The following is a 57,671-nucleotide window of genomic DNA, read 5'->3' as shown; positions in this document are numbered from 1 at the left end:
ATATTTAGTGAGCGGTACTAGATTTTCCTTAAATGCATCTAATATCGGCTGCACCCATTCCCATGACAACTCAACTTCTTTCCAATGAGCAAAGAAGGTGGAATCTCCATTAATTGCATCATTAATTAGTCTTTCATACGCTTCAGGGACCCCTAAGCTTATTTGATCATTCGATAAATGGATCCTTACAGGTTCAACCTTTCCATTATTTAATGGGTTTTTGCTGTTTAATTGGATAGAAATATTTTCATCTGGGTTGATTTCGATGATTAATAAGTTAGGATTTATTTGATTACTTTTATACGAAAGGTTTTCTTGATTTTTAAATTCAATGACAATTCGGGTGGATTTTTCTTTCATTCTTTTTCCTGTGCGAATGTAAAAGGGAACCCCGGTCCAGGATGGATGATCCATCCACAACCTTGCAGCTACAAAGGTATCCGTAGTGGAAGCAGAAGCAACGCCTGGCTCCTCTTGATAGCTTGGGACTTTCTCTCCATTTACTTCTCCTGAAATATATTGGCCGCGTACAATATCGTAATGAACATTTTCTTTCATTACGGGACGAAGTGACTCCATGACCTTCCGTTTCTCTCTTCTAACTTCAGCTGCGTTTATTTCTTTAGGTGTATCCATAGCGGTCATCATTAGCATTTGCAGCATATGGTTTTGAAACATATCTCGGATTGCCCCAGCCTGATCGTAGTATCCTGCTCTTTTTTCAACCCCAACCGTTTCACTTGCGGTAATTTGAACATTTGCTATATGTTCTTTATTCCACAAGGACCGCAGAATCGGATTTGCAAAAGACAAAGCTTCAAGGTTTTGAACCATCGGTTTGCCTAAGTAGTGGTCAATTCGAAAAATTTCCTCTTCGACAAAAGCACGGCTTAGTTGTTCATTTAGGTCACGTGCAGATTCGAGATCATGACCAAAGGGCTTTTCAATGATCAAGCGTTTCCAGCCCGTGGTTTCACCTAATCCACTGTTATTGATGTTCAGGGCAATCGTATCAAAAAATTCTGGTGCAACCGAAAGATAAAACATGCGATTTTCTTCTAAATGAAGTTCCTTTTCTTGCTTCTTTACTAACTGTAGTAATGCTTGATAATCTTCTTGACGGTTCACATCCAATTTACTATAGCGGAAGTAATCTAAAAATCCACTCATAGCCGCAGCCTCATGTTCTAGACGCCGAGAAAACTCCAAAATGGATTCCTTCACTTTCTCTTGAAAATCAGCATGTGAAATTTCCCCTCTTCCAAGACCGATTATAGATATGGACTTTGGTAATTTCTGATCAACATATAAGTTGTAGAGAGCTGGGAAAATTTTTCTTTTCGCTAGATCCCCTGTGGCTCCAAATAAGACAAAAGTCATTGATTCCATTACTCTTCCCCCATGTTCGTAATCTATTTTCTCTACTATTTATCTTCGGACTTTCGTTACAAGTTTGTTATCCCTAATGGTAATAACAGCATCCGCCATACCGACAAATAATCCATTATCCACCACACCAGGCAGAAGATTCAGATTTTTCTCTAATACTTCTGGCTGATTAATTTTTTGAAAACTGCTGTCGATCATATAGTTACCATTATCGGTAAGAAAAGGAGTTCCTCCACTATTCCTGAGCGTTGGTTTACCTCCAAGCTCTCGAATGTATTTCATGGTCATTTCATATCCAAATGGCACCACTTCGATTGGCAGTGGAAAAGTACCTAATGTTTCAACATACTTTTGAGAATCAGCAACGACGATAAAAGTTTTCGCTGCCTTCGCGATAATTTTCTCTCTTAGAAGGGCTCCGCCTCCCCCTTTTATGAGATGTAATTCTGGGTTCACCTCATCAGCCCCATCAATCGATACATCAATTTGATCAATCTCATGGAACGAAACAAGCGGGATACCGAGCTCTATTGCTATTTTTTCTGTCTGCTTAGAGGATGGGACCCCTTTTATGGATAATCCTTGCTCGACCAATTCGCCAAGCTTAGAAATGAAATAATAGACAGTAGACCCTGTACCAAGTCCCACGATCATTCCGTCTTTTACATACTCTACAGCTTTTTCTCCAACTTCCTTTTTTTCAATCATGCCTTTATCCCCCTTTTACGCTGGATATCTCATGATTAATTTGTCCATTGTCTTCTAACTTGTTCCCTTGCCATCTGTAAGATTTGTTTTTCTGGTGTGTCTTTGCTTACAATGACATTCGTTTGATAGTTTTTTCCTTCGAAATTAAGTTTTACAGTTACTTCAATCATATAGTTCACTCCTTAATGGTTTTTAAAATGATCTTTCTTGTAGTTGCTTTTATCAGAAGGTTATTTATTGTTATTAAAGTTACTTTATGTAACCATATTACATCTTCCTTTTTAGAATCGTCAAGAATTTTATCTCTAATTAAAGATACTAATATTTAAAATGCGAAACCATTCAATTCTAAAACTAATGTTAAAATTTATATATAATAGAAAGAATACCTTTACAGGAGTGATAAAGTTGAAAATTTATGTTGATGCAGATGCATGTCCGGTTAAGGATATTATTATCGCTGAGAGTAGGAATGCTGACATTCCCGTTGTCCTTGTTACTAGCTTTTCTCATTTTTCTAATGCAGAACAACCCTCAGGCGTAGAAATCATTTATGTGGATTCTGGAGCAGATGCGGCGGATTATCGGATTATGAAGTTAGCAGCGAAAGGAGATATCATCGTTACGCAGGATTATGGTCTTGCTTCACTAGCCTTAGCAAAAGGGTGTACGGTTCTTCACCATACTGGTTATAGCTATACAAATGAAAACATTGATCAATTATTACAATCACGATATTTGAGTGCCATGGCTCGAAAAAGCGGAAAACGTACAAAGGGGCCAAAACCATTTACAGCAGAAGATAAGGAGAAATTTAGGGAGCTTTTTAAAGGGGCGATTTTATGTTAAAAATCAGCCCCAGCCTCCCCATCCCGATATTGAGAGGGTGTTCTGCCTGTTTCTTTTTTAAATACCCTAGAAAAGTAGGAGGGATCCTCATAGCCAATCATCCAAGCGATTTCCTCAACCGATAGACTCTCTGTTCTCAAAAGATGTTTGGCTTGTTTTATTCGTAACATCTGCTGAAAACCGGTTAAGGTCATGTTTGTTTCTTCTTTAAATTTTCTGGATAGATGGCTGGGATGGGTAGACAGTTTTGCTGCTAACTCTTCTTTATTGATTTGTTTATTATAAAAGCTAAGAATATATTCAATCACCCTTTGGGTCATGTTTGAGTATTTACTTAAAGAGCTGGATACAACTATATCGCAGTATTCCTCAATCATGCGGTCTTCTAATTGATGCAGGATTTCCACCTGATTTGCATTTTCAATTTCGTAGGCATATTTTTCCGAAATTCGATGAATCATGATGGCCGGGACATCACTGTTTCTTGCTGACGTCCTAAGTAGAGTATTTAGTATAATAGCAACATTCTTAAGTCTGCGTAACGGCTGATTTGGAAAACGTTCTGAAAAAGAAAACAACATATTTTTAGAATTAATGAGTTGTAAAGCCTCCTTTTTATCCCCACGTTCAACCGCATGCATAAAATCCTTTTCAGTCTTATACCTCAATTTAACTAGTTCTCCTTCTTCATCCACATTGAAACGGTCATCTGTTTTATGAACAAGAGTGCTGTTTTTTTCAGAAATAATGAATATTGGGGACATTTCCTCCTCAACCATGTTTGTAAACTGCTGAAGGATACTTCCAAAACTGCTGGCTTTTTCTGCAGTTAGTACATAGATTTTATTGCTTATCAGCTTTAAATCTTCACTTTGTGCACTCGTGAGCTGGTAGTCCCTTGATAAACTGTATAGATTCGGTGTCTTATCAAAATACGGTCCGATAATAATCGTATAAGCTTCCTCTTTTTCTCTGAAGGAATAACTAAAATAGTGTAAGTCCCATTCATTTATATAGGAATAAAGTTGTCCTGTTTGTTTCATATTGTCATACAAAGATAAGACATCTCTCTCCCCTGAACCGGGCATAAATGCAGGGATTGTAGTCATTTCATATTGATAAATCAGTTCCCGATTTTGATTGAACACATACGTATTTAAATTGGTTATATGTTGAACTTTCATGGCCGTTGAGATGATTTTTGATGGTTCCAGGTTACTCCCTCCTATTGGACAGCAACAAATTTATATTTGTCCTATATATCCGGATATTATCAAACGAGTCCTAATGGAATACAATTGAAATCATTATACTAGTAGTACGTTAGCCCTTTCAATTTTTTGAAATTTTAAATAGAGAAAATGAAAGCGATAAATATAGTGATAAGAAATAGTAATTGAGGAAATGAATGCAAAAGATATAGTTATGGGAGTGTGTAAACAACTATGAGTAACCAAAAACAAGATACACATACAAATAATGTACCTAATGCGAAAAAAGAAACGGCATTGTCTAAAGTTTTAAGTGTGATTTCAGGAAGCTTTGCCCCTATTATCGGTGTTCTTGCTGGTGCTGGACTCTTAAAAGCAATGTTATCCGTTTTAAATACATTAGGCTGGTTGTCTAATGAGAGTGGTGCCTTTGTCATTTTATCGGCGGCTGGAGATGCCGTTTTTCATTTCCTGCCATTGTTTCTTGGAATATCCATCGCTCTTAAACTAGGTGCTAACGGTTATGTCGGCGGGGTGATTGGTGCATCCATTCTCACACCTGAAATTATGCACCTTGTAGAAAACGATGTGAAGACAATCGACTTTTTAGGCATCCCTGTTTTATTAGCTGATTATTCTTCTACTGTATTTCCAATCTTTATCGCCATGTTTGTTTATGCAGGACTCGATCGATTATTAAAAAAGGTAATTTATAAAGATATACAGATGTTTATCAACCCTTTGATTTCATTACTCATTCTCGTCCCGTTAACGATGCTGGTGTTTGGTCCAATCGGAACACTTCTCGGCGAAGGGTTAGGTTCGGTGATTAATTTCTTAAGCGAACGAAGCGGATTATTAGCTGGTGCTGTTTTAGGAGCAGCTTGGACCTTCCTGACCATTATGGGATTGCATTGGACGATTATACCACTTGCGATCGTAAATCTTGCCACTGGTCCAGACCCCATTATTGCTATGGCAGCGGCAGCTCCATTTGCACAAGTGGGTATTGGGATTGCGGTTTTTCTAAAAACACGTGATAAAGATTTAAAGGCTCTTGCTGCAAGCGGAATATTACCTGGTGCTTTGGCCGGAACCACTGAGGCGATTAATTATGGAATCATCCTTCGTTATCGAAAAACAATGTTCTATGTAATCATAGCTGCTGGAATTGGCGGGGCGATCAATGGCAGTCTTGGAGTTGTGATGAATGATTTTGTCCTTCCTAGTGTTCTATCCATTCCAGCTTTTACACCCATTTGGCAGTACCTAATTGGGATTGGTGTGGCATTTGCAATCGGATTTCTTTTGACGTATCTCATTGGATATGAAGGCAAAAATTCAAAGGTGGATGATCATTTCACGCAAAATATTTTTGGTGTACTGCCGGAAACCATTCATAGTCCATTACGTGGTAGGGTAGTGCCATTAACTTCTATCCGTGATCCATTATTTGCAACCGAGACCGTTGGTAAAGGAATTGCCATTGAGCCTGAAGCAGGTAAGATTTATTCACCGGTTGATGGTGTAATTACAACTCAATTTCCTACAGGACATGCAGTTGGTATAACCTCTGAGGATGGGGCTGAAGTATTAATTTATATTGGGCTCGATACAGTAAAACTAAAAGGAAAATATATTACACCACGTGTAAAACAAGGCGATTATGTCAAACAAGGCGACCTGCTCATTGAATTTGAAATGGACCAAATAAAAGCAAAGGGATTTGAAACCACCACATTGGTTGTCATTACAAACACGAATCAATATTTAAATGTTGAAACCACTGCTAACGACACGGTAGAACAAAATGGTCAGTTGTTGAAACTAACAGTTTAAAGTAATTGTAATAGGGTTGGTCCAATTGGACCAACCCTTTTGAATAGCATTAAGCTTTCTTAATTTGTTTATATACTCAATTTCTAAACAGTAATAGAATCAAACTGAATCGGTCTCATGATTCTTTTTCTCTTATCAAATGTCGCTACTTCTTTCACACCTTTGTCCACTAATAATTTGTTGATTTCTTCTGTATAAATACCTAAATCATTAGGATAATGGGAATCAGAGGATACTGTGAACTTTACACCTTCTGCAATTAATATATCGAGGAGCAATGGACTTGGACAAAATTCTTTAACAGGATAGCGATAATATAATCCTGCATTAATCTCTGTTGCCACGTTATTTTCAACTAATGTTTTGGCTACTGCTTTATATTCATCAACTAAACCAGCTTCGTTTGGTCTATCATTGAATACTTTCAAATTATCTAAATGTGCAATGAAATCGAAAAGCCCGCACTTTGCTGCCTTTTTTACTGTTTCAAAGTGATTTTTATAAAGGGCATTCAAGTCGTACTGCTTAAATTTAGATTGAAGGTCCGGGTTGTCAAATCCCCATCCCTCATAAAAATGAACAGACCCGATCACATAATCAAAGTCATAACCTTTTAAGATTGATTTTAATTCATCTTCTCCGCCTGCAAAATAATCTGCCTCTATTCCTACCTTCAACTCGACACCTTTAGCTGCCCACTTTTTTTTCTCAGAAGAAATAAATAAAACAAAATCCTCCAAGCTTCTTACCATAACCTTATTTAACCAATCCAATTGTTGTTTGCCAATTTCATCTGAAGTAACATCCATATATCTAGTGAAATAATCTCTCGTTTCTATAAATCTGTATAAATGATCTACAATTCCTACTTGCTTAATGCCCTTACGTAAAGCCTCCTGCAGATAAAAATCTAACCACCATGATGAGTATTCACTCTCATCCAAACGTCTCTTCATTTGATTAATAGCTTGAACCAGCCATTCTTTTGTATGCCTTTTTTCCTGACTAATAGTAAAATGCTCCATTGCATTCAAACTTTTTTCAACAAAAGAAAGCGAATATGGGCCCTCCTCAAGATGTATATGATAATCTACTTTCATTTGTTTCATCCTTCCTTTTCAATGCTGACTCATAAATAGGTATCCACCTATATCCGCTTTCTGGCCAGTCTGACGGTTTTTCTTTATCACAAATAATTTTTGCTATATTGGAAATCGGACTTATTTCAAACACCGATTTTTTATTTAATTTCGATGAGTCTGTAAGTAAAATAGCTTCATGACTATGTTGAATCATTACTTCTGATACAAGGGATTCATCCATATCAAAATCATAGATAGCGTCTTTGGTTACACCGCCACAAGAGATAAAGGCCCGATTAAAGTTAAATCTTTTTAAAAATTCAATCGTATAGGTGCCTTTCACTGATGACTGATCAGGGTGCGTAATTCCTGGCAGCATAATCACCTGACCAGACATACGTTTTTCTTCAATTGCTAAATTAAATCGAAGGGCCGCGCTTAAAGAGTTCGTTACAACTGTTAACGAATGTATATCTTCAATCATATCTGCAATATGAACCGTAGTTGTCCCTACGTCTACAGCGATCGTATCACCGTGTTGAATCAATTGAGCCGCTTTCTTGGCTATTTTTAACTTTTCCTCATAATGTAATGACAGTTTCCTTTCATACACCATTTCTTTTTGCGTCGGTATAAAGGGAACTGCTCCACCGTGAATTCGCGTCAACTGTTCATTCATCTCAAGCTCTGCTAGGTCTTTTCTGATCGTTTCAGGTGTGACATTCACATCATTCGATAAATCAGAAACCATAATTTTATTATGCTTTTGTAATTGACTTAAAATAAATTGAAGACGTTCATCTTTATTCACCTTTTATACACCTCGATCGTTATCTCTAATTAATCTACCAAAATATCATAGGATTTCCAGTAGCCTTTTTTCCACCGTAAAAATAATAATGAAGCACGAATCCACTCATCTACTATAAAGACAATCCATATTCCTATTAACCCGTAATCTAACCATACACCAATAATAAAACTCATTGGAATAACAAATCCCCATACTACTATCATACTGATCAATACAGGATATTTCACATCACCGGATACATTAAGTGTTGAAACGAGCATTACATTTGCTGTTCTAGCTGGTTCTAACAGTACACTTAGAAAAACAAGGAGAATCGTAAGATGAATAATATCTTCATTTGTTGTAAAAATGGAAACAATACTCGTAGATAATAATGCGATAAAAGCAGTAAATATAGTTGTAACCACAATACTTTTCCATAACAAACGCTCTGAAAAGTTATACGCATCGTCCATCTTTCTATTCCCAATCAGCTTCCCAGTGATGATTTGTGCTGCTTGTGATATCGCCATTGAACAAGCGAACACGACTGAAGTGATGGTTTGAGCATAAATCTTAGCGGCAATCGTAGCAGCTCCCAAGCTTGCAACAAAGCCAGTGATTAATACTTGTGATAAATTGTAAGAAACATGTTCACCTGCTGAAGGGATACCAAGTACAAGTATTTTTTTCAATGTTTTTATTTCTATTTTGATCCAATTTATAAAACCAAAAAGATGCTGCTTATGCAATAGAAAATAAGCATATAAGATGATCATACCTATCATTCGGCTTATGTTTGTTGCGACGGCGACACCAAAAACGCCTTCACCGAAAATAGAAATGGGTGTAAATAATACAATATAGTTGAAAGCAATATTTAGAATATTACAGAGTATGGTTACAAACATAACAATCTTAACCAAGGAGTAACTTCTAAAAATACTCCCCATCAAACCCATAATAGCATGGAAAATGAGACCATACGTGATTACCTTTAAATAGGTCGATGCTTCAGCCATTAAGCTGTCCGGTGTTTGCATGATTTTAAGGAAGGTTTCGTTAAACACTAGTAAAACAGTCATCATGATGATTGTAAAAATCATATTTAAATAAAAAGCATGGGAAACAACTTTTGCGCTTTTTTCCTTATGGCCCGTACTTGACAACTGCGTTAGCTGAATGGTCGTTCCAATATTTATAAATCCATATATCATGGTTGTGACTACAATCAATTGGTTCGCTATCCCAACTGCAGCAACACTATTATCAGAGTATTGACTAAGCATTAGGACATCCATATTCCCTAATAATAGTTGAAAGAATTGCTCTATTAACAAAGGAATGAAAAGGAATTTAAATTTTGGTATTTCCTGATAGTTCCTCATCTATTTGTAGTTGGTATACGTATCTGTCTCAATGATATAGGAATCAAATGATTGATGGTCGTTGAGCTCGATTACCCGCGCGCCTCGAGTAAGCTCCCCGTAACATTGGAAGCCGCTGATTCTGCCGTAACACAATTTAATCCCCTGATATTCAGCTGTAAAGTCGTTATCATGATCATGTCCACAAAACACACCCGCAACATTTCCATTGAGTAATAATGAAGTAAATAATCCTGTATTCACCATTGGTGAAGAAATGGTCTCATTCTTTCGGCCCACTACATTCCCATACATTAAGGCGTCTTTGTATTCAGGAAGTGGAATATGCAGGAATAAGATATCTTGTTTGAAATCTTTATCTCTATTATTATATTGTTTCGAAACTTCATGAAACCATGTAACCTGATCTGGATGAACAAACTCATACGTTCCAATGCCTAACGGATCTAGTGCACCGCTGTCTATTAAATAGAGAACATTTGCAACTTCACCCTTCCTATTTTTGATTTCAATGCAATAACTTTCCCGATCCTCAACAATATGCCGATGCTTTTTATGAACTACTTGCTCAATTTTTCCTTCCATTTCCCTTAATTCAGTACGAGTAATCCCCTCTTCTGAATCGTGGTTCCCATATGTAATCGCAATTGGTTTATTTAATTCGTTTAAGACTTTTATTAATTCATCAAAGCTTTTTTCAGGGCCTGGGACACCTTCAGACCAGATTAAATCTCCCGTAATGACAATTAAATCCGGATTTGCTTTTTCCGTCATATCTTTAATATGTTGAAATGTATAACCATCCTGTTCATGAAACGGCATAGAGCCAATATGCAAATCAGTCAATTGTAAAATTGAAAACGTACCTTCTTCACTCATCATTAGTGCCATTATTTTCTCTCCTATTCTTTCACTGAACCTATATTTACACCCTTAACAAAATACTTTTGAATAAATGGATAAATCATGATTATGGGTGCCACGACAATGATAATGGTTGCCATCTTTAAGGAGTCGCCCGTTACCGTTATCTTCTCTAACATGGCATACGCGCCTGAGTTTCTTAACAAAGCATCCGCCATCGTCTGTTGTTTCGTCAGCATTTCTTGTAAAAGTGTTGCCAATGGCTTTAGTTCTGGATTTCTTACATAAAAAGATCCAGAGAACCAATCATTCCAGTGAGCTACTGCATTAAATAATCCAATCGTTGCAATAACCGGTTTACTCATCGGCAGAATGATTCTTATAAAGATTTGAAACTCACTGCAGCCATCAATTCTCGCTGCTTCCTCAATACTATCTGGTATTTGCAAAAAGAAAGTCCTCATAATTAAAATATTCCACACACTATATAGACTTGGAATAATATATACCCAGATGGTGTTTGTTAATTGAAGCTCTGTTAAAACCAAATAATATGGAACAATTCCGCCGCTGAATAACATCGTAAAAAATATGATAAAGGTAATGACCTTCCTGCCTGGAAGCGTCCTTGTTTTCAGAGCATAAGCAGCCATTGCCGTTAAAAATACACTTATTATGGTTCCGACAACCGTCCTGAACACACTGATGCCGAATGCATTTAGAATGGATGATTGCTTAAATACTTCTAGATAATTCTCGAAGCTAAACTCTCTAGGAAAGAAATGAATACCCCCTCGTTGCGCATCCGTTCCTTCATTAAGAGAAAGTGCAAGGATGTTTAAAAATGGCAGAATGATAGATAGCGAAAGTAGAATCACTATGCTGATATTCAGCGCTTTAAAGAACCGCCAAGATTTATTATGGTCGTCTAACATCGAAATCCCTCCCATTTAAAAGGAAGCTTCCTTCCTCTAGAGAGAAAGGAAGCTTGTTGTTTTAAAATTTGATGATCGTACCTTCTTTTTCTTTTTCTTCAATGATTTTGATATAATCATTTAATCCTGACTTTTCTAGTAATTCCTTCGAATCGTTTAGTATTTCCTTGGCCTCTTCTTCGGACTTACTGTAGTAGGCGCGCAATAAATTTTCATTGTATGTTTCTAAGGCAATATTAAGGTTTTCCCCATTTTCATATTCAAAAATAAAGGTTTGAGGGGTTGAACCGTCTATTACTTCCGCATTCTTGAACTTCTCATCATAATTCCATAGCTCAAGGATTTTCTGAGCTGCTTGTGTATCTTCACCACGTACTCTTTCACCGTATTCGCGTTCACCAAAGTCAGCAAAGTTATCCATATCTGTATATCCAAGATGCTCTGCCCAATAAGAACCCGCACCTCTGAACCCTAGCTTCGCGGCAGCTGCTGGATCATTTTCCTTTAATTCTAAAACCTCTTTGTTAACAACTGGATTTCCCTTTTCATCTAACGTATAGTCTCTGCCTTCAATCCCATAATGGCTTAGTAATTTACCTTCACGGCTTGCCAAAAAGTCAGCTAACTTCACAATATCCTCTGGATTTTCGGTAGTGGAAGGAACCGACCATCCTGCATATCCTGATTTATAGGATAATTGCATTTGATATTCTCCTTCAGCTGTATTGATTGGTCCAAGAGGAACATATTTCATATCATTGTTTTGTACAACATAATTATGGAGATCAGCCACAATTCCAAACGATTTATTGACAATACCTTCTTTTGCTTTATTTTCTTCCATTGTGAAGAACTCTGGATGAAGAAGATCATCTGCTAATAAATCCCTAACAAAATTAACACGTTTTAGTCCATAATCAGTTTGGGACTCATGCTTAATCTTTCCAGCGTTATCTTTTAGGAATTTCTCACCTGAATCTCCTGACCACACAAGATCATTGAAAATAAAGTCTCTATCTGCACCGCCCCATGCCGTTGGACCAATTGGTGTGACGGGCTTACCATTTACATCTTTAAAATTACCCGCTTGAATCTTCTCTGCTACTTCTCGTAATTCTTCCGTTGTATTAATGTCAGCTGGGTTAATCCCTAATTGATCAGCAATATCTTTAAGAATATACGGTCCGCCAACATATTTACGATTGACTGTCCCTGGCTCACGTGGAATCGACATATGGACAAAATAGCTTGAACCGTCAAACTCATCTCTAAACATAATATTGTCTTTCGTATCTTTCGGTAGGTAACCCTCTTCAAAATACTTACTATAAATCTTTGTTTCTTTCAGCATAGGAGTTAAATCGTGGAACATTCCCTCACGTGCACCTTTTAATAAAATTTGCATTTCTGGACGTCCACTATTATTTAAATAATAGGCAACAAAATCTGGTAAATCCCCAGCTGCCAGCCCTGCCGTTAATGCCTCTGTAGAATCTTCGACAGTTATTCCCTGCAGCTCTAAAGTAATACCTGTTTGTTTCTTTAATTCCGCGGCAATTTCTGGATTCATTTCAGCTGAAACGTCGCCATCACTCATAAAGACAAGCCCTTTTACGGTTCGATCAGCAATCCATGTATCTGGCGCATCTTTCGGTTTTTCCCGGTTCACCGTCTCTTCTGATTTAGTAGAACAAGCAGTGAGTAACAAAACGCCAACTAAAAGCAAGGTTAAAACTTTATAGGATAGTATTTTCATATTAATAATTTCCTCTCTGAATTTATTTACCATAATGATGTATTAAATTTCTTGCTCGAAAAACGGTTGACTACTAACACCACAATCAAACCTACAATTCCTTGCATCATCCCGACTGCTGTTGCATATCCAAATTGACCGCTTTGCAGCCCTGTGCGAATGACATATGTATCGATAATTTCGGAAACCTCTGCATTTCCTGGTGTTTTCAATAAATAAATCTGATCAAATCCTGCAGATAGGATATTCCCTAATGAGAGAATAAACAAAATGATGATCGTTGGTCTTATACCAGTTAAAGTGATATGCCAAATTTGTCTCCATCTATTTGCCCCGTCAATGGCAGCTGCTTCATATAGGCTAGGGTTAATCCCAGCAATCGCGGCAAAATAAATGATTGAATTCCAGCCAATATCCTTCCAAACATAGCTCCAAAACATAATCGAATGAAAATTTTCTTCCTCCATTAAGAAAAATGTGCTCCCATCACCTCCCATAAAGGATATAAGTTGATTCAGCAGCCCGGTATTAGGTGCTAAAATACTTTGTAGAATTCCTACAACCACCACCCATGAAATAAAATGCGGCAGGTAGGTAATACTTTGAAAAAAGCTTCTGATTTTATTGTTTTTTATTTCATTAAACATGAGGGCCAATATAATCGGAAACGGCAGGGCTAAAATCAATTTCATCGAACTAATAATGAGCGTATTTTTTATGAAGTTCCAACTTTGGGGGTCCTGGAAAAAGCGTTCAAAATATTTAAGCCCAACCCATGCCCCGCCAAATATTCCTGTATCAAAACGAAACTCCTTAAAGGCCAATACCATACCTGCCATAGGTAAGTAAGAAAAAATAATAAAGAATACAATACAGGGCAAAAGCATGAAATACTGTGCGCGGTGCTGCCAAATATTTTCAAAGGTTAATTTCATTGGCTGTGCTTTTTTCTTCCTTTTCCGCTTTTCCACAGCAGAACCAGTCCCAAGTTGTTTATTAGTTGTGACCTCCATATCGTACTCCTCCTTCCCTTGTCTCATTTTCAGTAAAATAAACTGGATTTGTCATTAAAATTCGATTAAGCTCCTTATCAAACGCCGATACTCGCAGCCACCTCAAGTCATGTATTCTCGAAAGTTTATAGAGTATATCCACTTGATTCGTTTCATATAAATCTCCCAAATTTGATTCGATTCTCACGACATCGACATCATCGGCGTGTGTAAGCCTTACTTGCAGAAGCATTTCCTCCCTATCAGCCAAGCTAATCCTGTCGCCAATGGTCCATTCATCATTAATGGCTAAGTCGATTTCCGCAGAGAGTGTCATATAACTTCTGCCCAGCTTCACTGCTTCAAGGATTTCTTTTTCAACTGCGTGATGATTTGCCAGTACATAGAAGGAGGCAGGTACCTTCGTTGTATTTGAATGATGCCAGTCCCTTCCACATGTTGCAGCGATCTCAATACCGGCATTTAATAACTGCGTCCATTTTGCCACTGCATCTGCATTTGATAACGAAAGGTGTGGATCCTCAGAGTTCCAAACTTCAATGAAATCAATATGTTCAAGTGTTTCTAATACATACTGCCATCGGCATCCTGTACAATATGGGCTCCCAACATCAAAAGGATGAGCGATCCCAATTATTAATCCTTGCTCTTTCAATTCCTTTAATTTTTCGTTGATTGTAAAGCGATCAATTGAGGTCCAATCCATTGGCCTTTGATTTTGATACCCTAGTGTTAAGAAATGTCCGAAAAAAGTCGTCATTTCCATTCCTTTTATTAATGGAATCGAGTGCTGGATTCCAGAAACTTCATCAAAAGCACTTAACGTATTATGATCGGTGATGGCGAGCCAATTAATTTCTTGCTTCATTGCTTCATTGATTAATTCCGTAGTCGTATGGACTGCATCACTATGATGGGTATGTGAATGCAGCTCTACTTTTTGAAAATGAAGCGGAACATCTTTATTTCGTTCCCGGTTTAAAGGCAATTTCTTCATTTCTAGGATTTGAATAGGTGGATGAACCATCGATTCCTCTTCATGTACAGCTTCAATCACACAATGAACTTCCGTTTTCGGTGTGACCACCGAATGAAGATTAAGAGAGATATCCCAAAATCCCGGTTCAATCTCCCTGGAATTCATCCCTTTAGAAGAGGCTGTTTGATTAATAATGATCGTTCCTGTTGGTTCAAAACGATGGCAGCTTCCTTCAAACCCTTGATTCGAATGAGCTGAAATCGTAATAAGATTCCTGACCGAGAGAATAGAATCTCTATCGTCCGCTGCCATATTGTTATCACTTTGATAACGTGAAAAGATATAGTCGAGATTCCCTTCTACCGTTTCTTCGGTGGGGGAATAAGAGTAATGAATCATCAGCTCCTGAGTAGACTTAGGTACTTCAACTCTAAAGATAATATGTGACTGATGTGAATCTGGGTTAATCGTTAGTTGGAAGTTTCCTAGTGTAGTCTTAAATAGCGATATCGTCTTCATCTTTACTCATTCCTATCGATGATAATTCGATTCGATCTGTCGATTCTTTGTCAAAAAAGTGAATATGTTCAACATCAAAAGTCATTTCAATCGTTTGACCTGATTCAAATGACTCTGTTGCATCAACTTTTGCAATCAGGTCTTGTTTATTAAGTTTCAGATGTAGAATCGTTTCAGAACCTGTCAGCTCGGCTAACTCCACATTCGTTTGAAAACGATAGTTTGTGACGCTTTTTTTATTTCCATTAGAGACCACTATATGTTCAGGTCTAATACCGACAACGATCATTTTGTTCAAATAACCTTTTGCTTTTAATAGATTCAGTTTCTCGCTAGGGAGCGGAATAATCGTTCCTGCTGCATCGATCCCACTGTCTATTAATCTTCCTTCAATAAAATTCATCGCTGGTGCACCGATAAAACTGCCGACAAAAATATTATTCGGTTTCGCATAGATTTCTCTTGGTGTTCCTACTTGTTGAATGACACCATCTTTTAATACGACGATTCTCGTTGCCATCGTCATGGCTTCTGTTTGGTCATGAGTAACATAAATTGTGGTTGTTTTTAACTCTTTATGCAGCTTCATAATCTCCGAACGCATTTGTGTTCTTAATTTGGCATCAAGGTTTGAAAGTGGCTCGTCCATTAAAAATACCTTTGCGTCCCGTACGATCGCTCTCCCTAAGGCTACTCGCTGTCTTTGACCACCAGATAGTGCTTTTGGCTTTCGATCTAACAAGGATTCAATATCTAATATTTTCGCTGCCTTATGTACTCGTTCTTGAATTTCTTTTTTAGGGACCTTTCTTAGCTTTAAAGAAAATGCCATGTTCCCAAAGACTGTCATATGTGGATACAACGCATAATTTTGGAAGACCATGGCAATATCCCTGTCTTTAGGATGAAGACGATTAACGATTTTCTCATCGATCAGGATTTCACCTTCGCTGATACTTTCCAAACCAGCTATCATTCGTAAGGTTGTAGACTTACCACAGCCAGATGGACCAACAAATACAATAAACTCTTCATCATGTATTGATAAATTAAAGTCCTTAACAGCTTTTATGTCACCACTATAATCTTTTGATAGATTACGAATTAATAATTTAGCCATGTTTCCTCCCAAACAAATTTTGTCTCTTACTTCGATTTTGTTTTTCTTTTGTTTCACTTTTGTTTACAAACCTATTTTAACAAACAAATGTAAAGTAAAAATATATACATCGTAAACAATTCGTAAATATATTGTAAATACATGAAAAATTCTAATTTTTATAACAAAAAAAAAGAACTCTAACTGAATTAGAGTTCTAAATGTGATAATTTTGTTTTAGGATATATTCGTACTTCTTCTAAGTTGGCTTTTCATTTTGAGAAGTTGAGATTGAGTTTTGAATTAATCAATCAATCCTAAAAAGTTTTTCCCAAGGATATATTCCTTCTGGTCATCAGGAAGTTGAAGTGAATCAATCCAATCTTTCTTTGAAGAATAATCATATTCATTAAACTTTTTCATCCCATACGGGCCGTCGCAGCCAAAAAGAACTTTTCGATACCCTAAAGATTCGACTGCCTTCTTTACAAGAGATGCATTTAGATAATCGCTAGATGTATCAACAAATACATTGGGTTGATCCTTCACATAATTCCATAGTTTCTTCCAAAAGGGCAGGCCGGCATGAGCATAAATCAATTTAAGGTTAGGGTAATTATCAGGTAAATATTTAAAAGAGTCTGGTTCAGAAGAGAGATGAATAATCAGTGGTACGCCTTTTGATTCACACATTGCCGCAACGGGATCAAGTGCCTTAATACTATATTCATGCATGAACGGATGAGCTTTCACTCCAATAAAACCAGGTTTATTAAGATATGATTCTACTTCTTCCATGGATTCAGGAATCATTGGGTTTACGGCTGCCCATCCTAGAAACCGGTCTGGAAATCTATCAATTGCAGCAGCAACAAGATCATTCCTAGGCTTGGAAAAGATCTTGTATGAATGACCATAAAGGTTGAAGAAGCCATCTTTCACTAGACCATCATAAATGTTGTGGCCAATTTGTGGTGCATTAAAAATTAGAAATCGGAAAAATCGTTGTAAATTATGTTGATACGTGCTTTCCACTTCAAACATTGTTTCGTTCATAGGAGCAATGAGCGCTGTTTTCGTTACATTATTTTCATCCATCCCCTCTAGCATTTTATCTAGAGTCAACATGGTTTCATCCACATGAAAATGGCAATCAACAATCATTGAATACTCCCCTTCGAATCAATATCTTATTTCTGTTTTCAACTACTTAGCTGTATACCCTATTTAAATACATATTCTGTTTAGGTCTGAAATATCCTTTACATAAAGTTCCTGAAAGTGAAGTCTTAACACATCAATAATTATCCATAATTCCCGTACCTAATAACACCGATAATTAATAACAGTACTAATGCAAAAATACATATCGTCCCGATTGAAGCTAAAACATTAAGGATTTTATTTGCTTTTGTACTAAACAGCTTACAAAATACAATATAAAAACCAACTCCAATAATTCCACCTAATGTATTTCCCATAAGGTCCGTTATATCGCTGCCTCCTATTGAAAAGATGAATTGCAATACTTCAAACAACAAACTAACTCCTGCTATTGGTACAATCTTTTTCAAAAAAGACCAATTTGGTTTTAGCATACTGATATAAATTCCAAATGGGATAAATGAAAGTACATTTAAGATTATTTCATTAAAATCTATTTGATTATTAACAATAACTGAACCAGCAAAAGGGATGAAGTTGATTTCCCTAAAATCCGTGAAATGACGCAAGTCTTGAAATGAAAATTGCATTTTAAAGAGTATAATCCATATTAAAACAAATAAATATACGGCCAACAAGCCAGCAGTTATTTTATTTTGATTATTTTTCAATTTTTCCATATAAATCCTCAGTTCCTACTTATAATCTACTAAAAACCTCTACATCCTTGGCAAATCCAACAGTTAATTCAAAAACCTTGTTCCATATTTTGGCTCTTAAATCAAACTAGGTGCTGATCCTCTTTACAGGAATGCGCCCGATTGCTTAATAATAACTTGCATTTTATTTGTTAGCGTGCTCGGCTTCAATTTCCTCACTCAACTTAGGAAATTGTTTCTTAAAAGATTTTACTATTTTTGTGGTTTTACTAAATGCATATTTTTTTACTTCGCCATAAGGAATCCATATTTCTCTTTTCTGAATCTGTTCATATAGAGACGATATCACTATATCTCGGTGATCAGGAGGGAGTTTTCTTGTTGTACGTCTTTCTTTCATCTTATCGTGGTAATGTTTATAAAGTTCCGTTGCGATCCAATCCTTTTGACTACTTTTTAATTGTGAAAAACGTTTGTTTGTTTGAAGAAGCTTACCATTTACTTTTAAATGATTTTTCATCTAGAATCGTCCTTTAAAACATGATTTTTATTTAACCAGTTCCGAGTGGATCATCCTCCCACCTCGCTGGAGGATTTAGCACCCCTACTACCCAACCATATGACCAATTCGTCGGCTTTGCTACGAAGTGCGGTATCTAGAGGAGTAAGTTCATCATAGCCAATCCAATTGAGATCAGCGCCCTGCTCTAGAAGGTATTCAGCTGCCTTCAACTGCCCGCCGTGACACGCTTGCCAGAAAGCCTCGGTAGTTTCGTTGGGGGTGGGTAATTTGCTGCACTCGAACCGTTCTTTGATACGATCCATTAGCCCGAGTGCTGCAGCATGCCAAAGCTTGGTTTGTGCCCCACGCTCGACTAGCCGGTGCGCTGCATGCCACTGCCCGAATGCCACCGCATCGTCTATTGGAGTACCACCTGCGATAACTGCTCCAGGAGCCTCAATGTCTGCACCAGAATCGAGAAGAGCGTCAAGCACCTCGGTGTCATCACAGCTCGCAGCCCAATGAAGTGGCGTCTCGGTGTGTGGGCCAGTGAATCGAGCGTTCACCTCAGCACCGGCATCGACCAACACAGCTACTGTTGTCGCACCTTTGGGGAAGTGACCAGGCCAGTCGGTTACAACATGTAGCAGTGTACGCGACATTTTCAAGCTATTACACTTGTCATCATAGTCTCTTCCAATAATTCTCGCCGTAACCAAACCTGGATTTTCAGCAAGCTGTCGCTTCAATGATAGGACATCACCCGTTCGGATCGCTTTGACAACTTCGACGGCAAGCGCTTCATCTTCAAAAATAAAGTCCATGTCTATCTCACCTCGCAATTTATATCATTAAACAGGAATGCAACCCTATCGCTTAATACCAATTATTTCAAAACTAGACGATCAACTCAATCTTTTTTGCGTCCAAAAAGACGCTTACCTCTGATTTCGGATAAGCGCCCATTTTTGGAAAAACTTCAAGATCGTCTCAGCCTTTAAATGCTTAATTCTTTAATTCACTAACGCATCCGTTACTTTAAGTACATTTTTTCACAATCTTATGGGTTGAAGATTTACACATTTAAGAAACAATCTAATAATATAATTTCTTTTTAACCTCTAATTGAGGACTGGTGATTAATTTTGCTTTCGCAATTCCTCTCTTAAATCTTACATTGTTTAACCATTCAACTATTGCATTTGCGTCATAATTTGGGTGAATTCTTTCTCCATTTTCTAAAGCCCAATATTTTGTATTCTTTTCCTCATCAAAAATCCACATTAGAAAGTCCTTCTGAATACAGTTCATCTTCCTACCTACTTTTGTTGCACAAGAAATGTATTGAATAAAATCGTCACCAAAGTCCATTTTAATAATCATAAGAGTTTCATCTCCTTAAAGCGTTACTTCTTAGTTCAGAAACGCACACGTTAGCCGAAAAACCGTTAACTTAAATCAACTAACATTTCCTCAATGTATTCCTTCAAATCCGTTTTGATTTCATCCACCGAATCATCCATTAGTTCGCCAATTATCTTGCTGCCAGGGATGTATTTTGAAATTAGCAATCCTAAGAAATAACGGTCACATTCCCAAATTCTAATCATATGAAAATTAATAAGTTCATCACTTTCATATATTTCATCGGTAACTCCAATCGAAACGGTAGAAAGGTATCCAGGTTGAAAAGGATCATCCCCGTCTTTATCCAATCCAGCGTCGAATTTTAATTTTTTCTTCGCAAAAACAGGTTTATATTCACTTAACAACTCTTCTATATAATCTTTTAATGTTTGTTCAATTGTTTTAATCTTTTGCTTTAGTTCTTCATTGAAATCCCTTTGATGATATTTCATATACAAATCACTTCTCTTTAATTAGGATAAATTAAAAATTCGCTAAACTATAATAAAATCCTTGTTCAATTCACCCGTTAATGGAACAAAAAAAGAGCCGCAGCTACGACTCTTTATTTCACTAAAGCCCCCGTTAATTCAAAAACAATTAGATTAAAGAAATGGTTCAATGATTCCGTATACCCCGACAGCCAAACATAAAAGTCCCCCAACCATAAACAAAATTTTAATGAACCAGAAATTAAAAGAGACAGGTAACGGGGTTATATGCCTGATATGGTCATACGTTTTATTGTTCAAGAAACGTCCCCTTGTGGCATGGAAGAACATATAAATTGCAAGAACTCCAACCATAAAGCTGAAAATACCAGCATAAAAGTCTTTTCCCATTCCATTAACCTCTACCCATCTTAAATTTCATCTCTCTAATACGTTTCCCCAACCAATATTGTTTCAATGCTTGTTGAACTAACCTGCTTCGTTAGTTTAACGTGTAATCCTTCACAATCTCGATTGCATTATATATAAATATGTGTTTACTTTCCTCAACAATAGGGCGCGATTGTGGAAGACTGCTCTTATACTGGTCTAATCTTCAAGATTAAACTCCTCTTTTAAAAATCTTTCATTTTGATTAAAGTAGGATTCGAATTTCGTTCCAAACAGGGTTTCCGGCCGCAAATACTTATTCCAATCCACATCTCCTCCCCAATCCGCAACCTTTAAATCAATTACCCTCTTAAAATCACTTATCGAAAACTTTCGTTCACCCTTGCTTGAATTAAGTCTCTTGTTCTTTTGGAACTGAATTTAAAGCACTTATCGGCCTTGTCACTTAAGTACTGAATGATTTCGGCAAAAGGGATTATTTTTTTCTCAGTAGTAATCTCTGGACAGGGCAAAATATTTTTTTGTAAGGTTGTGTTAAAGCTGAATGTTGATTTTACTGTGTTTGGAAAATAAGCGGAGAATTTCCGTTTAAATTGGGAACTCCCCATATTTCCTTCATAATAAGCGGAGTTTTTCCGCTTATGGTATCCAAATCATTGGATTTTGTCTTATTTAAAGCAGTTAACCGGAATATTTCCGCTTATATCGGCTTTTTAATCTTCCTTTATATAAATAGCCGGAAATTCTCCGCTTATGAATGATCAACCCTGCACGAAAATCAACACTGAATCCTAACACAGCCTTTGTAAAAAAATAACCAAGATTTACTTTTGATCATTTTCAAAAATAAATCTTGGTACTTATGAATGATTTCATTTCGTTGCTTTTACTAAATCCTTATTCTTCCGGTTTTTAACTTCTTCCATTTTGGCGTAAAAGCTTTCTTCTACATCGATTCCAAAAAAAATATAAAATTTCAACATGTAAGCGAGACAATCTGCCAATTCCTTGCCTATATTTTCTTTAATCTGATTCTTTGCTAACTCAAATGCCTTCTCTTCATCCATTCCTTTTTGGACATAGGCACCAGTAAGATTCAATGCCTTCCGCAGCTCCTCTGCTACCTCGGCAACTTCCGTCGTTAGCAGCATGTAATTATTTAAAAGAGAATCTCGGCTCTCAGCATAACCCTCCTCAGAAATTTCCCATCCCATTTCTTTTTGATACTGTTTTGCAAAAGTTTGTATCTCTTTCATGTTAATCCCTTCCGTCCTTTGAAAGCTGAAATTGTTCATCAAACGTTTGATTAGTTTTTAAGCCCAGGAGTACCAAGGCCTCACATCCTTAATCAAACGTTTGATTGGTTTACCACCCGATTCAATTAAACGTTTGATTAGTTTTTTCATACACCATTTCAGCATTAAAACACTTTTTCTAAAATTAGTAATAATAGAAATTTTATCATTTTAATTTCTTAAACTCCACTGGCAGTGAAATGGAAGAACCAAAGATCTTGTTTTAATTATATTTATAGAGAAAGAACTAAAGCCTTCAGGCTCTAGTTCTTTAGCTGAATTTCTAAGTGTATAATGTCTACTTTTGGGATTGCAACGCACAGCTACCGCGATGTTAAGCAATTCCTTGTTGTTGTTGTTTTTGTTTGGCTGCCATTTCTTGTTTTTTGATGTCTAATCGAAGTAAGACCGAGACAAGGAATGCGACGATAATTAATGCTGTAAATACATAGAAAACTGGGATGTAGCTTTCTGTTTTTTCTCTAATTTGTGTTACTAATAGTGGACCTAAAATGCCGCCTAACGACCATGTTGTTAATAAATAGCCGTGAATGGCACCAAGTTGCTTGGTTCCAAATAAATCTCCGATGAATGCAGGGAGGTTTGAGAAGCCGCCGCCATAACAGCTCACAACAATTAAAATTAGTGCTTGGAACAATAACACATTTGTTATATTCGGAAGTATTACAAAAGCGATTAATTGCAGGATAAAGAACGTCATGAATACAGTATTTCGACCGATATAATCGGAAATGGCTGCCCAGCCAAGTCTTCCGCCGCCGTTAAAAATCCCCATGATCCCTACCATCGCAGCTGCTCCAGCTGCTGATAATCCAACGACTTCTTGAGCCATAGGAGAAGCGACAGAAATCATCATAATACCAGCGGTGGTATTAATGAGCATCATTGTCCATAGCATCCAAAAACGCTTTGTTTTCACAGCTTGTTTTGCAGTTAATTGTGACAAATCTTTTTTAACGACTTTTTTACCAGCTGCAATATCTTTTTTCAACCCATGTGGCATCCAGCCTTCAGGTGGGGGTGCGATATAGGAAGCGCCTAGTACCATAAGAACAAAATAACTGATCCCTAAAATATAAAAATTCATTTGAATGCCGATTGATTCCATGAGGCTAGCTGCCACCGGAGCTGTAATCAGAGCTCCCGTACCAAAGCCCAAGACGGCCATACCAGTGGCTAACCCTCTACGGTCAGGGAACCATTTAACGAGTGTCGACACTGGTGAGATGTAGCCAAGACCCATCCCTAATCCACTTGCTAATCCATAGGTAAGAAGGAAAAGAGCGAGGGAATCAATCGCAACGGCAACACCGGCACCAGCTTGGCCAGCTCCAAAAAGGATCGCTGCAAGGATCGCTGATTTTCTTGGACCATTTCGTTCAACAAAATTGCCAAAGAAAGCTGCTGCAATCCCTGCAAGTGCCATCATAATCGTAAAGGATAACGTAATTCCTGCCTTTGACCAGCCCATTGCATCATGAATCGGATTTGTATAGACACTGTATGCGTATGCAGCACCAATGGAAAGGTGGATTGCAATGGCAGATAAAGCGATCAACCACCTATTTTTACTAGTTTTCATATGTTTCCTCCTTCGATTATTGATAGTTTTAAAACATCTCGGCTCATGAATAGAAAGGGAGACCTTTCTATTCATGAGCCGTCGCAGATTCCTACTAGTCTTCTATTGTAGATAAATCACCTGTTGGAAGGTTCAGCTCCCAAGCCTTTAACACTCTTCTCATGATTTTACCGCTTCTCGTTTTTGGCAATTTATCTTTAAATTCAATTTCTCTTGGAGCAGCATGTGCCGCCAATCCTTTTTTTACAAAGTTACGGATTTCTTCTTGAAGTTCAGCGCTTTGCTCATATCCGTCTCGTAACGCAATAAATGCTTTAATAATTTCCCCGCGTATAGGATCTGGTATGCCAATGACCCCAGCCTCAGCTATAGCTGGGTGTTCAACAAGCTTGCTCTCGATTTCAAAAGGGCCGACACGTTCACCTGATGTCATGATGACATCGTCGATACGTCCTTGGAACCAGAAATATCCTTCTTCATCCATGTAAGCCGAGTCTCCCGAAACATACCAATCTCCTCGAAGAAAATAAGATTCATACTTTTCCTTGTTATTCCAGATTGCTCTCATCATTGATGGCCAGCCTTTTTTGATTGCTAGATTGCCCATTGTGTTTGGAGGCAGGACGTTCCCTTCGTCATCGACAATCGCAGCTTCGACCCCTGGAATTGGTTTTCCCATGGAACCTGGCTTCATTTCCATGGAAGGATAGTTACAGATGAGTTGGGCTCCTGTTTCTGTCATCCACCATGTATCATGGATTCTCAAGTTCATGACTTTCATTCCCCAACGGATTACTTCAGGATTAAGTGGCTCACCTACACTTACGACATGTCGCAATGAAGAAAGATTATAGTTTTTAATAGGATCATCTCCAGCTCCCATTAACATCCGGAAAGCTGTTGGAGCACTATACCATACGGTTACGTTATAATTTTCGAGAGTCTGATACCAATCCGATGCGCTAAATCGTCCACCGCGGATGACGTTTGACACACCCGCAAGCCAAGGTGCAAAAACTCCATATGTGGTTCCTGTTACCCAGCCCGGGTCTGCGGTACACCAGTAGACATCATCGTCTTTTAGATCGAGGACCCATTTAGCAGTTTGGTATTGTTGGATCATTGCGTTGTGTACGTGTAAGACGCCTTTAGGCTTTCCTGTTGAACCGGACGTATAATGAAGGATCATTCCATCCTCACGATCCACCCATTCAACATCGAGCGTATGGCTTGCTTGTTCAAAGTTTTTAGTAAAGTCAATGTACGTTTCATCTTCTTTTACCTCATCTCCAACGATAACAACTTTCTCTAGATTAGGAAGTTCGTTAACTGGGACACGTTTGAGCAATTCAGAGGTTGTGACAAGGACTTTTGCTCCGCTGTCTTCAAGGCGATCCTTTACAGCCCCTTCCATAAAAGCTTCAAATAATGGTCCAACTATGGCACCAAGCTTTATGGTTCCTAGTAAAACGAAATAGAGTTCGGGAGAGCGAGGCATAAAGATGAACACTCGATCACCCTTGTTTACGCCAATATTTTTTAAAACATTTCCAGCTTTATTTGAGTAATCTCTCATATCTTTATACGTAAATTGTTCTTTTCTGTATTGGTCTGAATAATAAAGAGCCACTTTGTTGGCTTTTTCTGTCATGGCGTGGCGGTCGATTGCTTCATGCGCGATGTTAACAAGGCCGGTTGTGTGCCAAGAAAAATTCTGTTCTACTTGAGACCATTGGAATGAGTTGTACACTTCAACATAATTTTTTAAGTTGTAAGTTTCCTTTTTTGCAGAAAGAGTTTGTGCTGTCATAGTGAATATCTCCTTTTAATTTTTATTGTTTTTTTGTTCATTGGAGCGCTTTCATTTTCGTTGTATAATAAAAAAGAGATTAGGAAAGTATTGGTAAGGTTTTCATGATTCCCTTTCCTAATATTTTGATAATTCCATCTATTCTAAAAAATATATAGTAGATTGATTGCTTTGTCACAAAAAAGTGACAAAGAATAATATTGCATGACAGAATACAAATAAATGCGATAAAACCAAAAAATGGATAATAATTTAAAAAATGGGGGGAGAAATCATGGATAGAAATGTTGTTCATCAATTTTCGAAATTCATTGAAGATTGGGTTCCAGCAGAGGCTTCTATTGCCATTGCAGGTGGAGATAGGTATGTATCATACATCCCTGGGAGTCATGATATTCATATTGCACAAGGTCAGCCGATTCCTTTGGGGAGTATTACGGAGCGTGTCTATTTACAGAAACGTAGAGTTGAATCGATGGTTGATGAATCCGTTTTCGGTATTCCATATTATGGAGTTGGCTACCCGCTTGAGGATGCAGAAACAGGTCTTAGCGGGGCTTTAACCGTTATTCTGCCGCCTGAATATTCGTTTAAAAAGCACAAAACGCTTTCTTTTATCATCGGTAGAAAAGATGACCTGTGGATTCCGATCCCAATTGAACAGGTGATGTTTATAGAAAGTAAAGACAAGAAAACATTCATTTATACAGAGGATGGCTGTTATCATTCAAAATTTCCACTTAAAACACTTGAACAACGAATACCAGACACGTTTATTCGAATTCATCGCTCTTATATTGTAAATATTTCTTCGATTAAACACATCTCGCGTGACCTGATATCCAATTTAGAGGTCACATTAAAAGGATCAGAGGGTACCGTTCTTCCGGTAAGCCAGAGCTACGTCCAGCGAGTTCGGAAAAACTTAGGATTTTGAGGTGCGGTGTCTAGTGCAGTATATAGATAAAAAGCACCATAAATAGAGTAGGCGCATGAAAAATTTCATACGCCCCTCGCAGGTGCGTACGTGCGTAATTCCTGGGTGGTGCCAAATTTTTTTAAGCTATAAACGAATAAATGATAGTAAATGCTGCTACGGTGTTACTTCTACTTATCTTTTTTCATCAGTTCCACGAGCTCAGTGTAGCCAAAACCCTCGGCATATGTAAGAGCAGACATCGTTCTTACACGGTAGTTTAATTTAAGGAATCAGGAGCTTTTCCATAATCATAACATCCACAAAGCGACCATCTAATTTCCCTTGGTTTTTAAATACTCCGACTTCTCTAAAACCATTTTTTTTGTAAAGCCCCTGACCCAAGTTATTGAAAGGAAAAGTAAAAAGAACAATTTTATTAAAGTCATTCTTAATCGCAGTACATTCAATTTCTTTTAATAATGATGAACCGACACCCTTTCCTCGGTAATCCCTCCTTATGTAAATGGATAAATCAGCTACACCGGCATAGGCGCTCCTATTCGAATAGGCATTTAATGAAGCCCAACCAACAATTTCATCATGATCCTCGATGACTAAAACCGCAAAACGTTCGTTATGGTTGTTAAACCATTCTGTCATGTACTCAATATCTTTTTGGTTTTCCTCCAACGTTGCAATCCTGTCTTCAATTCCTTGGTTGTAAATATTTAATATCGCTCCCAGATCATTTAGTGAAGCCAGCCTTGTTTTAAATCCTGCTTCCATATTCTTTCCCCCTAACTTCATCTGTTTAAAATGATTATATAAAAAAATTTTCCAATTTGAAAGAAAATATGTTGCAATTTGCAAGTATTTTGTATATAAATAAATCAGAGGTGAAAATAATGGAAAACGTAAGAGAGTTATTCCAAGTAATGACCAGGCGTTTTGGTCTTTTAAATAAAAACTGTTGTCAAATAGGTGAAACTGAGATATCCCTTGTACAGAGTCACATCCTTTATGAAATTCTCAGGAATGATAAACCTTCGATGCAACAGGTCGCTGATACTCTAGGAATGGATATAACCACTTTTAGCCGCCAAATCCAAACACTAATAAAGATGGAGCTGGTTAAAAAATCTCCACTACCTGAGGATCGGCGTGTCTCACAACTTACTCTAACTACACAAGGAAATTATACTGCTGCCAAGATTGATGCAGAAATGAACCAATATCTTAAAGAAGTATTTTCAAATATGAGTGAATTTGAACGAGAAATGGTAATCAAGTCAGTCAAACTACTAAACGAAGCAATGTCAAAATCAACTGTTTGTTGTAAACCATTAATTTGAGCAAGAATCTCTTGCTCTTTTATAAAAAACAAATACTTGCAATTTACAACTAAAGGGAGCTGGTTATATGTTTTTCAATGAAAAGCAATTAAAAGTTTATTATGAAATGAAAAAAGAAGAAATGGAGAAGGCAATTTCAGCAAGCAAACTTTCTAAATCCAGCGAAAAGGAGAGTTTATTCAAAAGGGTCTTCCATGCGTTTAGAAATTTCAACTCACAAAAAAGGTACCTTAATGCAAAACCAAGTTGCTGTGATATACAAATCCAACCAGTATGCTGTGAAAATTGAAATGGGAAAGTCGGAACTATGTATAGAATTTTTGTTAATCAATAAGGGGGTTGCTTATGTGGTCAGAAGTGTTTCATAGTTTTTTGTCAATTGCATTTGAACTAACACTATTGTTCGTTGGAGTCTCTTTTCTAATCAACCTAATACAGGGTTTCATTCCTTATAAAAAGATGGAGCACATGATGGAAAAAAGCCATCCATTAGTAAGCGCACTAGTTGCTTTAGGATTTGCATTTATCACACCATTTTGTTCATGCTCAACCATTCCGGTTGTTGTTAATTTACTCAATAAAAAGGTCCGATTTGGGATTGTAATGATTTTCTTATTCTCTTCTCCTGTTCTTGATCCAACCATCATCACACTAATGACAGCCGTACTCGGAGTAAAAGTCGCCATTGCTTATACAGTCATAACTTCCATCCTTTCCGTAATGATTGGTTTTACTTTAGAAAAGTTTGGTTTTGAAGAACAGATAAAAAATGTTGTAGTAAAGGGATATCAAGAACCAAATAAGAAATTTCAATTTAAGGCTGCATTCTTTGAAACACTGCAGCTAATGAAAAGTGTCTATCCTTATTTGCTAATCGGCGCATTCATAGGTGCATTCATTCATGGAGCAGTTCCAACTAGCTGGATATCTTCTCTTATGGGGGGTGATAAGTGGTGGCTTGTTCCTATTGCTGCTATCATTGGAATTCCACTTTATATTAGACTTTCAACCATGATTCCAATCTCGCAAATTATGATTGCCAAAGGGATGGCTTTAGGTCCAGTAATGGCACTGATGATTAGCTCAGCAGGCGCAAGTTTACCTGAATTAACGTTATTAAATAGCATTTTTAAAAAGAAACTTGTATTTGCTTTCGTAGGTTCAGTCTTTACGATGTCAACAATATCTGGATTTTTATTCTACATTATTTAAGGAGGATATAATAATGAGTATTTTAAAAAGTCTGTTTGGAAAAAAAGAAAGTTCTTGCTGCAATGTTAAAATTGAGGAAGTTAAAGAAGAAATTAAAACACAGGAAGAACAAGAAAATAATTGCTGTAAATAATTTATTACACCCTCAATTGTAGTAAATAAATCAAAATAAATTTAGGAGGAAACTAAAATGAAATACGCACATGTTGGTCTTAATGTTACAAACCTTGAACAATCCATTAAGTTTTACAGCAAACTATTCGGGGCTGAACCAGTTAAAGTAAAGTCCGATTATGCGAAGTTCCTTCTTGAAACGCCAGGACTAAACTTTACACTTAATCTTCGTGATGAAGTAAGTGGAAATCAGGTTGGACACTTCGGCATTCAAGTTGAAAGCACGGAAGAAGTTATGGCGCATAAGAACAGACTTGCAGAAAACGGTATTCCTACACATTTCGAAGAAATCGACACAACATGTTGTTATGCCCTCCAAGATAAATTCTGGGTTAATGATCCTGATAGAAATGAGTGGGAGTTTTTCTACACAAAAGCAGATGTGGATGTTGTCAATGAAAATGATTCTGCTTGTTGCACTCCTGACCCGGAGGCTGAAAAAGTGGAGTGCTGCTCCACGCCAACACAAACCAAAAACCCTAACAACTGTTGTTCTTAAAAACACCTCAAATAGATTGAAAGGGTCTCAAATTATGAGACCCTTTTCTAAATGTATTTTGGTTTTAACAACAGTTACTTTCATTTCCTACTAACACGAGCCCATTAGCCTCTTTGCTGAAATCAAGAGTAAGGCTTTCAATATGTGACTCGATGCTAGGATCGATTGCCACTTTTATTTCATTTATAGTTACTACTTTATCATTATCTTCTGAACCATCCAGGCTCAGCCCAACTCTTGGCTGCCCTCAGGATATTCCCGAAAAATAGACACGGATGTTTTTCGCATCGTTTTCTTGAAGTAATTGCTTTATAACATCACGAGCTTGATCTGTTATATTCATTGTCCATCACCTTTCAAAAATATTACTTCCTTATCTTACTTGTTTTTTCTCAATAAGGAAATAAAAAAAGTCTTACTCCATAAATCAATTAATAAACTTATTTAACTGTTCAATTCTTGTTTTTTCTTCACTCATTAAAGGAATAATTGCACATTTATCGGTTAATTCTTTGGTCACCTTTTGAATCCACGCTATTTCAGCTTGTGCTCTGCCTTTTAATACAGGATCATTCGTTTTAGTAGCATATAAACTTTGATTAATTACCCACCATTTTGGGACAATATCTGCACGTTTCAAATCCTCCTGCAAACGGCTTGCTTCTAAAACTGGAGTTGCTTCAGCCAATGTCACAATAACCACACTAGTTTCTTTCGGATTTCTTAATCGAGGAAGCAACATTTTCACACTCTCTGGTATCTCTCCAGTTGATCGAGCCAATTCCTTATGATAGGACTGAGCAGCATCTAAAAGGAGCAATGTGTGTCCTGTTGGTGCAGTATCAATCACGACCATTTCATCTTCAGATTTTGCAACCACTTCTGCAAAGGCACGAAAAACGGCAATCTCTTCTGTACAAGGTGAGTTTAAATCTTCTTGAATATACGCAAGTGCTTCTTCATCAAGTTCGTTACTTACTTTTGTTAAAACATCTGCTTTGTAAGCCTCAACTTCTGCTTTTGGATTAATACGGCTGATGGTTAATTTGTCATTTAGTCGAGTATCTTGAAAAACAAACTCTAGATGCGCTGCTGGATCTGTAGTGGTTAAATGTACCTTATGACCTTTCTCAACCAATCCAATAGCAATAGCAGAAGCCATAGTTGTCTTTCCGACTCCACCTTTGCCCATCGTAAAAATTACTCTAGTATCGTTTACTGAAAAGTCTTCAATCACTTTATTTAATCCGGGCAGAGTAATCGTTTGACTTTCAACCTCTAATGGTATGGCTGGCATTGTATATTGTTTAAACAAATAACGCAAGTTCTTAACACCTGTTAAAGAATACGAAACAAACGGTAATGAATAGATGACAACTTGTTTTAAATCATCTGGAATTTGTTTAATCGCATTCCGTTGTTGTTGATAAAACGAAGATGAAATTCGATCTTCTGGTAAAAAGGATTGCATTAATCCATTCATAATCAAAGCTTGGTTGGCAATACCGATTTCTTTCAATTCTTTTGATGCACGACTTGCTTCTAACAAAGATGATTCATCAGGTCTTGCCACAAGAATTAATGTAGTTTTAGATGGATCAGCAAGTGCATCCATTGTTAATGAATAAATCTGCTTTTTTTCAGATAACCCAGAAAGAGGACCGAGACAAGAGGCACCATGTGTGCTTTCCTCTAAAAACCCACTCCATGCAGTCGGCAACTGTAGTAGTCGAAGTGTATGTCCTGTTGGAGCTGTATCAAAGATAATATGTTCATATGCGTCAACAATTGAAGAATCTGCTAGTAAATTTGTAAATTCATCAAATGCTGCAATTTCTACGGTACATGCCCCAGACAATTGTTCCTCCATCGTTGCAACAACTGCATCTGGGAGCTTGCCACGATATGGACCAATAATTCTGTCACGATAAGCTCTTGCTGCTTCTTCAGGGTCAAGATTACAAGCATATAGATTGGGGACATTCGGAATTGCCATTGGAGTATTTGTTAGCCCAACTTCCAATACATCCTGTAAATTTGAAGCAGGATCAGTGCTCACAAGTAACACCTTTTTTCCTTCATCTACTAAAGTTACTGCTGTAGCGCAAGCAGTTGAAGTTTTCCCTACCCCGCCTTTTCCAGTAAAGAATAAGAATTTTGTTTTACTTATAAATTTGGTATCGAAAGATTGAAACATGATTTTCACTTCTTTCTATTTCAATGGATTAAGTTCAATTTTTAAACCAGCCTTAGGTTTGACAATCAATTCCTCAGCATGGATACCAAACCATTCGGCAAGTTCTTCGTTAGTCGGATAGGTGCCTATCTTAGCAATCTTGCCCTCGACTAAGGTTACCGGAAGTGAGTCCGGACCTTTTTCATGAAGAATTTTGTTAACTTCTTTATTCTCAACAAATATTCCAGGTTCCGTCCCAAGGTTATAACGTTTAATGTCATACCCCTTTTTCTCTAATAAAAAGATTGCAGTTGCCACTCTTGTTAATTCAGGATCAACACTCGGACCACAAACACCTGTGGGACAACACAAGGCTGGATCAAAGATTTCTACTTTACTCATAAAAACACTCTCCTAATGGAAATGATATAAGCAATTGGTTATATAAATAATAAAATTAGAGCCAAGAGTCTAAAGCTCTTGGCTATTAATTTCTCTTTACTTACCAGTTTCAGCAAAATGTTTAATGCGGCCACTGATTTCATCACGGACACGTTGGAAGAATGCCCATTTTTCTTCGTCTGTTCCTTGAGCCTTTGCCGGGTCATCAAACCCCCAATGAACTCGCTTTACCTTTGGTGGTGTGATCGGACACTTATCAGCAGCGTCTCCACAAAGAGTGACAACTAAATCAGCATTGTTCAAATACTCAGGGTCGATAATATCAGATGTATGAGTTGAAATATCAACTCCAGCTTCCTTCATCGCTTTTACTGCATTCGGGTTTAATCCATGAGCTTCAATACCAGCACTGCGAACTTCCCACTCATCACCTAAATGTTTTTTTGCCCATCCTTCTGCCATTTGGCTGCGGCAAGAGTTTCCTGTACATAAAAAATAGAGTTTTTTCTTTGTCATGATGAATGCTCCTTTTTGTTTTAAATTTTGCTTAAATGATTAACAACCATATATAGAGACCAACCAACGTAATGAATAAAGTTGGTATGGTTAAAACAATACCCGTTTTAAAATAGGTTCCCCAAGAAATCTTAACTCCTTTTTGCGATAAAACATGTAACCATAACAAAGTGGCAAGAGATCCAATAGGGGTTATTTTAGGACCTAAATCAGAGCCAATTACATTTGCGTAAATTAAAGCTTCTCTTATTACACCTGTTGTATTGGTATCAGCAATGGCCAAAGCATCAATCATCACAGTTGGCATGTTATTCATAATGGAGGATAGAATAGCAGCAATAAAACCCATTCCAATGGTTGCTACAAATAATCCTTGATCGGCTGTCACTTGGATTAGGTCAGCTAAGACATTGGTTAATCCCACATTTCTTAAGCCATAAACCACCACATACATTCCGATTGAGAAAAATACAATCGCCCATGGTGCTCCTTTAATGACCTTTTTTGTTTCAACTGCATGGCTTCTTCTTCCCATAAATAAGAAGAATATTGCCACTATACCTGCAATGATGGATACGGGAATATTTAAAAATTCACTAATAAAGTACCCTGCTAATAATATGGAGAGGACCAACCATGAAAGTCGAAACATTTTTTGATCCCGAATGGCTTCGGTAGGTTTCTTTAGATTATTTAGATCATATGTTTTAGGTATGTTCCTTCTAAAGTAAAGAAATAAGACTAAAATACTTGCCACTAAAGAAAATAAATTTGGAACAAACATTCTAGAAGCAAACTCTGCAAATCCAATTCCGAAAAAGTCAGCAGAAACGATATTCACAAGATTACTCACCACTAGTGGCAATGAAGTTGTATCTGCAATAAAACCACTGGCAATAATGAACGGAAAAACCATTTTTTCTTCGAACTTTAAATTTCGTACCATCGCTAAGACGATTGGTGTAAGGATAAGGGCAGCCCCATCATTTGCGAAGAATGCTGCCACGAGAGCACCAAGAACGCTCACATAAACAAACATTTTAATTCCGTTGCCTTTCGCAGCTCTTGCCATGTGGAGTGCTGACCATTCAAAGAACCCAATTTCATCCAATATCAAGGAAATAATGATGATAGCAATAAATGAAAAGGTCGCATTCCATACAATTTTGGTTACTTCAAGAACGTCCTGGAAATCAACCACTCCTACGATTAGTGCAAGAATCGCACCCCCACATGCGGACCAGCCAATGGATAAGTTTCTGGGTTGCCAGATAACAAGAATAAGTGTAATTAAAAAAATGAATGATGCTAGTATCGTAGATACCAATGTTGAAACCCCCAATTATTCACATGAAATTCGTAATCCCTGTTCTTCCAATTCCTTTAATCTAAAATCTTGGTTTGGAAGGTGTTGCAATAAATCTTGAACCAATGAAAAGTATTCACTATCTTTATTCAAAGAGTAGATAATCCATTGTCCTCTCCTTGTTTCCTTAACTAGCCCAGCATCTTTTAACTTACGAACATGTTGACTGATGGCTGGCTGACTGGTTTTAAATATTTCTACAAATTCACAAACACAAGCATCATGATTATCCAGCATTTTAATCATGGTTAAACGCGTTTTATCCCCTAACAATTTAAAGATGTTAGAAATCTGCTCTATTTCTAAATTAGATTTTGTTTCTGACATAAATCCCCCTCCTCAGCGTCTCATATAAGTAAATAATAATATCCTTATAATGATGGTAAGTAAAATAAACTATTGGATATTTTTCGTTAAACCCTTAATTATTATGCAAGCTGGACATCCGTAACGGGATAGAACTATATAAATGATCACTTATATAATAATTCACTTATATACAAAATTCAAGTAATAGAATGTGAAGATATTGTTAAGAATTAAAAACACTACTTGCCAGAAACACCTTACTAAATCCTTGTTTCTTCGATTTTTAATTTCTTCCATTTTAGCATAAAAGCTTTCACATTTGACCGCTGAATTTGTTCATCAAACGTTTGATTAGTTTTCAGGACCTGTTGTACCAAGGCCTCACACCCGTTAATCAAACGTATGATTAGTGTTGATGTATGATTCTTTGCTTTTTTTACAATGAGATATTTTTCCCTAACACATACTAAAAACCACAATGGTGTTTTGGACTATTTTCAGGGTCTTTTGGACTTTTTCTCGGACCTTTTGGACTTTTTTCAAATGTATTTGGACTATTAACCAATATTTGTAAAATGTTAAAATACTTTAACCATTTTTTTAAAGGAAAAATTGGGTATTTTATCTGTAGGAGGTGAAAAAGTGGCTGACAAAAATAAAACATCCAAAGACAGTAAATTAGATAAAAACAAAAACGATAGACATACTAATAACGCTAGTGCAGCAGCTGGTCTTGAACCTGGAACCCCAAGAATTAATACAGATAATCTATAACAGCCTACCGACGCTTGGATCTAATCCCAGGCGTTATTAATTTCTACTATACCTTTATTTCACTCTAGCTCCGGTTAAATTCTATGGTACACCTATTCACAAAACCGCTTACTCTCATATTTGGTTTTAGGTAACCGATCAAGTTCGGTGCTTCTTTTACTACTTTCAGAAAGGTTTGATGATACATGCATCAGCACAAAGATATGGAGAAGGTTCTACCCTAGAGGATTTTATGAAGGTTATCGATTTAAAGTCAGCTGAATGGCAGTACGATCCTTTTTGGAATAAGTTCCTGCGGCCGGAGACCTTGTTTGGGACCAAATTTGAGGCATACCTCAACCAGCAGGAAGGTAAAAAAAATGACTGAGGGTAATTTTAACTTTGATGAATAAGAAAAAGCTTTATACGTTGTTGGGAAACATAAAAACCAAAAATAAAATTCAATCAAACGTTTGATTAGTGCTCTTGGCGTCTACATTAGGGGTTCTTTCGATCAAATTGATTCAAATTCACTAATCGAAGATCAAACCAATTATGGGCGTTCTGAACCGAAGGTGATAATACGAAATACTTTCCTTCGAGAAAGATAGTCGTGTTCGAAACCTGCCTTAAATCTAGTTCATTGATAAGAACATCCCTATTAACATTTTCTCGCTGCAGAATGATCCCCAGCCATTTTGTTCCCCCCTGTTTTAGTAGTTTGAAATCTGCCCTAAACGGTAACTTTGTTTGCCTCGACAATTAAAGCAAAAATATTGGCAGTCTTCTGCGATTTCTTTGCTGCCTCCTGCCGACTACTGGAATCCCCCTTTAACCAACGTTCGTAGTATCGGTAAACATATTCAAAATCCTTGAAAGTTATCGTTCTATCCATTGATATTTTGTCACTTGGTGCGTGTAGTTTAGCCTTCTTAATGACGAGGTGCTTATCCTTTTTCCCTACTGAAAACCACAAAGGAATACTCTTATTTTGTGGAACCGTATGTATCCCAAACTCTGATAAACTAGCTTTTGCTCTTAAATGACTCCATAAAGCTTCTGCGCTCACATGCCTCTCTCCCTTTAACAAATTTATCCAAATATTATAGCAAAAACCTTACTGTGATAATTAGCAAGGTTTCTATTTATCAAAAATTTGTGGTTATTAAAATGACTTGAAACAAAACTTATTGTAAAAAATGTAATATGATAAATGGTAATCGTACTCTCCAGGAGGATTCCATTGAAAAAATTAATAAAAGTTGTTGCAGCCATCGTTGAAAATGAAGAACATGAAACTCTATGCGCGCTCAGGTCCCCTAATATGACTATGCCAAATATGTGGGAGTTTCCAGGTGGAAAGGTTGAGGAAAATGAAGATATCTATTCTGCATTAGAAAGAGAAATTGAGGAAGAGTTGGGGTGTCGAATTGTTACTTCAGGAGTAGTATATAATGAGAACATTCATGAGTATGAAGCATTTATTATTCACCTCATAGCGATTAAATGTAGAGTAATTGAGGGAACTCCAACACCGAATGAGCATTCCAAATTAATTTGGCTGAAAAGAGAGAACTTAGATTCACTTAAATGGGCGCCTGCGGATATACCGGCAGTAAATCAATTAATTCGAGATAAAATCTATGATATGAAAATAATAAACAACTAAAACCTTGCTGATTTTAACAGCAAGGTCATTTCACTAAAGAATATTCTTATTAGCCCTAGGTACTAGATGGGATGGCATTTCTTCCTTCAATCTCCAAATAAAACTCATAGGCTTACTACCTGAATGACTTATATAATCAGCCGTTCCAAGAAATACAAAAGGAGAGGTATATCCATTTTCCTTTTTATATTCCCGAACAAAAAGGGCAATTTGATGATTATGTTTTTTATGGTTAATGTATCGTTCTGCTATCTTACTTCCTTCTGCAACTCGACTTTGTGTTTCCCAATGAAAAAGTCGTTCATTAATCGCATAATCATCATATAAAGTAGATGGTGAAAAATCCTTTTCTGATTTATTTAACGTAATGAAAAAGATATCAAGCTTCTTTTCTTCAAAATGCTTTACCCCTTCACGGAAAGCTGGGCTCTTAGTTTCATTAAAATATCCCAACGCGGCTAATACCTGAGTAGTATTGTAGTTACAATGGACACCTAGTGGTGAAATAAAAGGAAAGTTATTTTCAATTTCCATTGTTTCCAAACTTTGATAGAGAAAGTGAATAATCTCCTCTATTTCCGCTTTAAACTCTGGTTGAATTAGTATCCTAGAAATCCCAGCTTCGAGCGAAGTAATTCCCTCTTTTTCTGGATGTACATTGTAAAATGAATAATAGAAAATCGCAAGCATTAAATGCTCTTCTTCATTTCGAATGGTCCGATCCTCAAGATATCTCAATAAAAACTTTAGTAATTTACCTGAGTTAAGGTGAAATAAATTTGGCAGTCGTTTTGTTATAACCTTTTCATCGTCAAACTCAAAATTTAATGCAGCACCTGCCTCCACCATCATTCTGCTAAAGCTACGGTCTCCGCTCTTTCCATAAAAATCGTAAATCGATAGATGATAATGCTTTAAGAAGTTTGTTAAGGTCAGCTTCAAGCCGGTATCTTCCTCAAAATACTTCATCTTGGCAACTAGATTCCCCCGGGTATTGGCACTTGATTTAATATTCCTTAAAATATATTCCTTCGACTGCTTTTCTAATTGAACAAAACATCCCTTAGGTAAATGAAAGAATCCATTTTCAATATAGTGCTGAACAGAATGTTTTGTTTTCCCGATTAATGCCCGAAATTTCTCATCAAAATTATAGTTTTTATGGGCTTGTCCAACGAAATCTAGTACTGTCAAACACTCTTTTCCCTCCGCTAAACGTAAACCACGACCCAATTGCTGTAAAAATACGGTCAAGCTTTCAGTCGGCCTTAAAAATAAAATCGTATTTGCTTCGGGAATATCGATACCTTCATTATAAAGATCCACCACGAAGATAAACTTAATATCCCCTTGAACGAGGCGTTGTTGTGCTTCTCGCCGAGTCTTACCATCTACATTTCTATACAATGCAACAGAAGTAATTCCTACCTTGTTGAAGAAATCGGCCATATATTTAGCGTGCTCAATCGATACACAAAACCCTAGTCCTTTTACCTGATCAATATCAGTAACATATTTATAGATACTCTTCACGATTTGACTGCTTCTGTGATCATTAGATGTATACACATTCTCTAATTCTCTGATTTCATAACCCTTACGGCTCCACTTCAATTTTGACAAATCAACAGTATCGCTAACACAAAAATACTGAAATGGGCTAAGTAGCTTTCGATTAATTGCTTCTGTTAACCGCATTTCAGCTGAAATGGTATCGTCAAAGAATGATAATATATCCTTTCCATCCATCCTCTCAGGCGTTGCGGTAAGTCCAAGGAGTATTTTTGGCTGGTAATGACTTAATAGCTTCTGATAAGAATCGGCTGCCGCGTGATGAAATTCATCCACAATTATAAAATCATAAAAGTCTCGTGTAGTGGATTCATTTAGTTTTTTACTATTATAGCTCTGAATGCTCACAAATAAGTGATCAATCGACTCAGGTTGATGACTTCCAACTAACATATCTCCATAGTTAGGGTCTTTTAGGATCGCTCTAAACGTTTCAATGCTTTGCTTTAGAATTTCCTCACGATGAGCAACAAACAACAGTTTGGCTGACCTATTTTTATTTTTAAATCGCTTATAATCAAATGCCGAAATTACCGTCTTCCCGACACCGGTAGCTGCAACAAGTAGATTTTTCATTCTACCAAAAACTTCACGTTCAACCTGAAGCTTTTCAAGGATTTCCTTTTGATAAAAATAAGGCTGAATATCAAATATGAAATGGTGTTCCTTTTCTTCTTGTGACTTACTTTTTGATAAAGCCCGCTTTAATAGTTCTTGGTCTTGGTTGTTATTCGATCTAAATTCCTTAAACTCGTTGTCATTCCAATAGCTTTCAAATGTTGCCTCGAACTTCTTTACTATATCAAAGGAATCCTTTTCCGTTACTTTAATATTCCATTCTAACCCAGAAGTTAAGGCAGGATTCGATAGATTCGATGAACCAATATAGGCCGTGCTAAATCCGGTTTCTCTTTTAAAAAGATATGCTTTGGCATGCAACCTTGTTCGATCCACATCATATGATATTTTAATCTCCGTATTGGGTAACTTACTTAACTCCTGGATGGCTTTATAATCTGTTGCTTCCATATAGGAAGTGGTAATTACCCTAAACTTGTTGTTTGGATTCGCTGTAAAAGCTTGAAGTTCCTCAATAATACATCTAAGTCCACTCCACTTAATAAAGGAAACAAGCATATCAATTTTGTCAGCCGTTAGTATTTCCTTTTTCAACTCTCCTAGCATATTTGGTTCATAATTTGAGCCAGTAAAAAGCGAGCTTTGAGAGAGTGGCGTAATTGGCCGGATTACTTCACCCTTCTGAATACTTCGAATCGAATTAATTCGAGAGTAAATAGAGGTTAAAACTTCCCCTTCTTCTTCTATCTTTAGCTGACGGAATTCTTCTTCATCTAGTCTCTCACTTAATGTTGATATGATTTCATTGCAAGTCTGTATTTGATTTACCAATGCCTGCCGGTCGTCAGTTTCATTGTCACGAACAAATTTTAAGGCTTTTCTTGTTACAAGCGATATGTAAGATGATAATAATTTTCTGGCCTCTTCAACATCGATTCTTTCTTTTTGGATGTCAAAAGTGGTTAGATCGATCCCAGTTAACTCATTTTTCAATTTTCTAGTTATAATTTCCTCATAAATGCCCTGTTTGAGCATTACCTTCACCTCAAGTTCATTACTAACCCACAATACTACATTTCAATATATCCTTTGAATTTCCCCTGACTGGTATAGTTACTATCATTTTGTTAATGTACTATTTGGATATTATAAAAATTGTACAATATTTGGAAATAAATAAAAAGATCCTTTATTCGATGCTGAATAAAAGATCTTTTTATTAACGTAATTTCGCACAGCAGAAACAACAATTGATTACCGGGTCGCATCACTTCATTATCAAATCGCCGCACCCGAGCCCACTTTCTGCCCATAATGGCTTTTTTGGCAGCCGGCCATTTTCAAAAGCAAATATGTTTTTGAGGGGAATTGGGAGTAAGGAGATTGATTGGCAAATAAATAACCTTTAAGTAAAGGCAATGCTAAAAAGTTTGCTTTAAAGGAATTAAGAAATTTGAAGTAAACCTCTCCTATCCAAGGCCTTTATGGGAGTTTGCATTTCCAGCATGGACAGTCAGCACTGCATTTAGCATCAATACCCCCTGGTTGGCCCACTCCACTAAGTACCCATGATTAGGAATCGAGCAACCCACATCACTCTGAAGTTCCTTATATATATTGCGTAAAGATGGAGGAATTTTCACTCCTGGTTTAACAGAAAAGCTTAAACCATGGGCTTGTTCTGGGCCATGATAGGGATCTTGGCCAATAATCACTACTTTCGTATCTTTATAGGAAGTATAGTGGAGGGCGTTAAAAATATCCTGTTGATCCGGATTAATAACCTTCGTTTGATATTCCGCTAGCAGTTTTTCCCTTAAGTGCTGATAATACGGTTTCTCATATTCCGTCTCCAATAAAAGCGCCCAATCATTTTTTAAAATGGTCATTCTCTTTCACTCGCTTTTCAAGATTTTAAATATAAATAGGAGGTTATTAATTTTGTATCATAAAAAACACGAACAGTGCCAGGCACTGTTCGCTAGGTTCATCGTAACCTATCTAAATGCGAAATAACAAAAAAGAGGGATTATCCCCCTTCACTCACTACTGACCATTTGTGCTATCTTTATAATCTGCAGCTCTTTTTGAACATTGCTTATTGACGTAATACTACTCTTGGATCGTTGAGCTAAATCATTAGGTAGCTTTTGTATCTTTTCTATAGAGTCATCTAACTCCTTCTCTAAACTTTCATTTGCTCCAATTTCAGAAATGTTTTCATTTTCTTTCCAAAACTGCATTGCATTTAGCGTATTTCCCCCCATTTCCTTGGCTGAATTAATAAGGGATTTAGTTTTATTTACGGTAATTAAAACGCCTGAAGATAGTTCAAGAACTTTATGAGCTTCTATAGTAGTATTCCTTAAGTCTTCAATCTGATAAATCAAGTTTGAGTTTAACTCTTGTTCAATTTGAACTAATTGTTCAATACTTTTTTCTTTTTGATATTCTTCGAATAATAAACTTAACTTTTGATGAGAATCACTCATCTCTTGTTGAATAACTTTTAATTTCTCCAAATCAAATAATATGCTATCAATTTCACCAAGTTGACTCTGTGCAAAATCTAATATATTACTTATGTTACCTATAGGAAGATTAACCACAGTGTTGACTCCATTAAAGACTTTAAGTGCCGGGTCAAATTTACCTATTGCATCCCTTATAGGAGCTAATTTTCCATCTAGCCACTCAACTTTTTCAACTACAAAATTTATATCCTGATTGTATTTATCTAGTTCGCTAATGATTTTTGGTAGTTCTGATTCTATTACTTTTAACGAATTGTTTCTAGCTTCATTTACTTGGTTTTTCATAGTATTTATCTCTGTTGTGTTCCCAACACTATTGTTGACAACTATTTGACTAGCGATAAATCCGATTGAACCTGAAATTAACACTGATGAAATCATTGTAATAGGAAACAAATTTCTTTGAAGCATCTGTTTCAAGTTAGTTACAGCCCTTTCCTTCTCCAATTCCATATATGGCTGTCTCCTCTCACATTACGAGAATATTTTTGTAATTATTACCATTTTGATTTACGAAGTTATTTACCTTTTTCAATGTAAAGAATGTAGTTCCAAAAATTTTTATCTGAAAAACTAATTGGCAAGTTAATCCTTCCCTTAGAAGGAATATTGGGTTACATTGTTGTTCATTCTTTAAGAAACTCTTAAAACATCCGACCTAAGAGTGGATTACAATATTTAGACTTATGCCGATTCTTTTTCCATTTGGATTATCCGTTTGCAAACATCATAACACTCTTCAATATGTGAATTTCCAAGGTATTTCATGGCACCAAAACTAATTCCAGCAGAAACTGCTTGACCTACGAAAGGTATAAACTTTGTAACTTGTTTAACTGCAACACGAGCTCCAACCTTTTTTAACAATAGCATTATGGTTTGTTTTGTTATTAGCTTACCAACCAATTGACTTCCAATAGACGAAATAATAACCAAAATCTTACCTTTTATTGCTGCGTCTAGATCGTCAATTTGTTCTGGAGACAATCCAAATTTTCTATTAATTGCAGGAAGTAGTTCCAACATAATGGCTACGTCAGCACCGACATCCGCCCCTGGTACTGGAATAACTGCTGCAGCTGCTGAAGCCGATGCTCTTTTATTAACCATGGATTTACATTCTTCCTTTATTCGGTCTAATTCAGAAATTGACTTTGGTATCACTTTTATTCCTCCTACTTTTATCCTAGTTTTTAATTTATTCGACAGAATTCTACGGTATTCCTCTTTTATCCAATAATTTCTACAATTTTCTACCATCTTTAGTTCATCAAAATTTCAAAAAAAACAAAAAGGAGAATAGAAATCATCATCAGACAATTTCTCTTCTCCTTTTGTTGCAAATCGCTCTACAAATGCGAACGGTGCCAGGCACAGTTCGCTTTAATCTAGTTACCCTTTAGAAACCTACACCTATTAATAAGCTCTACTTGTAATCATTTTTTGGTCCTTTATCCATTATAACTTCTACCATATTGGAAGAACCCATCTTAAGTTTAGGTCTATTCTCTGAGTTTGGTGAACTATAAAGCTCCAATGGGCTAATCATTACTCCTTCTGGGGTATTATGAAGGATTCCGGGTACACAGGAATAAATTCTATCATTGTTATTTGCATTTTTTGCAGATATGGTCACTGAGGTTCCATTTTGATTATCTATACTCATGGACACCTTGTATCTATAGAATGAGCCTGTCCCATTGGACTGAGCAGAATAGACCACAGGAACAACTGCGAGAATATCATTATTTAACCTTAATTTAATAACTTCTGTCTTAGTTGATCCGCTATTTCTCCTAACATCCCCCATATGTTCTACTGCTCCGTTGCCAAAACTTCTGAGCGGAGGTGTTCCTTTTGCCCCAAACATCGCAACATCTACCTGCTTACCTGCCTTTGTATAGACTAAAGCATATATATCATAATCTGTCCCAGTCTTCCAAGATACCGTAGCCGTAATTTCTGGTGTTTTTTCAATAATCACTGGTCTTTGGCCTTTTTCGAGACTTACTTTACCCTTTACCTTTTCAAGGCTTATCAGTGACATCGTGTTATTTTCAGGAACAGTTTGAGCTGTATCAGGTTCATTTGCGGTTTGTTTTTGAATAGGTTTAGGTTCAGAAGGCTTGCTTTGCTCATCAGATTCAACCTCAACACCGTAATTTTTACATAACCCATCAAGTCCAGAATCAAACCCACGCCAGATTGACTTTGCCTTTATCTGGCCATTCCTTAGATATAATTCTAATACTATGATCCCATTTTCATTTGTGAAACTAGATGGGGTTAACTGGATAATCGTATTATCGGAACGTACCTCTGCTTTTAAATTCTTTACATTTGAAAATCCCGTGCTATTATCCTCTGTAAGAGTTATCGCTATTTTCGTAATACCTTCAGGGACTTTACTCATATCAAAATTAATTTTATGTACTTTTGTATTACCTACTATTTCAGTTGGTATAAGGGTAGCTACACCAGAAGCACTCTTTGGTTGATTATAAAAAATAATCCCGCTATCTCCTTGTACCTTGTCTGAAGCATTTAAAAGAAAAGCTGTTAAAGAAATATCGATTGAATTAGAAATCTCATGGCTAACAGTAACATTACCTTTTGGCGAACTTAAAACTGTATTTGCTCCCATCTGAAGAAATTGATTCATTTAAGACCACTCCATTCCTTATCTATTTATCAAACCTCACTTACTTACGATACGCTGACCGTATCATAATTTCCAATGAATTAGATTCCTATGTGTAAAAAAATTATTGGTGTATAGAAACATTCCCATTACCTAAAGATCCTTTATCCGCCAATCAATCTCATTACTCCCAATCTCCCTCAAGTACATATTCGCTTTAGAAAATGGCCGGGTGCCGAAGAAGCCATTATGGGCAGACAATGGACTCGGGTGAGGCGATTTAATAATAAAGTGATGGGCTCCGGTAATCAATTGTTGCTTTTGTTGTGCGAAATTACCCCACAGGATGAAAATGACAGGTGTCGCCCTTTGATTCAATATTTCTATGACTCTATTGGTAAACAACTCCCAACCGAGACCTTTATGGGAGTTTGCATTTCCAGCCTGGACCGTCAGTACGGCATTTAACATTAGGACTCCCTGTTTTGCCCAGTCCACTAGGTATCCATGTTTAGGTATAGAGCATCCCACATCCTCCTGCAGCTCTTTATAAATATTGCGTAATGATGGAGGGATTTTCACTCCCGGTTTCACGGAGAAACTTAAACCGTGGGCTTGTCCTGGACCATGATAGGGATCCTGGCCGATAATAACTACTTTCGTATCTTTATAGGAAGTGTAGTGGATGGCGTTAAAAATATCAGGTTGCTCTGGATAAATGACCTTTGTTTGATATTCCTCTTGCAGTTTTTTCCTTAAGTGTTGATAATACGTCTTCTCAAATTCCGCCTCCAATAAAGGCGCCCAATCATTTTTTAAAATTGACATAATCTTTCACTCTCATTTCTAGATTGTTAGATTATTTTAATTATAAGTATAAAAAGGAGGGTTAGAAACACTTCGAGCCATAAAAAATGCGAACAATGCTAGGCACTGTTCGCTTACTCTCTGCTATAACACTATTTATGATATGGTTCACCGCACCTTAAATAACCCCAATGCCAATTAATACGAGGATAGGTTATAAACGGGGCGTGACAAAAACACCGACTACATCACCAGCTCATATAAAGCTTCTTTAAGTACTTTACAACCAGCAATAATATCATCTAAAGTGGTCCATTCTTTAGGATTATGACTTATTCCCTCTTGGCTTCTAACAAAAATCATTGCAGTGGGTACATGTTTTCCCATAATCATAGCATCATGTGCTGCCCCACTGGGTAAAAATACAGGCGTAAATCCTGATTTCTCTACTGCAATTTTTACAATATCCCTCACCCAATCATGAGTCAGTACGGGGTTAACTTTTAATTTTGTCTCCATTATTACTTGCAGACCACGCCGTTCAGCTATTTCTATAGCTAAATTCTCAATACTTACTATCAGGTTATCTCTGCTCTTTAAATAAATATCGCGAACATCAACAACTAACTCCACACGACCAGGAATGACATTAATCCCCCCAGGATAGACATCTATTTTTCCAACTGTAGCAACCGCTGTATCACTATATTTACCTGGCATACCTTCAAGTTTGGTCATAAATTCACTGGCAGCTGCCAATGCATCAAACCTTTGTCCCATAGGAGTGTTTCCGGCGTGCCCCGCTTCCCCATTCCATTGGATCCACAAATTAGCCGGTCCTGCAATACCTGTCACAATGCCAACAGGACTATTTTGCTGCTCAAGGACCTTTCCCTGCTCAATGTGAAGTTCAACAAAAGCGTAGATCTCTTCTGTTTTTCGAGCAGCCTTATTAAGAAGTTCTATATCTAACCCGTCTGCTTTCAAGGCCTGTGTAAATGATATACCTTCTTCATCTATTTCTTCTCTTAGGGATTGAGAAGATGCGTCTCCCATCATCACTCGACTCCCTGTTAAACCACCATTAAAACGAATACCTTCCTCATCAGAAAAGATTACAACTTCTAGACTCCTATCAGGTACAAACCCAGTTTCAGTCCATACTTGCGCAACTTCGAGAGCGGTAAGAACTCCTAAAGTCCCATCAAAGTGGCCGCCATTTGGAACAGTATCAACATGTGAGCCCACAAGGACAACTGGAAGGGATGGATTCTTCCCAGATAGCCGCCCAAATACATTTCCAGCTTGATCCTCGTAAACCTCTAATCCTATTTCCGACATCCATTTCTTGACGGTTTCTTTTGCTGAGCGTTCTTCCTTGGTATAGGCCATTCTATTTGACCCGCCAGCGTTCGTCATTCCAATAGAAGCAATTTGAGAAATTCGCTCCGCTATTCTCTTTTCATTAAATTCTGATAAGTTATATAAATTCTTAAACTCATCTATTAGTTTGGTTTTGACTCCCATTACTCTTCACCTTCTATTAAACGTTAATCCTATTTGTTTATTTATAATTTTTTAAAAATAAAAATGTAATCACAGATAGATGCTGCGATTACATTTCTCTTTAACTGACTGGTTGTAAATTTTGCAAGAACTTCGTAACACGTGGATTATTATTTGATCCAAATATTTCATCAGGTGTTCCTGTAGTCACAATTTGACCATCTTCCATGAAAATTACTCGATCAGATACTTGTTTTGCGAATCCCATTTCATGCGTAACAATCATCATGGTCATTCCTTCTTTGGCTAGACCTGTCATAATTTGAAGAACTTCATTTACCATTTCAGGATCGAGAGCAGAGGTAGCTTCATCAAACAGCATAACACTTGGTTCCATGGCCAGAGCCCTTGCGATAGCGATCCGCTGTTGCTGACCCCCAGATAGATCACTGGGATGTTCATTTCTTTTATCGTATAAACCAACCTTCTTTAATAATTTATCTGCAATTTCAATGGCTTTTTCCTTTGGCATTTTTTTGACAATCATGGGACCCTCGATAATATTTTCAAGAACCGTTTTATGTTTCCAAAGATTAAAATGCTGAAAAACCATACCGACCTTGCTTCGGACTTTGCTCATCTTTATTTTAGATGCTACAGTCAATTTGCCAATGGAGTTTACTTTATAATCAATTGATTGCCCCTCAATAAACACATTTCCTTGAGATGGAACCTCTAAAAAATTTATACACCGAAGAAGAGTACTTTTTCCTGAGCCACTGGGTCCTATTAAAGAAACAACCTCACCCTTGTTGACCGTTAATTGAACATTATCTAAAGCAATTTTATCGCCATATTTCTTTTGAATATTTTCCATTTTAATGGTTTCCATGAATATACCTCCTTTCGTTCCCATCACTTATTGTTGTTTTGAGTCTTGAGCTTCTTCTCTGTCCATGACTGTATTAACATCAGCGAACTAGTCATAACAAGGTAAAGAACTGCCGCAACTCCAAGAGTTTCCATAGGAAGATACGTACTGCTATATTGGGTTTGCGCATTAAGCATAAGATCTGGAACCGTAATCACGGATATTTGTGCCGATTCCTTAAGTAATACAACAGAGTTATTTATATAGGGTGGAATAATTAGGCGAACCGTTTGTGGAATCCGAATTCGAAACATGATCTGTAAAGGAGTCATGCCAATAGCTTCAGCTGCTTCGACTTGACCCTTTTGAACTGCCATCATTCCAGAACGAATAATTTCAGCCTTATAGGCCGTTGCGTTCAATGTCATAGCGAACAAAGCAGCAGCAAAAGCACTTAAAGTAATCCCAAATGGTGCAGCATAGTAAAATAAAAATAGTATGATCAAAAGAGGTAATCCTCGGAATAGCCAGATATATAGAAAGGCGATACTACTTACTATTTTGTTGTGTGACGTCCTAAGAAGACAGATCAGGAAGCCGAGCACCGTTCCAATTACAATGGCTAATAGGGATACTTCTAAGGTCACTAACGCCCCTTCTAAAAAGTAAGGCATCGCATTTGTAATTACATCCCAATTCATTTTTGCCCCCCCCTATTCATCTCCAAGATCTTCAAAAGATAGTCCAAAATATTTTTGAGAGAGCTCATTGTATGTTCCATCTTCTTTTTTAGCTTGAATAATACGATTAATCTCCGCCTTCAATTCTGCCTGTTCTTTAGGTATAGCAACTCCAATTCCCTTAACATCAAATGGCTCTCCTATAATTTCAATGTCTTTTCCAGATGGAGAGTTTTGAATATACTCAGCCGCTGCAGGCAAGCCAATTGCAACTACATCAACACGGCCAGAAACTAAATCGGAAAAACTTTCAGCAGCACCAGGATATACTTTTAATTCTTTATATCCTCCAATTTGCTTAACAACCTCTTCGAATGCAGACCCTGCATTTACCCCTACAACTTTACCCTCAATATCATTAATACTTTTTACTGAGTTAGACCCTTTTTTAATAACAGCAACGGCTCCGTCTTGGGCGTAGGGTTCAGAAAAGTCAATCGATTTAGCGCGTTCTTCCGTAATGTTTACACCAGATAAAATAATATCGAACTTATTAGCTACTAAACCTGGGATTAATCCAGAAAATTGACCTGTAATAAACTCTGCTTCAACCCCTAATTCTTCGGCAATGATGTTTGCCCATTCAATATCGTATCCCGTCAATTCGTTATTACTGTCCATATACGAGAAGGGACGATAATTACCCGTTGTACCAATTATTAATTTTCCAGAGTTTTGAATTCTTTCTAGAGCGTTCTCTCCCTCAGCTGTTTCCTTGTTTCCTTCTTTAGCTTTGCTAGAGTTACTTCCACATGCAGTCAAGCTTACTAATGAAACAACAATGATTAAGAATAATAGGAACTTTTTCATATAACCCCTTCTTTCCTTTTTAAAATTGATTTATTTTCCCATAAACCTTTGATTTTATCTAACTTTAGTATAAATTTTCGCTAATTCTTGAATCGTTTGGAGCATAATATTTGCACCAATTTCAATGTCCTCCCATGAGGTAAACTCATCAGGGTGATGACTAATGCCGTCCTTGCTAGGAACAAAAATCATTCCCACATCCGTTAACGCAGTTAACGAATTTGCATCATGGTTTGCTCCGCTAAACATATATTGATATGGTACATTTCCCTCTTTACAAACGTTTTCAATACTCTCTTGAATGGACTTTGACAAGGAATTTGGATGTTTCTCTACGGCGATAGAAATCTCTGCATCGATATTTTCCCTTGCCCATATCCGTATGGAGCCTTCAATGTTCTTCATTTCGTTCCAATCGCTTCCTCGAATCTCGATCATTAATTCCGCTTCACCAGGAACCACGTTGGCAAGGTTGGGAGTGATTCCAATTTCTCCAACTGTTGCGACAATATCACTTTGAGCCTCGACCGCTAATCGATTTACTTCTTGTATTAATTGGGAAGCACCCAGTAATGCATCTTTTCTTAAAGGCATAGGAGTGGTCCCAGAGTGACTCGCCCGACCATGGATCGTAACAAATAATCTTAGAATGCCGGCAATAGCTGTTACAATCCCTATTTTCTTTTGGTTGGTTTCCAATACTGCTCCTTGTTCAATATGAAGTTCTAGGAAACAACGAAAATCGTCACTTGTACGTCTTACTGAAAGGCAATCCTCCCATATAAAATCAAACTGCTTCAACTTCTTATCAAAATCTTCTGATGGAGCGATTAAGCCAGATACCGCTCTGCTTCCAAATGTCCCGCCAAGAGGGTTTGCCTCTTCTCCAACAAATGCCACTAATTCAAGAGGTACCTCCGGTTCATAGCCATGTTCGACTAAAGTTTGCAAACACTCCAGTCCAATGACTACTCCAAGAGCTCCATCATAAAGGCCTCCTTCCGGAACGGTATCAAGATGTGAGCCAAAAGAAACAGCCGCCTCTTCTCTATCTCCCCATTTTCCATATACGTTCCCCAATTGATCTTGGGATATAGTTAAAGGGAGATTGGCAAGCCTTCCCTTAAGCCAGTCTAAAGCTTGCTTTTCTGCTGGTGAAAATGCTGGTCGAGTGTATCCCTTTTCTCCCAAATTCGCATTTGAACCTAATTCAAGGAGATTATTTTTTAATCGGTCAAGGTTTACCTGTAACGGTCTCACGCTATCCCTCCTTTATACTTCTACTTTTTGTGAAAAAGATTTTATCCACTGGCTAAAATGTTTCATCTGATCTAACCCCATCGTTGCTTGAAGAACGGATTCAACCTCATTTGCATTACCAGTTTGTGTTAACATGTTTTTATATTTTTCTACTAATCTTTTTTCAGGCAGTGGTTTGTCATAGCCGCCTGATGCATCCTCTACAAAACTACTTTCTTGACTGCCATTCTTCATCATAAGGGTCACCCTGGCTGCCCGTTTATTCGGTAACAACGCTGTCATTTCAGGGTCTTCTTTAACCATAATCCTTTTGGCTAAATCGCGAATGGATGGATCAGAGAAAACAGGTTCTTTATCGCTTTCATAGAGGTTATTCCCATGCAGCAAAGCAGATAATACGTACGGAATTGAAAATTTTGCAGAAAGTGCATTTTGGGGATCTGGATTTCCTAGACGTGCAGCTAAGCTATATGTTTCTACCAAACCTGATAAAATTTCGGAAGAGTCAAACTCTTTTTCCTGCAAGTTTTCTAATAATGCATCTATGGCAGAATGGGTAAAGCGACAGGACGGATACAACTTAAAATAGTTCTTCTCTATAAGTGGTGGTGACCATAAATCATTAAGGAACAACTCATAATCTATTCCCTTTGACATGATGCTTCCCCAAAGATGATCGACAACGCCGGGACTGCTTTGGAATCCAAAGGATTGAAACTGTAAGGCATGAATGGCGTGAAGACTACCTAATCCCGTATATAAATTTCTTGCATTCATCCCAGTAACCGCTGCTTCCCATGATGTAGCGATAGGGAACGTTGCTGCTAAAAGAACTGATTCTAAAATTTCGGTACTATTCTTTTTCTGTAAAATACCAGCAGCAGTGGTTCCTCCAATGATGCCCCAAGTTCCATGCGGATGCATGTCATCATTCATATTGCTGGCGTAAGCTAATCTTGCTGCCACCTCATACCCAATGATAAAAGCATGGATAAATTCTTGGCCTGATACATCATTTTCAATTGCCGCGATGAAGGAGGGAGCAAATAAATGTGCTGCTGGATGACCTTTAGCAAATTGATTTCCTTCATCCAATTCGTTACAGACAATCGCGGTACCATGTATGATGGCACTATTTGGTGGTGTAGTATAAATGCCTGTTCCCACAATAGGAATAGTGTTAACTGAACACTTTTCTCGAGTACCAACACTTTGAATATAATTTTGAAGCTCAGGGGATGAAACACCGTACCAAGCAGCAAACAAGGTATCGGCAATCATCCATTTTGCCCGTTCAATTGTACTCTGTGGAATATCCCCCCACTTTAAACTCAAAAGTTTTTCAAGCATCTCTGTAAATTGGTTTATGGACAAAATTTACTTCCTCCCTGCTACGACCTTTTTAGCTGCTTTACCTGGAACGAAACTTCCGAAGCCCGGTTTCACGGTTACTTCATTTCCGTCATATACTGTCGTACCTCGAACGATTGTTTGTACAACTTTACCTTGGACCTTACAGCCATGAAATGGTGTCAATTTAGAATGGGAGCGGAACTTTGTTTCATCCACGATCCAAGACTGCTCTGGATCAATGACAGTGAAATCCGCATCATATTGAACTGCAATCTTTCCTTTTCCAGGGATTTGGAAAACCTCAGCTGGGTGTTGTGCCATTAACTTTGCGAATTCAACTGGCGTTAATCTCCCCTTAGCTACTCCGCTATCAAACATAAGTGGAGCGATAATTTCTAATCCAGGCAATCCCGATGCTGCAAGAAAAATGTTGTCTTGACCTTTCTCCTTATGCTCAAGGCCCCAAGGTGCATGATCTGAAGAGATTAGTTCAATATCCCCGGCTTGTAAGTGCTTCCATAATCCCTCAACGTCTTCCGGATTACGTAAAGGCGGGTTATTCTTAGCTCTTGGACCATGCTTTTCTAAGTCATTAACATCGAGAAGTAAATATGGATAACATGTTTCAGATGTAACCTGTACACCTTGTTTTTTAAATAAATTAATTAAATCAATGGTACGAGGATGACTTACATGTACAATGTGCAGCTTAACACCTGTCCAATAGGCAAACTCCAAAAGTTTTAACACAGCACTTGTTTCAGTTACTGGAGGTCTTGTTTCCATATGAGCACGTGGGTACACTTTATTTTCCTCTATATATTGATCAATCAGATCGACAATGATTTCGTCATTTTCCGAATGAAAAGCAGCAACCAAGCCTGTTTCACGAATTAATTCCATCGCGCGCATGATCTCAGGATCTGGAATTCTTGGGAAACGGTAAGCATCAGTCTCAAACGTTGACATTTTGAAAGCTACCGCACCTGCTTCTGCTAGTTTATTAATCTGGTCGGTCCCGCCCGTTTTAGAGATGGTTCCCCACAAGCAAATATCGACAACCGCTTCTGCTTCTAATTGTTTCACTTTTCTTTCAAACTGATCTACATTATTAATGGGATTTGGTAAATCATAGGGCATGTCCAAAAAGGTTGTCACACCGCCAGCTGCTGCAGAAGAACTTGTTGTAATAAATCCTTCATTTGGGTTGCTAAAACAATGTACATGGACATCAATCATTCCAGGAAATACAAAGGACTTCCCAAAATCTAGAACCCTACTGCCTTTTAACAAATTGGTCTCTTTTACAATAGAACTAATTTTCCCGTTATTAACTCCAATTTCACCAATTACAACTTCATCTTCTAAAACTAATTGTCCCCTTACAACTAAATCAAAGTTCTCCATAAAAATCCCCTCTCAAATGTGGCCTATAAATATTTTTCTATCTGATCCTTTGCCAACTGTAGGCAATCAATTAACGATCGTTCATCTTTTTTAAGCATTCTTTCGCGTGGTCCTGCAATGCTTAATGCTGCAACAACCTGATTATCCATATCTCGGATAGGTACCCCGTATGCTATTACTCCATCATCCACTTCTGAGTCTGAAATCGCGTAACCCCTATTACGGGTTTCCTCTAGTTTTCCCTTGAGCTGCTCTGGATCAACAATTGTATTTACCGTAAAGCTTTTTAATAATTCCAGCCTTGATAATTCGTCTACGGTCTCACTTGGCATATGGGCAAGTAGAGCGATAGAGGAGGCTCCAGCATAAAGCGGTAATATTTTTCCTTGGTCAGAAGATACTTTAATTGGTTCAGGGGAAGTAATCACTTCTAAACAAATCGCATTTAGCCCTGAAACAATAGTAAGAATAGAAGTTTCCCCCGTCTCGTTTGTAAGATTTCTCATGATTGGAAATGCTATGGAAGAAATGCTGCTGTCTGTCTTGACAATTTTAGCAAGTTCTAAGAATCGATAACCAAGCTTGTATAGGCCCCCATTACTTTCTATCAAATAGCCTTTCTCTTTAAGAACCCGGAGGTGTCGATAAACAGAACTTTGTGGCTGATTTAGCTTCTCAGCAATTTGAGGGACATTTAACTCCCTAGTTTGAAAATTAAACAAATCTAATATTTCTAAAGTTTTTTCTGCACTCACCTTGACTGTCTCATCCTTTCCTTCGATTTACTTTGAAGTAAATCTATGATTTTTTATTCCTAGTGAGTTAAGTTAGAGAAGATCAGGAATAAGTATTTTTATTTTTGATAATTGATAATCGATTATCAATTATTAAATTTGTATTTTAAATATACTATTAAATCAAAATATTTTCAATACTAATTTTTAGAAAATTCTAAACTCATGGTAAAATCTAAATTTTTATCCTCTCGCTTGTTTTCTTTGATCCACTTAAAATAAAGCTGCGCCAATTTACAGCCGGTCCAAGTGTAGTGGAAGAGCCGATTGAACTCGATCACACTTTTGTTAGTGATAAAGTTCCTCAAGCTTTTGTTCAATCCGTAAAATACTTCTTTTCTGATGCAAAAACAATTGAAGAATACTGGCATATGGTACAAATCGCTGCATTTCGATTTGAATGTGAACAAAATACAGTTGACGTTCTCACTATCGCGATTCAGTCCTTTAAGCAACTTATCCGTAAACTGAAATCTACCAAGCTTGTAGTAAAACCAATTGCCTTCTTTTATGGCATTTTGACCAACAAATTAAAAGAATTCTATCTTGAACAATTATTTGAAAATCGATGTGAGAGTAAGCCGTTCCGTTTTGTGCTCGAGACAGGAGAAGTTATGTACTATGACTGGCTGCACGCTTAATGGGAGTGGAATAAGATAGAAGGTTTTACAAGCCGTAATTGAAATGGATCTGCCTCTGTCTCTTCTAATTCATCGTGGATATTTTTACAATAATTTTTAACCTAATTTATTTGTTTTTCACTTTATAAAAATAGATCATGGAATATCCAAGCTCTATCAAGGTGATCACTCTATAAATTCCAATGTCTTAAAAAAAATTTACGAACAGTGCCAGGCACTGTTCGCAATGATGGAGGGATTTTCACTCCCGGTTTCACGGAGAAACTTAAACCGTGGGCTTGTCCTGGACCATGATAGGGATCCTGTCCGATAATAACTACTTTCGTATCTTTATAGGAAGTGTAGTGGATGGCGTTAAAAATATCAGGTTGCTCTGGATAAATGACCTTTGTTTGATATTCCTCTTGCTGCTTTTTCCTTAAGTGTTGATAATACGTTTTCTCAAATTCCGCCTCCAATAAAGGCGCCCAATCATTTTTTAAAATTGTCATTCTCTTTCACACTCTTTTCAAGATTGTTAATTTAATTATAAGTATATAGAAATACTTTTCACCATAAATAACCGCAAGGCACTGTTCGTTATTATCAATGAGGGACAATCTTTCATGTACAATAATAGCACCTTCAGAACTTTGACCCATCGATAAGAATATATGGCGAAAGTAAATTTTGAATTTGGTTCAGAAATGACATAGCTGATTCAATTCTATCAGTTTTCTCTTTATTCACTATATCTCCAAGGTCCCCAATTAACCAAGCAGGAGCATTTTCAATGTCAGTTCCTTTTTATTGTTTAACGAAGTAAACAAGACTATAATTTTTACTTAGACATACGAAATAAATGAGAAAGAGAGAATATGATGAAGTCCTCAAAAAGATTAGCCATGTATATATTAATGTTTGATATGTTTATCACCTTTAGTGCGATTGGACTCATTGTCCCTGTGATGCCTGCTTATTTGAATACATTTGGTGCCGCCGGGCAGGTATTGGGATTTCTTATTGCGGTGATTGCCTTTGCCCAGTTTATATTCTCTCCAGTCGCCGGGAACTTATCTGATCGCCACGGCCGGAAAAATTTAATCATCATCGGTCTTTTGGTGAATGGGTTATCACAAATCGGCTTTGGACTTTCTACAGAACTATGGATGCTTTTTGTTTGCAGATTCTTCACTGGTGTTGGGTCAGCCTTTATCGTGCCTCCTATTATGGCCTACGCGGCGGATATTACTACCAATGCGGAACGGGGGAAAGCGATGGGCTGGATTGGCGCTGCGATTTCATTAGGCTTTATGATTGGACCAGGAATCGGCGGATTCCTATCCAATGTCAGCCTGCACTTTCCTTTCTATTTTGGAGGCTCCGCTACCATCATTGCTGGAATTCTCTCTTTCATCATCCTGCCATCCATCAAACCTGTAATAAATGAGCAGGTTGAAGGTGAGAATCTATTCCAACAAATGGCACGATCCTTCAAAACTAAGTACTTTGTTCTATTAATCGTTGTGTTTGTCTTCTCATTTGGGATTGCTAACTTTCAATCAACATTAACGATGTTTTTAACCTATAAATTTAATTACACCCCAAATGACCTTGCCATCGTCATGACAGTTGGCGGCTTTATTGGGGTCGTTGTTCAAGGTTTTGTCCTAAATAAACTTTTTAATATGTTTGGTGAAATGAAAATCATTTTATTCGGCTTACTTGTTGCATCGATTAGTTTATATGGAATGCTTTATATCAGCGGCTTTTTCCTTATCCTATTGTTTGCTAGCATATTCTCAACTGCCACAACTTTAATTCGCCCTGCCGTCAATACATTAATTTCGAAAACAGCAGGCGATGAACAAGGGTATGCTGCTGGTATGAATAATTCCTACATGAGTTTGGGCAACATGATCGGACCTGCATTAGCCGGGACCTTATTCGACTGGCATATGAGTCTTCCTTTTACAATTGGCGCAATTATATTACTTGGATGCTTTGTCCTTACATTTGTTTGGACAAGAAGGAAACATGGAGATCGGTCATTTGCCCGCATGTCTAATAGACCCTAAAGACGGCTCCAATATACAGGAATACAAAAACGATCAATAGCGAACAGTGCCTGTCACTATTCGCACTTGATCATTTTTACAGCTATGACAATACCACGAATTGACCTGCCCCACAGACTGGCCACCCGCATCACCTTATTCTAGTTCCATACCAATCATCATCCAGCTGTTTCAGGTCATGTATAACATTTTCATCGAAAGACTTCTCTATTCCATCTCGACTTTTGCAGTACACGATATGATAGGTGTCTCCATATGCCCGTTCCCAGTCAAAAACGAAGCTGATGAGGCTTCTCCCATCACTCTCCACATATCTTAGTTGACTCAGTTTGTCCCCCGATAATTCATTAATCTGCTGAATCTTGCCTTGTAAGTTCGTACTCACTTCAGGATGAAACAGGTCGGGAGCAGCGTTACCACCATTCTTGTAAAGGAAGATATCCCCGTTATTACTCTGGTACCCCAGTTTACTTTTTTCAATACCATCTACTTCATCCATCACAGCGTCAAACAACTCAGGATGGTCTTCAAAAATATGATAATATTCAACGTTGGAATCCATATAGCTAATGAATAACCATGTCGCCATGCATATCACTACAACTACAATACTTAATTTGATGGTTTTTCTGCGAAACATAGTTTCACCTTCCTACAATAATGGAATCACGAACAGTGCCAGGCACTGTTCGCTATTTTTTAAAATTGTCATTCTCTTTCACACTCTTTTCTAGATTGTTATTTTAATTATAAGCTGTGTTATGATTCATTGTTGATTTTCGTGTAGGGTTGATCATTCATAGGCGGAGAATTTCCGTCTATCGTAGATAAAGGAACCTTAAGAAGCAGCTATAAGCGGAAATATTCCGACTAACTTGATTAAATAAGACAAAATCCAATGATTTGGATACCATAAGCGGAAAAACTCCGCTTATTATGAAGGAAATAGGGGGATTTCCCAATTTAAGCAGTCAAGCCCTTGATTTTGTGTAAATTCGCTAAACAATGTTTTCAACCGAATTTTGTTATGTCAAATATATATGATC

The 57,671-nt window shown here is 37.3% G+C and carries 57 protein-coding genes and 3 pseudogenes (1 of these 60 running past the window's edge); 13 read left to right on the top strand and 47 right to left on the bottom strand.

Going from position 1 to position 57,671, the window contains the following annotated elements; genetic code table 11:
* The 3 genes in view from zwf to ACY3XC_RS25345 are tightly spaced (at most 39 nt apart) and all read right to left on the bottom strand, a layout consistent with a single transcriptional unit that may run on beyond the window.
* Positions 1-1,389, bottom strand: the 5' portion of a protein-coding gene (gene zwf / locus ACY3XC_RS25355) for a glucose-6-phosphate dehydrogenase (protein ID WP_464871067.1). 114 nt of this gene lie to the left of the window's left edge; only the first 1,389 of its 1,503 coding nucleotides appear in the window; the start codon lies at positions 1,387-1,389; its stop codon lies beyond the left edge, outside the window.
* 39 nt (positions 1,390-1,428) lie between these two features.
* Positions 1,429-2,097 carry a ribose-5-phosphate isomerase RpiA gene (gene rpiA / locus ACY3XC_RS25350; protein ID WP_464871066.1) on the bottom strand — a complete coding sequence of 223 codons (669 nt, stop codon included), beginning with the start codon at positions 2,095-2,097 and terminating at the stop codon, positions 1,429-1,431.
* A 35-nt stretch (positions 2,098-2,132) separates the two neighbouring features.
* The gene (locus tag ACY3XC_RS25345; RefSeq protein WP_179160299.1) at positions 2,133-2,267 is read right to left on the bottom strand and encodes a BA3454 family stress response protein; all 135 of its coding nucleotides are present in this window, start codon (positions 2,265-2,267) and stop codon (positions 2,133-2,135) included.
* A 238-nt stretch (positions 2,268-2,505) separates the two neighbouring features.
* Here ACY3XC_RS25345 and ACY3XC_RS25340 point away from each other — a divergent pair, with 238 nt between their 5' ends.
* Entirely contained in the window at positions 2,506-2,946 is a 441-nt protein-coding gene (locus tag ACY3XC_RS25340; RefSeq protein WP_464871065.1) for a YaiI/YqxD family protein, read from the top strand.
* Here ACY3XC_RS25340 and ACY3XC_RS25335 read toward each other — a convergent pair.
* Positions 2,943-4,130, bottom strand: a complete 1,188-nt coding sequence (locus tag ACY3XC_RS25335; protein WP_464871064.1) for an AraC family transcriptional regulator — start codon at positions 4,128-4,130, stop codon at positions 2,943-2,945. The two genes, ACY3XC_RS25340 and ACY3XC_RS25335, sit on opposite strands and share 4 nt — an antisense overlap.
* Before the next feature lie 261 nt (positions 4,131-4,391).
* Here ACY3XC_RS25335 and ACY3XC_RS25330 point away from each other — a divergent pair, with 261 nt between their 5' ends.
* Positions 4,392-5,996 carry a glucose PTS transporter subunit IIA gene (locus ACY3XC_RS25330; protein WP_464871063.1) on the top strand — a complete coding sequence of 535 codons (1,605 nt, stop codon included), beginning with the start codon at positions 4,392-4,394 and terminating at the stop codon, positions 5,994-5,996.
* 83 nt (positions 5,997-6,079) lie between these two features.
* On the opposite strand, the gene ACY3XC_RS25325 is transcribed toward ACY3XC_RS25330, so the two are convergent.
* The 20 genes from ACY3XC_RS25325 to acsA all read right to left on the bottom strand — a co-directional run bounded on the left by ACY3XC_RS25325 (position 6,080) and on the right by acsA (position 25,706).
* Positions 6,080-7,096, bottom strand: a complete 1,017-nt coding sequence (locus ACY3XC_RS25325) for a histidinol phosphate phosphatase domain-containing protein (RefSeq protein WP_464871062.1) — start codon at positions 7,094-7,096, stop codon at positions 6,080-6,082.
* A complete protein-coding gene (locus ACY3XC_RS25320) occupies positions 7,068-7,889 on the bottom strand; it encodes a DeoR/GlpR family DNA-binding transcription regulator (RefSeq protein ID WP_464871061.1) in 822 nt (273 codons plus the stop codon). Before ACY3XC_RS25320 ends, ACY3XC_RS25325 begins: the two co-directional genes overlap by 29 nt.
* A gap of 29 nt (positions 7,890-7,918) precedes the next feature.
* Positions 7,919-9,259 (bottom strand): MATE family efflux transporter, encoded by a 1,341-nt coding sequence (locus ACY3XC_RS25315; RefSeq protein ID WP_464871060.1) that lies wholly within the window; start codon positions 9,257-9,259, stop codon positions 7,919-7,921.
* Positions 9,260-10,150 carry a metallophosphoesterase family protein gene (locus ACY3XC_RS25310; protein WP_464871059.1) on the bottom strand — a complete coding sequence of 297 codons (891 nt, stop codon included), beginning with the start codon at positions 10,148-10,150 and terminating at the stop codon, positions 9,260-9,262.
* A gap of 11 nt (positions 10,151-10,161) precedes the next feature.
* Positions 10,162-11,058 (bottom strand): carbohydrate ABC transporter permease, encoded by an 897-nt coding sequence (locus tag ACY3XC_RS25305; protein WP_464871058.1) that lies wholly within the window; start codon positions 11,056-11,058, stop codon positions 10,162-10,164.
* 61 nt (positions 11,059-11,119) lie between these two features.
* A complete protein-coding gene (locus ACY3XC_RS25300; protein WP_464871090.1) occupies positions 11,120-12,808 on the bottom strand; it encodes an extracellular solute-binding protein in 1,689 nt (562 codons plus the stop codon).
* A 32-nt stretch (positions 12,809-12,840) separates the two neighbouring features.
* Positions 12,841-13,749, bottom strand: coding sequence for an ABC transporter permease (locus tag ACY3XC_RS25295; protein WP_464871089.1), 909 nt, complete (start codon positions 13,747-13,749; stop codon positions 12,841-12,843).
* 61 nt (positions 13,750-13,810) lie between these two features.
* Positions 13,811-15,325, bottom strand: coding sequence for a CehA/McbA family metallohydrolase (locus ACY3XC_RS25290; protein ID WP_464871057.1), 1,515 nt, complete (start codon positions 15,323-15,325; stop codon positions 13,811-13,813).
* Positions 15,303-16,445, bottom strand: coding sequence for an ABC transporter ATP-binding protein (locus ACY3XC_RS25285; protein ID WP_464871056.1), 1,143 nt, complete (start codon positions 16,443-16,445; stop codon positions 15,303-15,305). Before ACY3XC_RS25285 ends, ACY3XC_RS25290 begins: the two co-directional genes overlap by 23 nt.
* Before the next feature lie 282 nt (positions 16,446-16,727).
* On the bottom strand, positions 16,728-17,588 hold the full coding sequence (locus tag ACY3XC_RS25280; protein ID WP_464871055.1) for an amidohydrolase family protein: 861 nt from the start codon (positions 17,586-17,588) through the stop codon (positions 16,728-16,730).
* Positions 17,589-17,728: 140 nt separating this feature from the next.
* On the bottom strand, positions 17,729-18,268 hold the full coding sequence (locus ACY3XC_RS25275; protein WP_464871054.1) for a VanZ family protein: 540 nt from the start codon (positions 18,266-18,268) through the stop codon (positions 17,729-17,731).
* A 163-nt stretch (positions 18,269-18,431) separates the two neighbouring features.
* Positions 18,432-18,767, bottom strand: coding sequence for a hypothetical protein (locus ACY3XC_RS25270; protein ID WP_464871053.1), 336 nt, complete (start codon positions 18,765-18,767; stop codon positions 18,432-18,434).
* A 50-nt stretch (positions 18,768-18,817) separates the two neighbouring features.
* The gene (locus ACY3XC_RS25265; RefSeq protein WP_464871052.1) at positions 18,818-19,573 is read right to left on the bottom strand and encodes an ankyrin repeat domain-containing protein; all 756 of its coding nucleotides are present in this window, start codon (positions 19,571-19,573) and stop codon (positions 18,818-18,820) included.
* 271 nt (positions 19,574-19,844) lie between these two features.
* Positions 19,845-20,132, bottom strand: a complete 288-nt coding sequence (locus ACY3XC_RS25260; RefSeq protein WP_464871051.1) for a hypothetical protein — start codon at positions 20,130-20,132, stop codon at positions 19,845-19,847.
* A 65-nt stretch (positions 20,133-20,197) separates the two neighbouring features.
* On the bottom strand, positions 20,198-20,608 hold the full coding sequence (locus ACY3XC_RS25255; protein ID WP_464871050.1) for a hypothetical protein: 411 nt from the start codon (positions 20,606-20,608) through the stop codon (positions 20,198-20,200).
* A gap of 153 nt (positions 20,609-20,761) precedes the next feature.
* Positions 20,762-20,998 (bottom strand): hypothetical protein, encoded by a 237-nt coding sequence (locus ACY3XC_RS25250; protein ID WP_464871049.1) that lies wholly within the window; start codon positions 20,996-20,998, stop codon positions 20,762-20,764.
* Between the two features lie 198 nt (positions 20,999-21,196).
* Positions 21,197-21,361, bottom strand: a complete 165-nt coding sequence (locus ACY3XC_RS25245) for a conserved phage C-terminal domain-containing protein (RefSeq protein WP_464871088.1) — start codon at positions 21,359-21,361, stop codon at positions 21,197-21,199.
* Positions 21,362-21,870: 509 nt separating this feature from the next.
* Positions 21,871-22,254, bottom strand: coding sequence for a MazG nucleotide pyrophosphohydrolase domain-containing protein (locus ACY3XC_RS25240; RefSeq protein WP_464871047.1), 384 nt, complete (start codon positions 22,252-22,254; stop codon positions 21,871-21,873).
* 373 nt (positions 22,255-22,627) lie between these two features.
* Complete coding sequence (locus tag ACY3XC_RS25235) at positions 22,628-23,896, bottom strand: L-lactate MFS transporter (RefSeq protein ID WP_464871046.1); 1,269 nt, start codon at positions 23,894-23,896, stop codon at positions 22,628-22,630.
* Between the two features lie 94 nt (positions 23,897-23,990).
* Complete coding sequence (gene acsA, locus ACY3XC_RS25230) at positions 23,991-25,706, bottom strand: acetate--CoA ligase (RefSeq protein ID WP_464871045.1); 1,716 nt, start codon at positions 25,704-25,706, stop codon at positions 23,991-23,993.
* Between the two features lie 274 nt (positions 25,707-25,980).
* On the opposite strand from acsA, the gene ACY3XC_RS25225 reads away from it, so the two are divergent.
* On the top strand, positions 25,981-26,643 hold the full coding sequence (locus tag ACY3XC_RS25225) for a LytTR family DNA-binding domain-containing protein (RefSeq protein ID WP_464871044.1): 663 nt from the start codon (positions 25,981-25,983) through the stop codon (positions 26,641-26,643).
* Between the two features lie 264 nt (positions 26,644-26,907).
* Here ACY3XC_RS25225 and ACY3XC_RS25220 read toward each other — a convergent pair whose 3' ends face one another.
* Positions 26,908-27,411: an arsinothricin resistance N-acetyltransferase ArsN1 family A gene (locus ACY3XC_RS25220; RefSeq protein WP_464871043.1), complete on the bottom strand. Its 504-nt coding sequence runs from the start codon at positions 27,409-27,411 to the stop codon at positions 26,908-26,910.
* A gap of 119 nt (positions 27,412-27,530) precedes the next feature.
* Between ACY3XC_RS25220 and ACY3XC_RS25215 the strand changes: the two genes are divergently transcribed.
* The 4 genes from ACY3XC_RS25215 (at position 27,531) to ACY3XC_RS25200 (ending at position 29,862) form a co-directional block, all read left to right on the top strand.
* Positions 27,531-27,977, top strand: a complete 447-nt coding sequence (locus tag ACY3XC_RS25215) for a MarR family winged helix-turn-helix transcriptional regulator (protein WP_464871042.1) — start codon at positions 27,531-27,533, stop codon at positions 27,975-27,977.
* A gap of 67 nt (positions 27,978-28,044) precedes the next feature.
* On the top strand, positions 28,045-28,266 hold the full coding sequence (locus ACY3XC_RS25210; RefSeq protein ID WP_464871041.1) for a hypothetical protein: 222 nt from the start codon (positions 28,045-28,047) through the stop codon (positions 28,264-28,266).
* A gap of 56 nt (positions 28,267-28,322) precedes the next feature.
* Positions 28,323-29,189, top strand: a complete 867-nt coding sequence (locus tag ACY3XC_RS25205; RefSeq protein WP_464871040.1) for a permease — start codon at positions 28,323-28,325, stop codon at positions 29,187-29,189.
* A gap of 190 nt (positions 29,190-29,379) precedes the next feature.
* Positions 29,380-29,862 (top strand): ArsI/CadI family heavy metal resistance metalloenzyme, encoded by a 483-nt coding sequence (locus ACY3XC_RS25200; RefSeq protein ID WP_464871039.1) that lies wholly within the window; start codon positions 29,380-29,382, stop codon positions 29,860-29,862.
* A 427-nt stretch (positions 29,863-30,289) separates the two neighbouring features.
* Here ACY3XC_RS25200 and arsA read toward each other — a convergent pair whose 3' ends face one another.
* The 5 genes from arsA to ACY3XC_RS25175 form a co-directional block, all read right to left on the bottom strand.
* Positions 30,290-32,059, bottom strand: coding sequence for an arsenical pump-driving ATPase (gene arsA, locus ACY3XC_RS25195; RefSeq protein WP_464871038.1), 1,770 nt, complete (start codon positions 32,057-32,059; stop codon positions 30,290-30,292).
* Positions 32,060-32,074: 15 nt separating this feature from the next.
* Entirely contained in the window at positions 32,075-32,440 is a 366-nt protein-coding gene (arsD, locus tag ACY3XC_RS25190) for an arsenite efflux transporter metallochaperone ArsD (RefSeq protein WP_464871037.1), read from the bottom strand.
* A 96-nt stretch (positions 32,441-32,536) separates the two neighbouring features.
* Positions 32,537-32,956 carry an arsenate reductase (thioredoxin) gene (arsC, locus tag ACY3XC_RS25185; protein ID WP_464871036.1) on the bottom strand — a complete coding sequence of 140 codons (420 nt, stop codon included), beginning with the start codon at positions 32,954-32,956 and terminating at the stop codon, positions 32,537-32,539.
* A gap of 31 nt (positions 32,957-32,987) precedes the next feature.
* Positions 32,988-34,283 (bottom strand): arsenic transporter, encoded by a 1,296-nt coding sequence (locus tag ACY3XC_RS25180; RefSeq protein WP_464871035.1) that lies wholly within the window; start codon positions 34,281-34,283, stop codon positions 32,988-32,990.
* A gap of 15 nt (positions 34,284-34,298) precedes the next feature.
* A complete protein-coding gene (locus ACY3XC_RS25175; RefSeq protein ID WP_464871034.1) occupies positions 34,299-34,649 on the bottom strand; it encodes an ArsR/SmtB family transcription factor in 351 nt (116 codons plus the stop codon).
* Between the two features lie 624 nt (positions 34,650-35,273).
* Between ACY3XC_RS25175 and ACY3XC_RS25170 the strand changes: the two genes are divergently transcribed.
* Both ACY3XC_RS25170 and ACY3XC_RS25165 read left to right on the top strand, forming a co-directional pair.
* Positions 35,274-35,405: a hypothetical protein gene (locus tag ACY3XC_RS25170; RefSeq protein ID WP_464871033.1), complete on the top strand. Its 132-nt coding sequence runs from the start codon at positions 35,274-35,276 to the stop codon at positions 35,403-35,405.
* Positions 35,406-35,583: 178 nt separating this feature from the next.
* The gene (locus tag ACY3XC_RS25165) at positions 35,584-35,772 is read left to right on the top strand and encodes a conserved phage C-terminal domain-containing protein (protein WP_464871032.1); all 189 of its coding nucleotides are present in this window, start codon (positions 35,584-35,586) and stop codon (positions 35,770-35,772) included.
* A 345-nt stretch (positions 35,773-36,117) separates the two neighbouring features.
* Here ACY3XC_RS25165 and ACY3XC_RS25160 read toward each other — a convergent pair whose 3' ends face one another.
* Positions 36,118-36,453, bottom strand: coding sequence for a hypothetical protein (locus tag ACY3XC_RS25160; RefSeq protein WP_464871031.1), 336 nt, complete (start codon positions 36,451-36,453; stop codon positions 36,118-36,120).
* A gap of 174 nt (positions 36,454-36,627) precedes the next feature.
* Here ACY3XC_RS25160 and ACY3XC_RS25155 point away from each other — a divergent pair, with 174 nt between their 5' ends.
* Positions 36,628-37,053: a (deoxy)nucleoside triphosphate pyrophosphohydrolase gene (locus ACY3XC_RS25155; RefSeq protein WP_464871030.1), complete on the top strand. Its 426-nt coding sequence runs from the start codon at positions 36,628-36,630 to the stop codon at positions 37,051-37,053.
* Positions 37,054-37,086: 33 nt separating this feature from the next.
* Here ACY3XC_RS25155 and ACY3XC_RS25150 read toward each other — a convergent pair whose 3' ends face one another.
* Positions 37,087-40,239 (bottom strand): DEAD/DEAH box helicase, encoded by a 3,153-nt coding sequence (locus ACY3XC_RS25150; RefSeq protein ID WP_464871029.1) that lies wholly within the window; start codon positions 40,237-40,239, stop codon positions 37,087-37,089.
* Between the two features lie 197 nt (positions 40,240-40,436).
* Between ACY3XC_RS25150 and ACY3XC_RS25145 the strand changes: the two are divergent.
* Positions 40,437-40,613, top strand: a pseudogene (locus tag ACY3XC_RS25145) (uracil-DNA glycosylase); the annotation flags it as partial.
* A 63-nt stretch (positions 40,614-40,676) separates the two neighbouring features.
* Here the strand turns inward: ACY3XC_RS25145 and ACY3XC_RS25140 are convergent.
* From ACY3XC_RS25140 to ACY3XC_RS25080, 13 genes and pseudogenes are all read right to left on the bottom strand, one after another.
* Positions 40,677-41,093 (bottom strand): annotated as a pseudogene (locus tag ACY3XC_RS25140) (uracil-DNA glycosylase); the annotation flags it as partial.
* 150 nt (positions 41,094-41,243) lie between these two features.
* Positions 41,244-42,191, bottom strand: coding sequence for a hypothetical protein (locus ACY3XC_RS25135; protein WP_464871028.1), 948 nt, complete (start codon positions 42,189-42,191; stop codon positions 41,244-41,246).
* 231 nt (positions 42,192-42,422) lie between these two features.
* Complete coding sequence (locus ACY3XC_RS25130) at positions 42,423-42,902, bottom strand: hypothetical protein (RefSeq protein WP_464871027.1); 480 nt, start codon at positions 42,900-42,902, stop codon at positions 42,423-42,425.
* A gap of 262 nt (positions 42,903-43,164) precedes the next feature.
* Positions 43,165-44,400 (bottom strand): TerD family protein, encoded by a 1,236-nt coding sequence (locus ACY3XC_RS25125; RefSeq protein ID WP_464871026.1) that lies wholly within the window; start codon positions 44,398-44,400, stop codon positions 43,165-43,167.
* A gap of 132 nt (positions 44,401-44,532) precedes the next feature.
* Entirely contained in the window at positions 44,533-45,210 is a 678-nt protein-coding gene (locus tag ACY3XC_RS25120; protein WP_464871087.1) for a uracil-DNA glycosylase, read from the bottom strand.
* 219 nt (positions 45,211-45,429) lie between these two features.
* Positions 45,430-46,713, bottom strand: a complete 1,284-nt coding sequence (locus ACY3XC_RS25115) for an allantoate amidohydrolase (protein WP_464871025.1) — start codon at positions 46,711-46,713, stop codon at positions 45,430-45,432.
* 100 nt (positions 46,714-46,813) lie between these two features.
* Positions 46,814-47,584, bottom strand: a complete 771-nt coding sequence (locus ACY3XC_RS25110) for an amino acid ABC transporter ATP-binding protein (RefSeq protein WP_179161622.1) — start codon at positions 47,582-47,584, stop codon at positions 46,814-46,816.
* A 23-nt stretch (positions 47,585-47,607) separates the two neighbouring features.
* Positions 47,608-48,264 carry an amino acid ABC transporter permease gene (locus ACY3XC_RS25105; protein WP_179161623.1) on the bottom strand — a complete coding sequence of 219 codons (657 nt, stop codon included), beginning with the start codon at positions 48,262-48,264 and terminating at the stop codon, positions 47,608-47,610.
* 12 nt (positions 48,265-48,276) lie between these two features.
* A complete protein-coding gene (locus ACY3XC_RS25100) occupies positions 48,277-49,113 on the bottom strand; it encodes a substrate-binding periplasmic protein (protein WP_464871024.1) in 837 nt (278 codons plus the stop codon).
* A gap of 54 nt (positions 49,114-49,167) precedes the next feature.
* Positions 49,168-50,373 (bottom strand): hydantoinase/carbamoylase family amidase, encoded by a 1,206-nt coding sequence (locus tag ACY3XC_RS25095; protein ID WP_464871023.1) that lies wholly within the window; start codon positions 50,371-50,373, stop codon positions 49,168-49,170.
* A 12-nt stretch (positions 50,374-50,385) separates the two neighbouring features.
* Positions 50,386-51,747, bottom strand: a complete 1,362-nt coding sequence (locus tag ACY3XC_RS25090; protein WP_464871022.1) for an MmgE/PrpD family protein — start codon at positions 51,745-51,747, stop codon at positions 50,386-50,388.
* Positions 51,748-51,750: 3 nt separating this feature from the next.
* Positions 51,751-53,133 (bottom strand): dihydroorotase, encoded by a 1,383-nt coding sequence (locus ACY3XC_RS25085; protein WP_179161627.1) that lies wholly within the window; start codon positions 53,131-53,133, stop codon positions 51,751-51,753.
* Between the two features lie 23 nt (positions 53,134-53,156).
* The gene (locus ACY3XC_RS25080) at positions 53,157-53,888 is read right to left on the bottom strand and encodes an IclR family transcriptional regulator (RefSeq protein ID WP_464871021.1); all 732 of its coding nucleotides are present in this window, start codon (positions 53,886-53,888) and stop codon (positions 53,157-53,159) included.
* Positions 53,889-54,181: 293 nt separating this feature from the next.
* Between ACY3XC_RS25080 and ACY3XC_RS25075 the strand changes: the two genes are divergently transcribed.
* Positions 54,182-54,568 (top strand): hypothetical protein, encoded by a 387-nt coding sequence (locus tag ACY3XC_RS25075; RefSeq protein ID WP_464871020.1) that lies wholly within the window; start codon positions 54,182-54,184, stop codon positions 54,566-54,568.
* Positions 54,569-54,783: 215 nt separating this feature from the next.
* Here ACY3XC_RS25075 and ACY3XC_RS25070 read toward each other — a convergent pair.
* Positions 54,784-55,059: pseudogene (locus ACY3XC_RS25070) on the bottom strand (uracil-DNA glycosylase); the annotation flags it as partial.
* Between the two features lie 366 nt (positions 55,060-55,425).
* On the opposite strand from ACY3XC_RS25070, the gene ACY3XC_RS25065 reads away from it, so the two are divergent.
* Positions 55,426-56,625, top strand: a complete 1,200-nt coding sequence (locus ACY3XC_RS25065) for an MFS transporter (RefSeq protein ID WP_464871019.1) — start codon at positions 55,426-55,428, stop codon at positions 56,623-56,625.
* Positions 56,626-56,755: 130 nt separating this feature from the next.
* Here ACY3XC_RS25065 and ACY3XC_RS25060 read toward each other — a convergent pair whose 3' ends face one another.
* On the bottom strand, positions 56,756-57,265 hold the full coding sequence (locus tag ACY3XC_RS25060; protein WP_464871018.1) for a hypothetical protein: 510 nt from the start codon (positions 57,263-57,265) through the stop codon (positions 56,756-56,758).
* Positions 57,266-57,671: the final 406 nt, after the last annotated feature.

This window comes from Bacillus sp. CZDM1, from assembly GCF_055502545.1.
Note: the sequence above shows the minus strand (reverse complement) of the source record. Positions and strands in the feature narration are given on the sequence as shown.

Excerpts from the sequence above, each read along its gene's own strand:
- ACY3XC_RS25165 (WP_464871032.1), top strand. The coding sequence starts at position 35,584 with ATGATACATGCATCAGCACAAAGATATGGAGAAGGTTCTACCCTAGAG.
- ACY3XC_RS25085 (WP_179161627.1), bottom strand. The coding sequence starts at position 53,133 with ATGGAGAACTTTGATTTAGTTGTAAGGGGACAATTAGTTTTAGAAGAT.
- ACY3XC_RS25325 (WP_464871062.1), bottom strand. The coding sequence starts at position 7,096 with ATGAAAGTAGATTATCATATACATCTTGAGGAGGGCCCATATTCGCTT.
- ACY3XC_RS25115 (WP_464871025.1), bottom strand. The coding sequence starts at position 46,713 with ATGGGAGTCAAAACCAAACTAATAGATGAGTTTAAGAATTTATATAAC.
- ACY3XC_RS25345 (WP_179160299.1), bottom strand. The coding sequence starts at position 2,267 with ATGATTGAAGTAACTGTAAAACTTAATTTCGAAGGAAAAAACTATCAA.
- acsA (WP_464871045.1), bottom strand. The coding sequence starts at position 25,706 with ATGACAGCACAAACTCTTTCTGCAAAAAAGGAAACTTACAACTTAAAA.
- ACY3XC_RS25215 (WP_464871042.1), top strand. The coding sequence starts at position 27,531 with ATGGAAAACGTAAGAGAGTTATTCCAAGTAATGACCAGGCGTTTTGGT.
- ACY3XC_RS25125 (WP_464871026.1), bottom strand. The coding sequence starts at position 44,400 with ATGAATCAATTTCTTCAGATGGGAGCAAATACAGTTTTAAGTTCGCCA.
- ACY3XC_RS25175 (WP_464871034.1), bottom strand. The coding sequence starts at position 34,649 with ATGTCAGAAACAAAATCTAATTTAGAAATAGAGCAGATTTCTAACATC.
- ACY3XC_RS25315 (WP_464871060.1), bottom strand. The coding sequence starts at position 9,259 with ATGAGGAACTATCAGGAAATACCAAAATTTAAATTCCTTTTCATTCCT.
- ACY3XC_RS25305 (WP_464871058.1), bottom strand. The coding sequence starts at position 11,058 with ATGTTAGACGACCATAATAAATCTTGGCGGTTCTTTAAAGCGCTGAAT.
- ACY3XC_RS25100 (WP_464871024.1), bottom strand. The coding sequence starts at position 49,113 with ATGAAAAAGTTCCTATTATTCTTAATCATTGTTGTTTCATTAGTAAGC.
- ACY3XC_RS25275 (WP_464871054.1), bottom strand. The coding sequence starts at position 18,268 with ATGGAAAAATTGAAAAATAATCAAAATAAAATAACTGCTGGCTTGTTG.
- ACY3XC_RS25280 (WP_464871055.1), bottom strand. The coding sequence starts at position 17,588 with ATGATTGTTGATTGCCATTTTCATGTGGATGAAACCATGTTGACTCTA.
- ACY3XC_RS25335 (WP_464871064.1), bottom strand. The coding sequence starts at position 4,130 with ATGAAAGTTCAACATATAACCAATTTAAATACGTATGTGTTCAATCAA.
- ACY3XC_RS25105 (WP_179161623.1), bottom strand. The coding sequence starts at position 48,264 with ATGAATTGGGATGTAATTACAAATGCGATGCCTTACTTTTTAGAAGGG.
- ACY3XC_RS25200 (WP_464871039.1), top strand. The coding sequence starts at position 29,380 with ATGAAATACGCACATGTTGGTCTTAATGTTACAAACCTTGAACAATCC.
- ACY3XC_RS25150 (WP_464871029.1), bottom strand. The coding sequence starts at position 40,239 with ATGCTCAAACAGGGCATTTATGAGGAAATTATAACTAGAAAATTGAAA.
- ACY3XC_RS25205 (WP_464871040.1), top strand. The coding sequence starts at position 28,323 with ATGTGGTCAGAAGTGTTTCATAGTTTTTTGTCAATTGCATTTGAACTA.
- ACY3XC_RS25310 (WP_464871059.1), bottom strand. The coding sequence starts at position 10,150 with ATGGCACTAATGATGAGTGAAGAAGGTACGTTTTCAATTTTACAATTG.
- ACY3XC_RS25290 (WP_464871057.1), bottom strand. The coding sequence starts at position 15,325 with ATGAAGACGATATCGCTATTTAAGACTACACTAGGAAACTTCCAACTA.
- ACY3XC_RS25110 (WP_179161622.1), bottom strand. The coding sequence starts at position 47,584 with ATGGAAACCATTAAAATGGAAAATATTCAAAAGAAATATGGCGATAAA.
- ACY3XC_RS25060 (WP_464871018.1), bottom strand. The coding sequence starts at position 57,265 with ATGTTTCGCAGAAAAACCATCAAATTAAGTATTGTAGTTGTAGTGATA.
- ACY3XC_RS25065 (WP_464871019.1), top strand. The coding sequence starts at position 55,426 with ATGATGAAGTCCTCAAAAAGATTAGCCATGTATATATTAATGTTTGAT.
- ACY3XC_RS25235 (WP_464871046.1), bottom strand. The coding sequence starts at position 23,896 with ATGAAAACTAGTAAAAATAGGTGGTTGATCGCTTTATCTGCCATTGCA.
- ACY3XC_RS25330 (WP_464871063.1), top strand. The coding sequence starts at position 4,392 with ATGAGTAACCAAAAACAAGATACACATACAAATAATGTACCTAATGCG.
- arsA (WP_464871038.1), bottom strand. The coding sequence starts at position 32,059 with ATGTTTCAATCTTTCGATACCAAATTTATAAGTAAAACAAAATTCTTA.
- arsD (WP_464871037.1), bottom strand. The coding sequence starts at position 32,440 with ATGAGTAAAGTAGAAATCTTTGATCCAGCCTTGTGTTGTCCCACAGGT.
- rpiA (WP_464871066.1), bottom strand. The coding sequence starts at position 2,097 with ATGATTGAAAAAAAGGAAGTTGGAGAAAAAGCTGTAGAGTATGTAAAA.
- ACY3XC_RS25220 (WP_464871043.1), bottom strand. The coding sequence starts at position 27,411 with ATGGAAGCAGGATTTAAAACAAGGCTGGCTTCACTAAATGATCTGGGA.
- ACY3XC_RS25240 (WP_464871047.1), bottom strand. The coding sequence starts at position 22,254 with ATGAAAGAGATACAAACTTTTGCAAAACAGTATCAAAAAGAAATGGGA.
- ACY3XC_RS25295 (WP_464871089.1), bottom strand. The coding sequence starts at position 13,749 with ATGAAATTAACCTTTGAAAATATTTGGCAGCACCGCGCACAGTATTTC.
- ACY3XC_RS25265 (WP_464871052.1), bottom strand. The coding sequence starts at position 19,573 with ATGGACTTTATTTTTGAAGATGAAGCGCTTGCCGTCGAAGTTGTCAAA.
- ACY3XC_RS25270 (WP_464871053.1), bottom strand. The coding sequence starts at position 18,767 with ATGAAAAATCATTTAAAAGTAAATGGTAAGCTTCTTCAAACAAACAAA.
- ACY3XC_RS25285 (WP_464871056.1), bottom strand. The coding sequence starts at position 16,445 with ATGGCTAAATTATTAATTCGTAATCTATCAAAAGATTATAGTGGTGAC.
- ACY3XC_RS25225 (WP_464871044.1), top strand. The coding sequence starts at position 25,981 with ATGGATAGAAATGTTGTTCATCAATTTTCGAAATTCATTGAAGATTGG.
- arsC (WP_464871036.1), bottom strand. The coding sequence starts at position 32,956 with ATGACAAAGAAAAAACTCTATTTTTTATGTACAGGAAACTCTTGCCGC.
- ACY3XC_RS25210 (WP_464871041.1), top strand. The coding sequence starts at position 28,045 with ATGTTTTTCAATGAAAAGCAATTAAAAGTTTATTATGAAATGAAAAAA.
- ACY3XC_RS25255 (WP_464871050.1), bottom strand. The coding sequence starts at position 20,608 with ATGAAATATCATCAAAGGGATTTCAATGAAGAACTAAAGCAAAAGATT.
- ACY3XC_RS25260 (WP_464871051.1), bottom strand. The coding sequence starts at position 20,132 with ATGATTATTAAAATGGACTTTGGTGACGATTTTATTCAATACATTTCT.
- ACY3XC_RS25250 (WP_464871049.1), bottom strand. The coding sequence starts at position 20,998 with ATGGGAAAAGACTTTTATGCTGGTATTTTCAGCTTTATGGTTGGAGTT.
- ACY3XC_RS25135 (WP_464871028.1), bottom strand. The coding sequence starts at position 42,191 with ATGGAATTGGAGAAGGAAAGGGCTGTAACTAACTTGAAACAGATGCTT.